This window comes from Allobosea sp. UNC402CLCol (genome assembly GCF_000745475.1).
Classification (GTDB): Bacteria; Pseudomonadota; Alphaproteobacteria; order Rhizobiales; family Beijerinckiaceae; genus Allobosea; species Allobosea spartocytisi.
This window is the reverse complement of the sequence record NZ_JQJJ01000008.1, coordinates 889,384-944,997: the sequence shown is the minus strand read 5'-3', so window position 1 is coordinate 944,997 and position 55,614 is coordinate 889,384. Positions and strand designations below refer to the sequence as shown.

At 67.0% G+C, this 55,614-nt stretch carries 54 protein-coding genes (1 of these 54 only partly in view); 23 read left to right on the top strand and 31 right to left on the bottom strand.

Going from position 1 to position 55,614, the window contains the following annotated elements; all coding sequences use genetic code 11:
- The 3 genes from tilS to glmM all read left to right on the top strand — a co-directional run.
- Window positions 1-667 carry the 3' portion of a tRNA lysidine(34) synthetase TilS gene (gene tilS, locus GY40_RS06520; protein ID WP_248311100.1) on the top strand. Its footprint begins 326 nt before the window's first position, so only the last 667 of its 993 coding nucleotides appear in the window; the start codon falls outside the window, past its left edge; the stop codon is at window positions 665-667.
- 123 nt (window positions 668-790) lie between these two features.
- Window positions 791-2,716, top strand: coding sequence for an ATP-dependent zinc metalloprotease FtsH (gene ftsH / locus GY40_RS06515; protein WP_038360327.1), 1,926 nt, complete (start codon window positions 791-793; stop codon window positions 2,714-2,716).
- Between the two features lie 342 nt (window positions 2,717-3,058).
- Window positions 3,059-4,402 carry a phosphoglucosamine mutase gene (glmM, locus tag GY40_RS06510; protein ID WP_038359611.1) on the top strand — a complete coding sequence of 448 codons (1,344 nt, stop codon included), beginning with the start codon at window positions 3,059-3,061 and terminating at the stop codon, window positions 4,400-4,402.
- A gap of 127 nt (window positions 4,403-4,529) precedes the next feature.
- Here glmM and GY40_RS06505 read toward each other — a convergent pair whose 3' ends face one another.
- Window positions 4,530-5,297, bottom strand: coding sequence for an SDR family NAD(P)-dependent oxidoreductase (locus tag GY40_RS06505; RefSeq protein WP_156115886.1), 768 nt, complete (start codon window positions 5,295-5,297; stop codon window positions 4,530-4,532).
- 136 nt (window positions 5,298-5,433) lie between these two features.
- Here GY40_RS06505 and GY40_RS06500 point away from each other — a divergent pair, with 136 nt between their 5' ends.
- Entirely contained in the window at window positions 5,434-6,471 is a 1,038-nt protein-coding gene (locus GY40_RS06500; protein WP_038359609.1) for an L-idonate 5-dehydrogenase, read from the top strand.
- Between the two features lie 127 nt (window positions 6,472-6,598).
- On the opposite strand, the gene GY40_RS06495 is transcribed toward GY40_RS06500, so the two are convergent.
- The 3 genes from GY40_RS06495 to GY40_RS06485 all read right to left on the bottom strand — a co-directional run bounded on the left by GY40_RS06495 (window position 6,599) and on the right by GY40_RS06485 (window position 9,951).
- Window positions 6,599-8,272, bottom strand: coding sequence for a formate--tetrahydrofolate ligase (locus tag GY40_RS06495; protein ID WP_038359606.1), 1,674 nt, complete (start codon window positions 8,270-8,272; stop codon window positions 6,599-6,601).
- Between the two features lie 225 nt (window positions 8,273-8,497).
- Window positions 8,498-9,184 (bottom strand): glutathione S-transferase family protein, encoded by a 687-nt coding sequence (locus tag GY40_RS06490; RefSeq protein WP_038359604.1) that lies wholly within the window; start codon window positions 9,182-9,184, stop codon window positions 8,498-8,500.
- The gene (locus tag GY40_RS06485; protein ID WP_038359602.1) at window positions 9,181-9,951 is read right to left on the bottom strand and encodes a haloacid dehalogenase type II; all 771 of its coding nucleotides are present in this window, start codon (window positions 9,949-9,951) and stop codon (window positions 9,181-9,183) included. Before GY40_RS06485 ends, GY40_RS06490 begins: the two co-directional genes overlap by 4 nt.
- A 117-nt stretch (window positions 9,952-10,068) precedes the next feature.
- On the opposite strand from GY40_RS06485, the gene gpmI reads away from it, so the two are divergent.
- Window positions 10,069-11,583, top strand: coding sequence for a 2,3-bisphosphoglycerate-independent phosphoglycerate mutase (gpmI, locus tag GY40_RS06480; RefSeq protein ID WP_038360322.1), 1,515 nt, complete (start codon window positions 10,069-10,071; stop codon window positions 11,581-11,583).
- Window positions 11,584-11,707: 124 nt separating this feature from the next.
- Here gpmI and GY40_RS06475 read toward each other — a convergent pair whose 3' ends face one another.
- The 9 genes from GY40_RS06475 to GY40_RS06435 all read right to left on the bottom strand — a co-directional run bounded on the left by GY40_RS06475 (window position 11,708) and on the right by GY40_RS06435 (window position 19,619).
- Window positions 11,708-12,571 carry an outer membrane protein gene (locus GY40_RS06475; RefSeq protein WP_038359600.1) on the bottom strand — a complete coding sequence of 288 codons (864 nt, stop codon included), beginning with the start codon at window positions 12,569-12,571 and terminating at the stop codon, window positions 11,708-11,710.
- Between the two features lie 112 nt (window positions 12,572-12,683).
- Window positions 12,684-13,133, bottom strand: a complete 450-nt coding sequence (locus GY40_RS06470) for a low affinity iron permease family protein (protein WP_051987574.1) — start codon at window positions 13,131-13,133, stop codon at window positions 12,684-12,686.
- A gap of 73 nt (window positions 13,134-13,206) precedes the next feature.
- Window positions 13,207-14,043 carry an S-formylglutathione hydrolase gene (fghA, locus tag GY40_RS06465; RefSeq protein ID WP_038359598.1) on the bottom strand — a complete coding sequence of 279 codons (837 nt, stop codon included), beginning with the start codon at window positions 14,041-14,043 and terminating at the stop codon, window positions 13,207-13,209.
- Window positions 14,044-14,250: 207 nt separating this feature from the next.
- Complete coding sequence (locus GY40_RS06460) at window positions 14,251-15,363, bottom strand: S-(hydroxymethyl)glutathione dehydrogenase/class III alcohol dehydrogenase (RefSeq protein WP_038359596.1); 1,113 nt, start codon at window positions 15,361-15,363, stop codon at window positions 14,251-14,253.
- Window positions 15,364-15,388: 25 nt separating this feature from the next.
- On the bottom strand, window positions 15,389-15,679 hold the full coding sequence (locus tag GY40_RS06455; RefSeq protein WP_038359595.1) for a metal-sensing transcriptional repressor: 291 nt from the start codon (window positions 15,677-15,679) through the stop codon (window positions 15,389-15,391).
- 199 nt (window positions 15,680-15,878) lie between these two features.
- Window positions 15,879-16,802 (bottom strand): hypothetical protein, encoded by a 924-nt coding sequence (locus GY40_RS06450; protein ID WP_038359593.1) that lies wholly within the window; start codon window positions 16,800-16,802, stop codon window positions 15,879-15,881.
- 335 nt (window positions 16,803-17,137) lie between these two features.
- Complete coding sequence (locus GY40_RS06445; RefSeq protein ID WP_051987573.1) at window positions 17,138-17,701, bottom strand: NUDIX hydrolase; 564 nt, start codon at window positions 17,699-17,701, stop codon at window positions 17,138-17,140.
- Between the two features lie 17 nt (window positions 17,702-17,718).
- Complete coding sequence (locus tag GY40_RS06440) at window positions 17,719-18,753, bottom strand: DUF3616 domain-containing protein (protein ID WP_038359591.1); 1,035 nt, start codon at window positions 18,751-18,753, stop codon at window positions 17,719-17,721.
- 53 nt (window positions 18,754-18,806) lie between these two features.
- Window positions 18,807-19,619 (bottom strand): helix-turn-helix transcriptional regulator, encoded by an 813-nt coding sequence (locus GY40_RS06435; protein WP_038359588.1) that lies wholly within the window; start codon window positions 19,617-19,619, stop codon window positions 18,807-18,809.
- Between the two features lie 107 nt (window positions 19,620-19,726).
- On the opposite strand from GY40_RS06435, the gene GY40_RS06430 reads away from it, so the two are divergent.
- From GY40_RS06430 to GY40_RS27485, 4 genes are all read left to right on the top strand, one after another.
- Window positions 19,727-20,497, top strand: coding sequence for a class I SAM-dependent methyltransferase (locus tag GY40_RS06430; protein WP_038359585.1), 771 nt, complete (start codon window positions 19,727-19,729; stop codon window positions 20,495-20,497).
- Between the two features lie 144 nt (window positions 20,498-20,641).
- A complete protein-coding gene (locus GY40_RS06425) occupies window positions 20,642-20,851 on the top strand; it encodes a hypothetical protein (protein ID WP_038359583.1) in 210 nt (69 codons plus the stop codon).
- A gap of 8 nt (window positions 20,852-20,859) precedes the next feature.
- On the top strand, window positions 20,860-21,807 hold the full coding sequence (locus GY40_RS06420) for a dihydrodipicolinate synthase family protein (RefSeq protein WP_051987572.1): 948 nt from the start codon (window positions 20,860-20,862) through the stop codon (window positions 21,805-21,807).
- Window positions 21,808-21,845: 38 nt separating this feature from the next.
- Window positions 21,846-22,013, top strand: a complete 168-nt coding sequence (locus tag GY40_RS27485; protein WP_156115885.1) for a hypothetical protein — start codon at window positions 21,846-21,848, stop codon at window positions 22,011-22,013.
- Window positions 22,014-22,079: 66 nt separating this feature from the next.
- Here the strand turns inward: GY40_RS27485 and aceB are convergent, their stop codons facing one another.
- A complete protein-coding gene (gene aceB / locus GY40_RS06415; RefSeq protein ID WP_038360315.1) occupies window positions 22,080-23,687 on the bottom strand; it encodes a malate synthase A in 1,608 nt (535 codons plus the stop codon).
- Between the two features lie 304 nt (window positions 23,688-23,991).
- On the opposite strand from aceB, the gene GY40_RS26485 reads away from it, so the two are divergent.
- A complete protein-coding gene (locus GY40_RS26485) occupies window positions 23,992-25,368 on the top strand; it encodes a TadE/TadG family type IV pilus assembly protein (protein ID WP_051987571.1) in 1,377 nt (458 codons plus the stop codon).
- Here GY40_RS26485 and GY40_RS06405 read toward each other — a convergent pair.
- The 3 genes from GY40_RS06405 to GY40_RS06395 are packed head-to-tail and all read right to left on the bottom strand — an operon-like array spanning window position 25,343 to window position 27,515.
- Window positions 25,343-25,957, bottom strand: coding sequence for a YfbR-like 5'-deoxynucleotidase (locus GY40_RS06405; RefSeq protein WP_038359580.1), 615 nt, complete (start codon window positions 25,955-25,957; stop codon window positions 25,343-25,345). The two genes, GY40_RS26485 and GY40_RS06405, sit on opposite strands and share 26 nt — an antisense overlap.
- Window positions 25,957-26,619, bottom strand: coding sequence for a DNA-3-methyladenine glycosylase I (locus GY40_RS06400; RefSeq protein WP_081925188.1), 663 nt, complete (start codon window positions 26,617-26,619; stop codon window positions 25,957-25,959). The genes GY40_RS06405 and GY40_RS06400 overlap by 1 nt, the downstream gene beginning before the upstream one ends.
- Complete coding sequence (locus tag GY40_RS06395; RefSeq protein ID WP_038359578.1) at window positions 26,616-27,515, bottom strand: CAF17-like 4Fe-4S cluster assembly/insertion protein YgfZ; 900 nt, start codon at window positions 27,513-27,515, stop codon at window positions 26,616-26,618. Before GY40_RS06395 ends, GY40_RS06400 begins: the two co-directional genes overlap by 4 nt.
- Before the next feature lie 151 nt (window positions 27,516-27,666).
- Here GY40_RS06395 and GY40_RS06390 point away from each other — a divergent pair, with 151 nt between their 5' ends.
- From GY40_RS06390 to GY40_RS06375, 4 genes are all read left to right on the top strand, one after another.
- A complete protein-coding gene (locus GY40_RS06390) occupies window positions 27,667-29,007 on the top strand; it encodes a dihydroorotase (RefSeq protein WP_038359577.1) in 1,341 nt (446 codons plus the stop codon).
- Between the two features lie 181 nt (window positions 29,008-29,188).
- Window positions 29,189-29,611: a YciI family protein gene (locus GY40_RS06385; protein WP_038359575.1), complete on the top strand. Its 423-nt coding sequence runs from the start codon at window positions 29,189-29,191 to the stop codon at window positions 29,609-29,611.
- 74 nt (window positions 29,612-29,685) lie between these two features.
- Window positions 29,686-30,111 (top strand): YciI family protein, encoded by a 426-nt coding sequence (locus tag GY40_RS06380; protein WP_038359572.1) that lies wholly within the window; start codon window positions 29,686-29,688, stop codon window positions 30,109-30,111.
- A gap of 59 nt (window positions 30,112-30,170) precedes the next feature.
- Window positions 30,171-31,442 carry an RNA polymerase sigma factor gene (locus GY40_RS06375; protein WP_038359569.1) on the top strand — a complete coding sequence of 424 codons (1,272 nt, stop codon included), beginning with the start codon at window positions 30,171-30,173 and terminating at the stop codon, window positions 31,440-31,442.
- Here GY40_RS06375 and GY40_RS06370 read toward each other — a convergent pair.
- The 5 genes from GY40_RS06370 to pdxH form a co-directional block, all read right to left on the bottom strand.
- Entirely contained in the window at window positions 31,439-31,684 is a 246-nt protein-coding gene (locus GY40_RS06370; protein WP_038360309.1) for a hypothetical protein, read from the bottom strand. The two genes, GY40_RS06375 and GY40_RS06370, sit on opposite strands and share 4 nt — an antisense overlap.
- Before the next feature lie 205 nt (window positions 31,685-31,889).
- The gene (locus tag GY40_RS06365; protein ID WP_248311099.1) at window positions 31,890-32,333 is read right to left on the bottom strand and encodes a TIGR02301 family protein; all 444 of its coding nucleotides are present in this window, start codon (window positions 32,331-32,333) and stop codon (window positions 31,890-31,892) included.
- The gene (locus tag GY40_RS06360) at window positions 32,330-32,809 is read right to left on the bottom strand and encodes an NUDIX hydrolase (protein WP_051987629.1); all 480 of its coding nucleotides are present in this window, start codon (window positions 32,807-32,809) and stop codon (window positions 32,330-32,332) included. The genes GY40_RS06365 and GY40_RS06360 overlap by 4 nt, the downstream gene beginning before the upstream one ends.
- Before the next feature lie 16 nt (window positions 32,810-32,825).
- Window positions 32,826-33,602, bottom strand: coding sequence for an SDR family NAD(P)-dependent oxidoreductase (locus GY40_RS06355; protein ID WP_051987570.1), 777 nt, complete (start codon window positions 33,600-33,602; stop codon window positions 32,826-32,828).
- Window positions 33,603-33,655: 53 nt separating this feature from the next.
- A complete protein-coding gene (gene pdxH / locus GY40_RS06350) occupies window positions 33,656-34,270 on the bottom strand; it encodes a pyridoxamine 5'-phosphate oxidase (RefSeq protein WP_038359567.1) in 615 nt (204 codons plus the stop codon).
- A 123-nt stretch (window positions 34,271-34,393) separates the two neighbouring features.
- Here pdxH and GY40_RS06345 point away from each other — a divergent pair, with 123 nt between their 5' ends.
- From GY40_RS06345 to fabI, 3 genes are all read left to right on the top strand, one after another.
- Window positions 34,394-34,849: an RT0821/Lpp0805 family surface protein gene (locus GY40_RS06345; protein WP_038359565.1), complete on the top strand. Its 456-nt coding sequence runs from the start codon at window positions 34,394-34,396 to the stop codon at window positions 34,847-34,849.
- 159 nt (window positions 34,850-35,008) lie between these two features.
- Window positions 35,009-35,911 (top strand): DnaJ C-terminal domain-containing protein, encoded by a 903-nt coding sequence (locus tag GY40_RS06340; protein WP_038359563.1) that lies wholly within the window; start codon window positions 35,009-35,011, stop codon window positions 35,909-35,911.
- Window positions 35,912-36,061: 150 nt separating this feature from the next.
- Window positions 36,062-36,901, top strand: coding sequence for an enoyl-ACP reductase FabI (fabI, locus tag GY40_RS06335; RefSeq protein WP_038359560.1), 840 nt, complete (start codon window positions 36,062-36,064; stop codon window positions 36,899-36,901).
- A 19-nt stretch (window positions 36,902-36,920) separates the two neighbouring features.
- Here fabI and folK read toward each other — a convergent pair whose 3' ends face one another.
- Genes folK through folP form a run of 3 tightly spaced genes read right to left on the bottom strand, consistent with a single transcriptional unit; the run spans window position 36,921 to window position 38,639 of the window.
- The gene (folK, locus tag GY40_RS06330; RefSeq protein ID WP_051987569.1) at window positions 36,921-37,436 is read right to left on the bottom strand and encodes a 2-amino-4-hydroxy-6-hydroxymethyldihydropteridine diphosphokinase; all 516 of its coding nucleotides are present in this window, start codon (window positions 37,434-37,436) and stop codon (window positions 36,921-36,923) included.
- On the bottom strand, window positions 37,426-37,800 hold the full coding sequence (folB, locus tag GY40_RS06325) for a dihydroneopterin aldolase (protein ID WP_038359558.1): 375 nt from the start codon (window positions 37,798-37,800) through the stop codon (window positions 37,426-37,428). The genes folK and folB overlap by 11 nt, the downstream gene beginning before the upstream one ends.
- A complete protein-coding gene (gene folP, locus GY40_RS06320) occupies window positions 37,797-38,639 on the bottom strand; it encodes a dihydropteroate synthase (protein WP_038359556.1) in 843 nt (280 codons plus the stop codon). Before folP ends, folB begins: the two co-directional genes overlap by 4 nt.
- A gap of 162 nt (window positions 38,640-38,801) precedes the next feature.
- On the opposite strand from folP, the gene GY40_RS06315 reads away from it, so the two are divergent.
- The 4 genes from GY40_RS06315 (at window position 38,802) to ribB (ending at window position 46,324) form a co-directional block, all read left to right on the top strand.
- Window positions 38,802-39,398, top strand: coding sequence for a histidine phosphatase family protein (locus tag GY40_RS06315; RefSeq protein WP_038359554.1), 597 nt, complete (start codon window positions 38,802-38,804; stop codon window positions 39,396-39,398).
- Window positions 39,399-39,633: 235 nt separating this feature from the next.
- Entirely contained in the window at window positions 39,634-43,653 is a 4,020-nt protein-coding gene (locus GY40_RS06310; protein ID WP_038359552.1) for a Pls/PosA family non-ribosomal peptide synthetase, read from the top strand.
- 70 nt (window positions 43,654-43,723) lie between these two features.
- Window positions 43,724-44,842 (top strand): chorismate synthase, encoded by a 1,119-nt coding sequence (aroC, locus tag GY40_RS06305; protein WP_038359550.1) that lies wholly within the window; start codon window positions 43,724-43,726, stop codon window positions 44,840-44,842.
- A gap of 201 nt (window positions 44,843-45,043) precedes the next feature.
- Entirely contained in the window at window positions 45,044-46,324 is a 1,281-nt protein-coding gene (gene ribB / locus GY40_RS06300) for a 3,4-dihydroxy-2-butanone-4-phosphate synthase (protein WP_038359548.1), read from the top strand.
- Window positions 46,325-46,476: 152 nt separating this feature from the next.
- Here ribB and GY40_RS06295 read toward each other — a convergent pair whose 3' ends face one another.
- Window positions 46,477-47,406: a histone deacetylase family protein gene (locus tag GY40_RS06295; RefSeq protein WP_038359546.1), complete on the bottom strand. Its 930-nt coding sequence runs from the start codon at window positions 47,404-47,406 to the stop codon at window positions 46,477-46,479.
- 230 nt (window positions 47,407-47,636) lie between these two features.
- Between GY40_RS06295 and GY40_RS06290 the strand changes: the two genes are divergently transcribed.
- Window positions 47,637-48,233, top strand: coding sequence for a L,D-transpeptidase (locus GY40_RS06290; RefSeq protein WP_038359545.1), 597 nt, complete (start codon window positions 47,637-47,639; stop codon window positions 48,231-48,233).
- A 149-nt stretch (window positions 48,234-48,382) separates the two neighbouring features.
- On the opposite strand, the gene GY40_RS06285 is transcribed toward GY40_RS06290, so the two are convergent.
- The 4 genes from GY40_RS06285 to GY40_RS06270 form a co-directional block, all read right to left on the bottom strand.
- Complete coding sequence (locus tag GY40_RS06285; protein ID WP_038359543.1) at window positions 48,383-48,592, bottom strand: hypothetical protein; 210 nt, start codon at window positions 48,590-48,592, stop codon at window positions 48,383-48,385.
- A gap of 215 nt (window positions 48,593-48,807) precedes the next feature.
- Window positions 48,808-50,187, bottom strand: coding sequence for an aspartate aminotransferase family protein (locus GY40_RS06280; RefSeq protein WP_038359542.1), 1,380 nt, complete (start codon window positions 50,185-50,187; stop codon window positions 48,808-48,810).
- A gap of 150 nt (window positions 50,188-50,337) precedes the next feature.
- Window positions 50,338-51,801, bottom strand: coding sequence for an amidase (locus GY40_RS06275; protein ID WP_197062702.1), 1,464 nt, complete (start codon window positions 51,799-51,801; stop codon window positions 50,338-50,340).
- 36 nt (window positions 51,802-51,837) lie between these two features.
- Entirely contained in the window at window positions 51,838-52,239 is a 402-nt protein-coding gene (locus GY40_RS06270; protein ID WP_081925238.1) for a MarR family winged helix-turn-helix transcriptional regulator, read from the bottom strand.
- Window positions 52,240-52,506: 267 nt separating this feature from the next.
- Here GY40_RS06270 and GY40_RS06265 point away from each other — a divergent pair, with 267 nt between their 5' ends.
- Entirely contained in the window at window positions 52,507-54,132 is a 1,626-nt protein-coding gene (locus GY40_RS06265; protein WP_038359537.1) for a long-chain-fatty-acid--CoA ligase, read from the top strand.
- A 239-nt stretch (window positions 54,133-54,371) separates the two neighbouring features.
- Here GY40_RS06265 and GY40_RS06260 read toward each other — a convergent pair whose 3' ends face one another.
- Window positions 54,372-55,553: a methyl-accepting chemotaxis protein gene (locus tag GY40_RS06260; protein ID WP_156115884.1), complete on the bottom strand. Its 1,182-nt coding sequence runs from the start codon at window positions 55,551-55,553 to the stop codon at window positions 54,372-54,374.
- Window positions 55,554-55,614 lie beyond the last annotated feature (61 nt).

Genomic DNA, 55,614 nt, shown 5'->3' with positions numbered 1-55,614 from the left:
CGTCACGGCGCATACGCTCGACGACCAGGCCGAGACGCTGCTGATGCGGATCGCCCATGGTTCGGGGCCGGCGGGGCTCGTCGGCATGCGCCCGCGCAGCTTGCGAGGCGCGGTCGCGATCGTCCGGCCACTGCTGGGCCTCGCGAAATCGCGGTTGATCGCCACCGCCGAGGCACGGGGCCTGCCCTTCGTCCGCGATCCCAGCAATGCCGATTCGCGTTTCGAGCGGGTGCGCTGGCGCGAATTGGCGCCGTCGCTCGCGGAACACGGCCTCGATGCGGCGCGGCTCGGATTGCTTGCGGAGCGCATGGCCCGGCAGGAAGATGCCGTGGCACGCCGGGCGGCGGATGTGCTGGCGCAGCGGTGGCTCCCGGTCACCGTGGGGGAGGAGCGGCGGCTCGGCTTCCGGCAGCTTGCCGAAGAGCCGGAGGAGATCGTCCTGCGCGTGCTGGCGCTTGCGCTGGCGGAAATGACGCAAGGCGTCGAGAGCTATGGGCGGCTGGAGCGGCTGGAGGCCTGCGCAGCGGCGCTGCTCGCCGCATCGCGTGCGGGGTCCGCCACAAAGCGGACGTTCTCCGGATGCATCCTGTCGCTCGACCGGAACGGCGTGCTGAGCTTGCGGCGGGAGGGGCCGCGCAGACGCGGTGTTCACCCTGCGACATCATAGTAACGTGGCGTCGCGCGTTTTGCGTGCGTTTCCCTTGGCAAGGACGCATGTCGCACCTAGATTGCCTGTTAAGTGAAACCAGGCCTTATCCGGTTGGTCCCGGCAGGCCCGATCGGACTGGTGATGAATCCGAATTTTCGCAATTTCGCCCTCTGGGTGGTGATCTTCCTGCTGGTCCTGGCGTTGGTGACGCTGTTCCAGAGTCCGAGCCAACGCTCGAACACCAACGAGATTCCCTACAGCCAACTGATCAACGAGTCCGATTCCGGGCGCATCTCGAGCGTCGTGGTCGCGGGCCAGGAAATCTCCGGCACCTTCTCGGATGGTCGCAACTTCGTGACCTATGCGCCCTATGGCGACCCGAACCTGCTGAAGACGCTGGCCCAGAAGGGCGTGACGGTTTCGGCCCGCGCTCCTTCCGAGGGCACGCCCTGGTTCATGGCGCTGCTGGTCAACTCGCTGCCCTTCGTCATCTTCATCGGCCTGTGGATCTTCATGTCCCGCCAGATGCAGAACGGCGCCGGCCGGGCGATGGGCTTCGGCAAGTCCAAGGCGAAGCTCCTGACCGAGGCGCATGGCCGCGTCACCTTCGAGGACGTCGCCGGCATCGACGAGGCCAAGGAAGACCTCCAGGAGATCGTCGAGTTCCTGCGCGATCCGCAGAAATTCCAGCGGCTGGGCGGGCGCATTCCGCGCGGCGTGCTGCTCGTCGGCCCTCCCGGTACGGGTAAGACCCTCACGGCGCGTGCCGTCGCGGGCGAGGCCAATGTGCCGTTCTTCACGATCTCGGGCTCCGACTTCGTCGAGATGTTCGTCGGCGTCGGCGCGAGCCGTGTGCGCGACATGTTCGAGCAGGCCAAGAAGAACGCCCCCTGCATCATCTTCATCGACGAAATCGACGCGGTCGGCCGCCATCGCGGTGCCGGCCTCGGCGGCGGCAATGACGAGCGCGAGCAGACGCTGAACCAGCTCCTTGTCGAGATGGACGGCTTCGAGCCGAACGAAGGCGTCATCATCATCGCCGCGACCAACCGTCCCGACGTGCTCGATCCCGCCCTGCTGCGTCCAGGCCGCTTCGACCGCCAGATCGTCGTTCCGAACCCGGACGTCGCTGGCCGCGAGAAGATCCTGCGCGTCCATGTCCGCAAGGTGCCGATGGCGCCGGATGTCGACCTCAAGATCCTCGCCCGCGGCACGCCCGGCTTCTCCGGCGCGGACCTGATGAACCTCGTCAACGAGGCGGCATTGCTGGCAGCCCGCCGCGGCAAGCGCATGGTCACCCATGCCGAGTTCGAGGACGCCAAGGACAAGGTCATGATGGGCGCCGAGCGCAAGTCCATGGCCATGTCCGAGGAAGAGAAGAAGCTGACCGCCTATCACGAGGCCGGTCACGCCATCGTCGGCCTCTATGTTCCCGCCGGTATCCCCGTTCACAAGGCGACGATCATCCCGCGCGGCCGTGCGCTCGGAATGGTCAAGTTCCTGCCGGAGGGCGACCGCTACTCGATGAAGTTCAAGGAGTTCACCTCGCAGCTCGCGGTCGCCATGGGCGGGCGCGTGGCGGAGGAGATGACCTTCGGACGCGAGAACGTCACCTCGGGCGCCACCGGCGACATCCAGCAGGCGACCAAGATGGCCAAGGCCATGGTCACGCAGATGGGCTATTCTGACGAACTCGGCATGGTCGCCTATGGCGACAATCAGGAAGAGGTCTTCCTCGGCATGTCGATGGGCCGTAGCCAGGCGGTCTCCGAGGCGACTGCCCAGAAGATCGACGCCGAGGTCAAGCGCCTCGTCGACAACGGCTACCAGGACGCCAAGGCCATCCTCACCGAGCACCATGACGAGTTCGTCTCGGTGGCCGAGGCGCTGCTCGAATTCGAGACGCTGACGGGCGAGGAAATTCGCGACCTGATCGCCGGTAAGCGCCCGGTGCGCGACGCTGACGACACGCCGCACGCCCCGCGCGGCTCGGCCGTGCCGAGCGCCGGCAAGGGCCGCAAGCGCGGCGAACCCGATGCCGGGCTGGAGCCGCAACCGCAGGCGTGAGGCGGTTCGACTGGAATGAAAAAGGCGGCCTTCGGGCCGCCTTTTTCATGTGTGGTGGGAGATCGCCTCCGTTCCGCTTCCGCGCCGTCATCCCGGACAAGCCGCCCCTGGCGGCGCCGATCCGGGATCCATGCCAGAGCGCATTTCGGAAACATGCCGGCACGGATCCCGGGTCTCCGCTTCGCTGCCCCCGGGAGGACAGGGCCTGAATGATGAGAGCGGGGCTATGCGGGGCCGCGTCCCTGTCACGCTCCGTCATATTTTGTGAGAAGGCGGAAAGGTTTTTTGGCTATAGAAGAACGCAAATTCAGGGCGCTGGCGCCCTCTCGGAAGCGATTGGCAATGACGCGCAAATATTTCGGAACGGACGGCATTCGTGGGCGGGCGAACGGCGTCATCACGCCCGACCTCGCCCTGAGGGTCGGGCAGGCCACCGGCCTCGCCTTCCGCCGCGGCGAGCACCGCCACCGGGTGGTGATCGGCAAGGATACCCGTCTGTCGGGCTATATGATCGAATATGCCATGGTGGCCGGCTTCACCGCGGTCGGCATGGACGTCATGCTGCTCGGCCCGATGCCGACGCCGGCCGTCGCCATGCTGACACGCTCGATGCGTGCCGATCTCGGCGTGATGATCTCGGCCTCGCACAACGCCTATGAGGATAACGGCATCAAGCTGTTCGGGCCCGACGGCTACAAGCTCAACGACGATGTCGAACGCGAGATCGAGGCGCTGATCGACGCCGATCTCGGCCCGCGCCTGGCGACTTCGCCGATGCTCGGCCGGGCCAAGCGCATCGACAGCGCCGATGCGCGCTATGTCGAATTCGCCAAGCGGACGCTGCCGCGCAATCTGAGCCTGGAAGGCCTGCGCATCGTGCTCGATTGCGCCAATGGCGCCGCCTACAAGGTGGCGCCGCAGGCGCTCTGGGAGCTGGGTGCAGAGGTCATCACCATCGGCGTCGAGCCCGACGGCTTCAATATCAACCGGGAGATCGGCTCGACCCATCCGTCCACCCTGGTCAGCAAGGTCAAGGAGATGCGCGCCGATGTCGGCATCGCACTCGACGGCGACGCCGACCGCGTGCTGGTGGTGGACGAGCATGGCCAGGTCGTCGATGGCGACCAGCTCATGGCTGTGATCGCGCGCTCCTGGCTGGAGGATGGCCGGCTCTCGGCGCCGGGCATCGTCGCGACGGTGATGTCCAATCTGGGGCTGGAGCGCTATCTGGCGGGCTTAGGCCTGTCGCTGGCGCGCACCGCGGTCGGGGACCGCTATGTGCTGGAGCATATGCGCAATCACGGCTTCAACCTCGGCGGCGAGCAGTCCGGCCATATCATCCTCTCGGATTTCGGCACGACCGGGGACGGGCTCGTCGCAGCGCTGCAACTGCTCGCGGTGGTGAAGCGGATGGACAAGCCGGTCTCGGAGGTCTGCCACTGCTTCGAGCCGCTGCCGCAGATCCTCAAGAATGTGCGCTACAAGACCGGCAAGCCGCTGGAGCAGCAGGCGGTGATGAGCGCGATCGAGGCGGCGAAGCAGTTGCTTGGCGAAAGCGGGCGCCTGGTGATCCGGCCCTCCGGCACCGAGCCGGTGATCCGTGTGATGGCCGAGGGCGACGACCGCGATCTGGTCGAGCGCGCGGTCGACGATGTCGTCGATGCGGTGACGAAGGCCGCGGCCTGAGAAGAGCGCGCGTCATGCTCGGGCTTGATCCGAGCATCTCCTGCCGAAGGAGGCTCCGACGGTTATTCCGGCACGAGATTCTCGGGTCTGCGCTTCGCTTCGCCCGAGAATGACGGCGGCGGTGTCCTTACACTACAGCGGTCAGCCCGCCATCGACCATCAGCAGGTGGCCGTTGACGTAGTCGGAAGCCGCCGAGGACAGGAAGATCGCGGCGCCGACCAGCTCCTTCGTCTCGCCCCAGCGCCCGGCCGGCGTGCGGCTGCAGACCCAGCTGGTGAAGGCTTCGTCGGCGAGCAGCGCCTGGTTGATCTCGGTGGTGAAATAGCCGGGGCCGATGGCGTTGGCCTGGATGTTGTGCTTGCCGAGCTCGGCGGCGAGCCCCCGCGTCATCATCTTCACCGCGCCCTTCGACGCCGTGTAGGGGATGATGGTGGCGCGGCCGAGCTCGCTCATCACCGAACCGATGCTGATGATCTTGCCGCGTTTACGGGGCAGCATCCGCTTCGCCACGGCTTGGGTGACGTAGAACACCGAATGCAGATTGGTGTTCATCACCTCATGCCAGCCCTCGACCGGGAATTCGGTGATCGGCGCCCGCTTCTGCATGCCGGCATTGTTGATGAGGATATCGATCGGGCCGATCTCAGCCTCGATCATGGCGATTCCGGCCTCGACGGCCTTCTGGTCGGTGACATCGAAGGGCGCGATGGAAGCCTTGCGGCCGGCCGTGGTCAGCGTCTGCTGCGCCCGTTCGAGCTTCGTCTTGTCGCGGCCGTTCAGCACGACATGGGCGCCGGCTTCCGAGAGGCCCTCCGCCAGGGCGAGCCCGATGCCCTGGCCCGAGCCGGTGACCAGCGCGACCTTGCCTTCCAGGCTGAACAGCGACAGCGACATGGCGTATCCTCGCAAAATGCCGGAGCCCGGCGTCGGTTTCGTTTGCGCCGGTGGCGCGTCGTTGGGTAAGCAGTTTTCAAACGATTAGACAACGGCGCGGCTAAGCTTGTCTCGCGCCATTTGAGGAGAAGCCGCCATGCGTGCCGTCGTCATCCATGCCGAGAAGGATCTGCGCGTCGAGCAGACGACCGCGCCGGAGCTGGGGCCGCGCGACGTGCGCGTGCGGATGGAAGCCGGCGGCATCTGCGGCTCGGACCTGCATTACTACCTGCATGGCGGCTTCGGCACGATCCGCGTGCGCGAGCCTCTGATCCTGGGCCACGAGATCGCCGGCCGGGTTGAGGCCGTCGGCGGCGAGGTCTCGCGGGTGAAGCCGGGCGACCGGGTCGCGGTCAATCCGAGCCGCGCCTGCGGCCATTGCCGCTATTGCCAGATGGGGCTGCAGCAGCACTGCACCGACATGCTGTTCTATGGTTCGGCGATGCGCTTCCCGCATGTGCAGGGCGGCTTTCGCGACGTGCTCGTGGTCGAGGAGCGGCAGGCGGTGAAGGTGGCGCCGGGCGTCACCGCGGCGCAGGCCGCTTTCGCCGAGCCGCTTTCGGTCTGTCTCCACGCCGCCAAGCGCGCCGGACCGCTGCTCGGCAAGCGCGTGCTGGTAACGGGGGCGGGGCCGATCGGCGCGCTCACCATCGTCGCGGCGAAGGCGGCGGGCGCTTCGGAGATCGTTGCCACCGACGTGGTGGACGGGCCGCTGCCGGTGGCGCGCAAGATGGGCGCGACGGCGGCGATCAACGTCATGGCCGAACCGGACCGGCTGAAGGAGGAATACGGGGCGGAAAAGGGCGCCTTCGACGTGATGTTCGAAGCGTCGGGAAACCAGCATGCGCTGACCGGGGCTTTCGACGCGGTGCGCTCGGGTGGCACCATCGTGCAGATCGGCGTCGGCGGTCAGTTCACCCTGCCGATGAACGTGGTCGTCGCCAAGGAGTTCGACCTGCGCGGCTCCTTCCGCTTCCATGAGGAGTTCGACTGGGCGGTGGCGATGATCGGTTCGGGCAATATCGACCTCTCGCCGCTGCTGACGGCGACGCTTCCCGTCGACCGCGCCGTCGAGGCCTTCGACCTCGCCGCCGACAAGGCGAAGGCGATCAAGGTGCAGCTCGACTTCGCTTGAGTTGTAGCTGGCTCGTCATTCTCGGGCCGCCTCAGCGGACCCGAGAATCTCCGGACGAGATAATGCCAGAGCCTTCTTCGGCGAGAGATGCTCGGGGCAAGCCCGAGCATGACGGCTGGAAGCGCTCCTAGAACAACCCTTCGATATGCCCCTGCGCGTCGATGTGGATGCGTTCGGCGGCGGGTTCGCGCGGCAGGCCGGGCATGGTCATGATGTCCCCGCAGATCGCGACGACGAAGCCGGCGCCGGCCGAGAGCCTGAGTTCCCGCAAGGGGACGATGTGGCCGGAGGGCGCGCCGCGGAGCGTCGGGTCAGCCGAGAAGGAATACTGGGTTTTGGCGACGCAGATCGGCAGGTCGCCGAAGCCGGCGGCCTCGAGATCGGCGAAGCGCGCCGCGAGCTTGGCGTCGAGGCTGATGCCGGCCGCACCGTAGATCTCGCGCGCCACCGTCTCCAGCTTCTCGCGCAGCGGCATGGCGTCCGGGTAGAGCGGGGCGAAATCGGCCTCGCCCTCATCCGCGAGCGCGGCGACCTTGTGGGCGAGTTCCTCCGCGCCGGCGCCGCCTTGCGCCCAGTGGCGGCAGATCACCGCCTCGACGCCGAGATGGTTGCGGCAGTAATTGCGGATGAGTTCGTGCTCGGCGGCGGTATCGGTCGCGAAGTGGTTGATCGCGACGATCGGCGGCACGCCGAACTTGCGGATGTTGCCGACATGGCGGGTGAGATTGGCGAGCCCGGCTTCGAGCGCCTTGAGATTCTCCTGCCCGAGCGCGTCCTTTGCTACGCCGCCATGCATCTTGAGGGCGCGGACGGTGGCGACGACGACGGCGACGGCCGGTTTCAGCCCGGCCTCGCGGCATTTGATGTCGAAGAACTTTTCCGCGCCGAGATCGGCGCCGAAGCCGGCCTCGGTGACGACGTAATCGCCCAGCTTCAACGCCGCGCGGGTCGCGATCACCGAATTGCAGCCATGGGCGATGTTGGCGAAGGGGCCGCCATGGACGAAGGCCGGGGTGCCCTCCAGCGTCTGTACCAGGTTCGGCATCAGCGCGTCCTTGAGCAGCACGCTCATCGCGCCGGTCGCCTTGAGATCGGCGGCGGTGATCAGGCGCTTGTCGCGGGTGCGGCCCACAACGATGCGGCCGAGGCGCTCCTCCAGATCGGCGGAATCACGGGCCAGGCAGAAGATTGCCATCACCTCCGAGGCGACGGTGATGTCGAAGCCGTCCTCGCGCGGGAAGCCGTTGCCGTTGCCGCCGAGCGAGGAGACGATCGAACGCAAGGCGCGGTCGTTCATGTCGAGCACGCGGCGCCAGGTGATCGTGCGGGTATCGAAGCCGAGCCCATTGCCCCAGTAGACATGGTTGTCGACCATCGCGGCGAGCAGGTTGTGGGCGCTGGTGATGGCGTGGAAATCGCCGGTGAAATGCAGGTTGATCTGCTCCATCGGCACGACCTGGGCATAGCCGCCGCCGGCGGCGCCGCCCTTCATGCCGAAGCTGGGGCCCAGCGAGGGCTCGCGCAGCGCGATCATCGTCTTCTTGCCGATGCGCGTCAGCCCGTCGCCGAGGCCGACCGTGGTGGTGGTCTTGCCTTCTCCCGCCGGCGTCGGGCTGATCGCGGTGACGAGGATCAGCTTGCCGTCCGGCTTGTCATGGAAGCCGGGAATCGCATCGGTGTCGATCTTGGCGATGAACTTGCCGTAGGGGTGGAGCGCTTCCGCGCGGATGCCGGCTTGCTCGGCAATGGCGCCAACAGGTTGAAGCGTCGCGGCGCGCGCGATCTCGATATCGGTGGGCATCCGTCCTCTCGGAGACTGTGCTGGCCCGCGCGCCTCCCGGGGGCGGGGCGTCGAGACACTGGCCGGAAATGCTGGGCGCTGCCAGCGTTTTCAAAGGGTGATGCACAGCGGAGGCGCTGTGTCCTGCGTCATGCTCGGGCGGCGCCGTGCGCCGACCCGAGAATCTCGGGATTGGCTAGCTGGCTTTAGAGAGGGTCGGGTCAAGCCCGACCATGACGAACAAGCTCACCCCGCCAGACGCGCGTTCTGCGGGAAGAGGAATTTGCGGGCGTCCGCATCGACCTCGGTCTTGAAGGCGAACTGGTCCTTCAGCGCCATGGCGCGCTGGGCGGCCGGCCGTGCCGAGATCTCGTCGGTGTGGCGCTTCACGTTCGGGAACATCGTCGCCCAATCCTCCCCGACGGCGAAGGAAAGCCGCGTCGCCCAGCCCCAGACCGACATGTCGATCAGCGTGTAGTCCTCGCCGAGCATATAGCGCCGGGTCTTCAGCCGCTCGTCGATGATGCCCCAGTGACGCTCGGCCTCGCGGGCGTAGCGGTTGATCGCATAAGGGATCTTCTCGGGGGCGAAGCGGCTGAAATGCACGGCCTGACCGCAATAGGGCCCGATGCCGGTGGCGACGAACATCAGCCAGGACAGCATCTCGCCACGCGCCTTCGGCGTATCCTGCGGCAGGAACTTTCCGGTCTTCTCGGCGAGATAGAGCAGGATCGCGTTGGAATCGAAGACGGTGACGTCGCCATCGGTCAGCGCCGGCGTCTTGGCGTTGGGGTTGATGGCGAGGAAGTCCGGCTTGAACTGGTCGCCCTTGCGGGTGTCGACCGGGACCATCTCGTAGGGCAGGCCGGCTTCCTCGAGGAAGAGCGCGATCTTCGCCGGGTTCGGCGAGGGGTGGTAGTAAAGCTTGATCATGGCAGGCTCCCGCTTGGTCCGGGCAGGTTACGGATCGCGGCATAGGAGACGAGATCGGTCAGCGCGGCAATCGTCACATCCGCATGGAAGCCAAGCTGTTCCGGCTGCAGGCGCAGCGCCTTGAACATCAGCTTCGGGTCGATCGTGCCGGTCGCCTCGATCTCGACCCGCAAGGCCGCGGCCGGCACGCGTTCGATGCGCGCGACCGTGAAGCCATGGGCCTTGGCGCCGGCGATGTCGAAGCCGTTGGAGGAGACGAAGAGGATCTCGTCGCGCGAGAGGCCGAGCCGCTTCTCGACATGGGCATAGCCGCGCGGATCGGGCTTGTAGACGCCGATCTCGTCGACGCTGATGACGGTCTCCAGGAACTCGCCGATGCCGGCGTGGGCGACGAGGCGCTTCAGCATGGCCGGGCTGCCGTTCGAGAAGATGGCGAGCCGGTAGGAGGCGAGCCCTTGCAGCGCGGCACGCGCCTCGGGATAGAGCGCAAGCCCGTCATAGGCGCCGGCGATCTCCGCCAGGAATGCGGGCGTCGCGGTGAGGCCCAGTGTTTTCAAGGTGAAGTCGAGGGATTCGGTCGTGACCGTCCAGAAATCCTCGTAGCGACCCATCAGCGCGCGCAGCCAGGTGTATTCGAGCTGCTTCAATCGCCAGATCTGGGTGATGGTCGCGCCATGGCCGGGGAAAGCGGCCTCGGTGACGGCGGCGACGGACTGGACGTCGAACAGCGTTCCATAAGCGTCGAAAACCAGGGCCTTGATCGGCATGGACATCCTCCGTCCGGGGCTAGGTCTCTGATCGTTCGCCTTCTTAGCACTCGCATCGGCGGCGCAGCACATGGTATCCGCACCAGCACCTTTTCCTGAATGCCGAAGGTCAAGCCGATGCCGCCTCGTCCCGTGATGTTGATGATCCTCGATGGCTGGGGCTGGCGCGAGGATGCCGAGAACAACGCGATCAAGCTGGCGAAGACGCCGAATTTCGATCGCTTCTGGGCGAACAGTCCGCATACCTTCCTGCGGACCTCGGGGCTCGATGTCGGTCTCCCTCCCGGGCAGATGGGCAATTCCGAGGTCGGCCATCTCAATCTCGGTGCCGGGCGCGTGGTGATGCAGGATCTGCCGCGCATCAACCAGGCGATCGCCGATGGCTCGATCGCGAAGGCCGTGGAGGAGAGCGGGCTCGTCGCTGCGCTGAAGGCGAGCGGCGGCGCCTGCCACTTGCTCGGCCTCGTCTCGCCGGGCGGCGTCCATGCGCATCAGGACCATGCCGTCGCGCTGGCGAAGATCGTCGCGGCGCAGGGCATTCCGGTGAAGCTGCATGTCTTCACCGATGGGCGCGATACCCCGCCGCAATCGGCCGCCGATTATGTGAAGAGCTTCGCGGCCGCGCTGCCGGCCGGCGCGACCATCGCCAGCGTATCCGGGCGCTACTACGCGATGGATCGTGACAACCGCTGGGAGCGCGTCGAGAAGGCCTGGAGCGCGATGGTGCTGGGGCAGGGGAATGCCTTCCCCGATGCGCAGGCGGCCATCGCCGACGCCTATGCCGGCAAGGTCACGGACGAGTTCATCGTGCCGGCCGTGATCGGCGGTTATGCGGGGATGCGGGACGGCGACGGGCTGCTCAGCTTCAACTTCCGCTCCGATCGCATCCGCGAAATCCTGAACGCGGTGCTGGAGCCGGATTTCGCGGGCTTCGTCCGGCCGCGCGTGCCGAAGCTGGTCAAGGCGGTCAGCATGACCTCCTACAGCGCCGAGCTCGACAAAGTGATGCCGGCGCTGTTCCTGCCGCAGACGCTCGCCAACGGTCTGGGCGAGACGGTCGCCAAGGCCGGGCTGAAGCAGGTGCGTATGGCGGAAACGGAAAAATATCCGCACGTCACCTATTTCTTCAATGGCGGCGAAGAGACGCCTTATCCCGGCGAGGACCGGGTGATGGTGCCGTCGCCCAAGGTCGCGACTTATGATTTGCAGCCGGAAATGTCGGCGCCGGAGCTGACCGCCAAGGCGGTCGAGGCGATCGATTCAGGCCGCTACGACCTCGTCATCCTGAACTTCGCCAATACCGACATGGTCGGCCATACCGGCGTGCTCGCGGCGGCGATCAAGGCGGCCGAGACGGTCGATGCGGGGCTCGGCGCCATCGCGGACGCCGTGCAGCGGCAGGGCGGGGCGCTGCTCGTCACCGCCGATCACGGCAATGCCGAATTGATGGTCGATCCGGTCACCGGCAAGCCGCACACGGCGCACACCACCAATCCGGTGCCGCTGATGCTGATTGGCGGGCAGGCCAAGGCGCTGGCCGAGGGGCGGCTCGCCGACATTGCGCCGACGCTGCTGGCGCTGATGGGGCTCGCCCAGCCGGCCGAGATGACCGGGCAGTCGCTGCTGCGCTGACGGGGAGTTTTTCCAGCACAGCCCGCGCGGAATGACCGCGCGAGCAGATGTCTCGAAGAGACGCAAAAAGCAGAACGGCGCGGAGATGATCCGCGCCGTTTCGCTTGTCGGAAGGCCGTGAGCCTCAGTATTTGCGCACCGTCGGCGGCGGCATGTAGGCGACCGGCGCGGGCTCGGGTGTGCCGCAGCAGTTCGGGTCGCCGAAGTTCCAGCGCATGCCGATGCGGAAATCGTGGCTGTCGATGTCCTTGGCCTTGAGCGGGCCCTGGATCTGGCCCGTGAAGGCGTTGATGAGGCGGCCCGACTGGGCGTCGCCGAGATTGAGGTAGCGATAGCCCAGTTCGAGGGTGAGGTTCTTGTTCACCTCGTAGCCGACGCCGGCCATGAGCGCCCAGGCGACATTGGTCTTGGTGCCGGTGTTGGCATAGCCCAGCGTCGGACCGACGAAGTTGCCGAACAGAGCCCCCTGATCGGTCAGCCCCGCAATGCGGTTCTGCGTGAAGCCGATACCGGCGCCGATATAGGGTGTCAGGCAATTCCAGGTGCCGAGATCGAAGTAGCCGTTGAACAGCGTGACCAGCGAGGTCAGGTTGCCCTTGTAGGTGTTGGTCTGGTTGCCGTTGTTGAAGGGGTTGAAGACGATGTCGTTCACCCCGATCTGGCCGGCGCCGCGATACTCGCCGGTGACGTCGAAGCGCAGCCAGTTGTTGAAGCGGTAGCCGATGCCGAGGCCGGCGAAGAAGGTGGAGTTGTCGCTCTTGCCGAAGAAGCTGCCGCCGAACTCGGCGACATCGTCCTGATGGTACTTGCTGACGCTCTGAACGCCGACGCCGACATCGCCGCGCAGATAGATGCCGCTCGAGATCGTGCCCTTGAGCACCGGCGGCTCCATCGGGGGCGGGGGAGGCAGGAAGTCGGCGGCATGGGCTGCCGCGGCGGCGCTGAGGGCCAGGGCGCCCCCAAGCGCAATGGATTTCAGGCTGCCCATGGCAGGATCCTTCGCGTTGCGCGCAAGGACAAGGACGCAGTCCCGCGCAGTTACCGTTGCGCAGGACCATGCCAGCGATTTCTTAAACGAGACTTAACCCTAACGGCTAACCTTACTTTTTGGTTGAAGGGGGCGCTTCTTCCTCGGTCGCGACCTTTTGCAGGGTCTGGCGTGCCTTTGCCGCCATCGCCTCGAATTCCGAGCGGAAGTGCTCGATCTTCTCCTCATCGAGCTCTTCGAGATCGAGCAGCTCCTCGCGCGCGCCCTCCAGCTTCAGGATCAGCTCGTCGAGCTTGATCTGCATGGCGGCGGTGTCGCGGTTCTGGCTGTTCTGGATGATGAAGACCATCAGGAAGGTGACGATGGTCGTCGAGGTGTTGATGACCAGCTGCCAGGTGTCATTGTAGCCGAAGAACGGCCCCGACAGGGCCCAGATCACGATGACGATCGCCGCGCCGAAGAACGTCTGCGGCTTGCCGGACCAGTGGGCGACGCGCTGAGAGAGGCGCGTGAAGAACGAGCGGTCGCTTTGCGGCAGGCGGCGCTTGGATCTCTTTGCCATGATGGCCCCCCGAGCCGTGTTGAGGCTGTGACAGCTTCAACGCGATGCGGGGACGGCCGTTCCCTCAGGCCGTTCAGGCGAAGAGGCGCTCGGCGTGCCAGGCGATGTGCTGGGCCATGAAGGTGGAGACGAAGTTGTAGGAGTGATCGTAACCCTCCCGCAGCGTGAGCTGCAGCGGGATGCCGGCGGTGGCGCAGGCGATCTCGAGCAATTGCGGGCGCAGGCCCTCCTCGAGGAAGCCGTCGGCACCGCCCTGATCGACGAGCAGTTCCTTGAGGCGATGCCCGTCCGCGATCAGCAGGGTCGAGTCGTAGGCGCGCCAGCCGGCCTCGTCGGGGCCGAGATATTTCTCGAAGGCCGGGCGCGACCAGCCGGCGGTCGAGGGCTGCGAGATCGGGGCGAAGGCGGAGACGGAGCGGTAGCGCTCGGGATTCTTGAGGGCGAGCGTGATCGCGCCATGGCCTCCCATGGAATGGCCGAAAATGCCCTGACGGGACATGTCGAGCGGGAAGTTCCGGGCGACCAGCTCCGGCAGCTCGTCGCGGATATAGCTCTCCATGCGGTAGTTCGCGGCATAGGGGGCCTGGGTGGCGTCGAGGTAGAAGCCCGCGCCCGAGCCGAACTGCCAGTTGCCCGGCTCGTCAGGCACATCCCCGCCGCGCGGGCTGGTGTCCGGGCAGATGACGGCGATGCCGTTGGCGGCAGCCGCCGCGCGGTATTCACCCTTGTCCATGACGTTCTGGTGGGTGCAGGTCAGGCCGGAAAGATACCACAGCACCGGCACCGGCCCTTCCTCCGCCTGATGCGGCAGGTAGATCGCGAAAGTCATCGGGCAGGCGCAGGTCGTGCTCTCGTGCCGATAGACGCGCTGCGAGCCGCCGAAGGCCTTGGAGGCGGAGAGGAGTTCCATGCGGGGTCCTTTCTTGCGGCGCGCGCTTTTGTCGTTCCGGGGCGATCCGTCAGGATCGGATCCGGACCGACGACCGGGCGAGCCCTTGCCCAGTCGGCTTGTTCAAGCGTTATGCCCCGTCGCGGGTTCCGGGTTCAGCGCTTCGCGCTGCCCCGGAATGACTGAGGATGCTTCACTGCCTCACAGATGAGGCGGCAAAACGACGCCTCAATAGACCACGACGCTGCGGATCGACTTGCCTTCATGCATCAGGTCGAAGCCGTGGTTGATCTCCTCGAGCTTCAGCTTGTGGGTGATCAGATCGTCGATGTTGATCTTGCCCTCCATGTACCAGTCGACGATCTTCGGCACGTCGGTGCGCCCGCGCGCGCCGCCGAAGGCCGTGCCCTTCCAGACGCGGCCGGTGACGAGCTGGAAGGGGCGCGTCGCGATCTCCTTGCCGGCCTCGGCCACGCCGATGACGATCGACTCGCCCCAGCCGCGATGGCAGCATTCCAGCGCCTGGCGCATCACATTGGTGTTGCCGGTGGCGTCGAAGGAGAAATCGGCGCCGCCGCCGGTGAGATCGACGATCGCCTGCACGACCTTGTCGTTGCCGATCTCCTTCGGGTTGATGAAGTCGGTCATGCCGAACTTGCGCGCCATCTCCTGCTTGGCCGGATTGATGTCGACGCCGATGATCTTGTCGGCGCCGACCATGCGGGCACCCTGGATGACGTTGAGGCCGATGCCGCCGAGCCCGAAGACGACGACATTGGCGCCCGGCCAGACCTTGGCTGTGTAGATCACCGCGCCGATGCCGGTGGTCACGCCGCAGCCGATATAGCAAATCTTGTCGAAGGGGGCGTCCTCGCGGACCTTGGCGAGCGCGATCTCGGGCAGGACCGTGAAGTTCGCGAAGGTCGAGCAGCCCATATAGTGGAAGATCTCGCCGCTATCGCAGGAAAAGCGCGAGGTGCCGTCCGGCATGACGCCTTGCCCCTGGGTGGAGCGGATCGAGGTGCAGAGATTGGTGCGCCGCGACAGGCAGGACTTACAGTTGCGGCATTCCGGCGTGTAGAGCGGGATGACGTGATCGCCGACCTTGAGCGTGGTGACGCCGGCGCCGACCTCGCGCACGATGCCGGCACCCTCATGGCCGAGGATCGCCGGGAACTTGCCCTCCGAATCCAGGCCCGAGAGCGTATAGGCGTCGGTGTGGCAGATGCCGGTCGCCATCACCTCGACGAGAACCTCGCCAGCCTTGGGGCCGCCGATCTCGATGGTCTCGATGGTGAGGGGCTTGCCGGCTTCCCAGGCGACGGCGGCGCGGGTCTTCATCGGGCGGTTCCTTCTTTCAGGCTGTTCATTTCAGATAGGGGCGGATCACGCGCATGATGGCGGCGATCTCGTCTTCGTTCGCGTCATCGGCGGAGCCGATGGCCGGGCCGGCGCCGGCTTGCATGGTTTCGCGCAGATGGCTTTCGAGCACCTCCGCCATCAGCCCGGTTGCCGCGCCGCGTAACGCCGCGAGCTGCTGCAGCAGCGCACCGCATTCCTCGCCGCGCTCGACGGCCGCGATCAGGGCATCGGTCTGCCCCCTGATCCGGCGCAGCCGCGTGACCGCGCGCTTCTTTTCTTCAGGCGTGTGAGGCATGGGCACCGAGGCTCCGGTTGCCGCGACGCTATGGTACTGAGGGGGAGTATGTCAACGCGCGAGGCGGGCCGAAACGAAAAGAGCGGCAGCGTTGCCGCTGCCGCTCTTCGCTTTGCGCAAAATCATGACCCAGCCTTCATCCTTCGAGACGCCGCATTCGCGGCTCCTCAGGATGAGGGCTGAGGCCTCGATTGGATCGTCAGAAGCTGTAGCCCAGCTTCACCTTGACGAGATGCTGGCTGAAATTGGTCAGGTCGAGATCGCCGGGCTGGCCCTTGGCCTTGCCGGCGACCTGGATGTTGTAGGCTGCCGAAAGGGCGAGCTGTTTCGTCGCCTGCCAGAACACGCCGGGGCCGACATAGGTGGCGTAACCGGCCTCCTTGTCGAAGCCGAGCTCGTTGTGCTTGCGCATGTGGCGGACCTCGCCGCTGAGATAAAGCCCGTCCTGCACCTGCCAGGCGAGCGAGCCGGCGAGCGTCAGCGTCGAGGAGCGGCCATAGGGCGAGGGGCCGGTCCAGGTCAGGTCCTGCGAGACGTTCACCGCCGCATAGAGCGTGTTCGGGATCAGCGTCTTGTCGGCGAAGAGGCGGATGCCGGTATTGTAGGTGGTGAAGTTGCGGGCGATGCCGTCGGGATCGGTGCGGGTAACGCTCGGGTCGATCACCAGCGTCAGGCCGATGCCGTGCATGTCGCGGCCGAGCAGGCGGTACTTCATCTCGACGCCGGCGCCGTAGCCGCGCGAATCGGCGCTGATGCCGTCGGCCGAAGCATCGGTGAAATTGCCGAGGACATAGGGGCCAACCTCGGCGCAGGGGAACAGGCCGTAGGAGCCCTGCAGCGTCAAGCCGTGGCTGTTGGAGGTGCCGACCCGGGTGCCGAAGCCGCCATTATAGGTCAGGCTGGGGCCGAAGGAGCCGACATCGGCCACGTCGGAGCCGGTGGTGAAGCCGAAGGCGTCGGTCGGAATGCCCTCGCTCTCGGTGCAGCGGGAGACGACCGGCGCAGGTGCCGCGGGCGCGCCCTTGCGGGAGGGCAGGTCGGCGGCAGCGCCTGCGGTGGCGACGCAGGCCCCGAGGAACGCGAAGGCGAGGCGGGAGGAGAGGAGGGCTGAGGCCAGCTTCATCGCGGACATTCCAGTTGAGGAGGGGCGGGGCACCGTGCGTGAAAAGCGTGCTCAGTCACTCGGATCGGTGTGATGATGCATTCGCGGCCCGCTTTCCGCGATAAAAGAGCCATAGGTATTTCGGCAATCCGTTCGGCTGTTGCGGCGTTGCAACAGAAGAAGAAGGGCTGTCGGCATGGCGGCTCCGGCGGGGTGAGCAATGACCTTATGCTATTGCGATTGATTCGCAATAGCATAATCGCTTCCGACCAAACTATGGCGCGCCGATGACGGGGAAGCGAGAGAGGGAAGGCTCTCTTTTCGTAATAATATTACATGTTGCGCCGCCGCAACAATCAACCAGGCAGGGCCAGCATCGCGATCCGGGCCAGCGCGCGGGGCGCGATCGCGGCCAGCTCCTCCACCGGCTTCCAGGCGGCGGCATGCACCTCCTCGACCTGAGCGACGAGCGGCCGGGCCGGGTCGGCGAGGAAGAGATATTGCAGGTCGTGATGGACATGGTCCGGCTCGCCGCGAGCGGGCTTGCCCGGCACGTCATGGCTGTCGATGGCGAAGGGAACATCCGCCTCGCGATGCCAGGGGTGGAGCTGCAAATCCTGCACGCCGGTCTCCTCGACCGCCTCGCGCGCCGCCGATTGGTGGAAGTGCTCGGCCTCCTCCCAATGCCCGCCGGGCTGGAGCCAGCGGCCGATGACGACATGGTCGATCAGCAGGATGCGGGCGTGGTCGGGAGAGAGCACGAAGGCGCTGGTGGTGACGTGGCCGGGAAAGGTCTCGCGCCGGTCGAGGGCATGGCCTTGCTCGATCTGCCAGCGCAGCAGCGAGAGATGCTCGCGGGAACCCGCGACCTCACTGCGATAGCGTGCGACGGCTTCGGTCAGGCAGGGCATGAAATCCATGGCTTCGCTTCAATCTCTCAGGGCAGTTGCAGGTGGTAGGATTCGAAATGGCCGTTGCGCGGGCCGTCATAGCCGATGAGGACATCGAGCTTGCGGCCCTGCTGCGCGAGCACCGTCAGGGATTCGGCCTTCGCGTTGCGCCGCTCCGGCAACTCGCCGAGATCGGCGGCTGCATCGGGCCGGGCGGGGTCGACCAGCAGCAGGGCATAAGGCCGTTGCTGCTCCTGCGCCGGCCCGATCAGCGCGAGCAGCCGCCCGCCGGGAAGGAGGGCGAGATCGCGGATGCCGCGATCCGGCCCGGCCGGCAGCGCAACCACGCGCGGCGCCTCTGTTGCCGGGGCATGGCCCGGCGCGAACAGCTCCTTGAGCGAGGCTCCGACCAGGAAGACACGCCCGCCGAGCGAGGGTGCGCGAAGCCCGACCCAGAGCGTGTCGCCCTGCGCCGCGATGCCTTCGACATTGAGGCCGTTATCGTCCATCAGGCTCTTGCCGAAAAAGGCGCCGGCCTCGCCCGCGCGGCGCAGGAGATCGCTCAGGCGATAGGTCAGCTCGACCTGCCCGGCCGGCGCACCGGTTGCGTCGACGCGAAGACGCGCGAGATGGAAGGCCGAGAGCCGGAACTCGCCATTCCTGCGCGAGCAGCCATGCGAGCCCGCGATGTAGAAGGCGCCATCGGCATAGGCGACGGCCTCGCCGTCGAGCTCGCCGAAGCGGCCGGGCTTCTTGCAAATGCCCTGCGGGGCTGTGCCCAGCACGGCCGGTGAGGCTTCGTCGCCGATAATCGGCAAGGTGGCGCCCGGCGTGATCCGGTTCTCGGCGATCTCCGCGAACTGGGCGAAGGCGCCTTCGTCATTGATCAGCAGGCAGCGCTGGGCTCCGTTGGCGACAGGCATGCAGGCGAGGCCGCTGACGTCATGCGCGGCCTTTCCGGGCTTCTTCCCGGCAAAATCGCTGACGGTCTTGAAGCGCTGCTCCGGTGCGAGCGTCGCAGCCTGAGCGAATGAGGCAGCCAGCAAGGCAGCCGTGGCGAGAGACAAGAAGCGATACCGCATGCGGCGAATCCGGCGAACAGGGGGCGGGATTGAGCGCGCCGAGGGGGGCGATGTCAAAGCGCGTCGGCCGTCGTCCCTTCCGCCGGAACGAGCATGGACAGCTTCAGCTCCGGCTGGCTCGCGACCGTGAAGCTGACCTGATGATAGGCCAGCCGGCCCTGCGCCGGATGGTTGAAGGTGCGTTCGCCGCCTTCGCGCTCCAGCACGACGCGTTCGCGCCAGTAGCGCGCAAAGGCCTCGCTGCGCTCGCTCAACTCCTCGATCCGCTTGCGGATCGAGGGCTCGTTCAGATGGGCGCTGACATCGGCGCGAAATTCCGCGACGACGCGGCGCGCCCGATTTTCGAAGTCGCAGATCAGGGCCGGCGCGGCCGGGGCGAGGAAGATGAAGTTCAGCAGGTTCCGATCGGCGTCGCCGTCCAGCCAGCCACGAAAGAGGCGGCTGGCCGGCTCGTTCCAGGCAAGCGCCGTCCAGCCGCGATCGAGGACATAGGCGGGGGCGGCGATCAGGCCGACGCAGGCGAGGACATCGGGCGGCACGGCATGGCTTTCGCTGTCGCCCTGTTCGGGGTCGCGCCGACCGGCAAGCTCGAAGAGATAGGCCCGCTCGGCCCGGCCGAGACGCAGCGCCCCGGCGAAACGGGCCAGCGCCAGCGGCGAGAGCGCCATCTCCCGGCCCTGTTCGAGCCAGGTGTACCAGGTCACGCTCAGCCCGCAGAGCTGCGCCACCTCCTCGCGGCGCAGGCCGGGGGTGCGCCGCCGCCCGCCATCCGGCAGGCCGATGCCGGACGGCTTCAGCCGCTCGCGCAGGGTGCGCACGAAATCGCCGAGCTCGCGGCGCTGCTCGGGTGAGGGGCCGGATATCATGAGGCAGCTATCATGGTGCAATTTATACCAGTTAAAACTTCTCTCTGAAGCTAGTTATAAGTGCGTGCTAAGCCGGCCGCCATCATCGATCGAACGGAGATCACACGATGTCGGAAGGCAGTCACGAAGCCCTGGTGGGCGCGCAGTTCGGATCGCGCGCCGAGGCTTATCTGCACAGCGCGGTGCATGCGCAGAGCGCGGATCTCGATGCGCTGGCGGCGCTGGCGAAGGGGCGGGATGGCGCGCGGGTGCTCGATCTCGGCTGCGGTGGGGGGCATGCCTCGTTCAACATCGCCCCCTTCGTCGGCGAGGTCGTGGCCTATGACCTGTCGTCCGAGATGTTGCAGGTGGTGGCCGACGCGGCCGGCAAGCGGGGCTTGCGCAATGTCGTGACGCAGCAGGGGCCGGCGGAAAAGCTGCCCTTCGCGGACGGCTCCTTCGACATGGTGGTAAGCCGTTTCAGCGCCCATCACTGGCGCGATGTCGATGCCGGCCTGCGCGAGGCGGCGCGCGTCCTGAAGAGCGGTGGCGAGTTGGTGATGTCGGACACGGTCGCGCCGTCGAACCCGCTCGCCGACAGCTATTTCCAGGCGATCGAGATCCTGCGCGACTGCTCGCATGGCCGCAACTACACCCGCGCCGAATGGGAGGCGGCGGTCGCCCGCGCCGGCTTCCAGGCCGAAGTCGCCACGCGCTTCCGGATGCGGCTGGAGTTCAAGTCCTGGGTCGAGCGGATGAACACGCCGAAGCTGCAGGTCGAGGCGATCCGGGCGCTGCAGACCTCCGTCTCCTCGGCGATCACCGGCTATTTCGACACCGAGCCCGATGGCAGCTTCAAGATCGAGGTGCTGCTGCTCCAGGCGAAGAAGGCGGGCTGAACGGCCGCCGGAGCGCCCTGTGAGGCGCTCCGGCGAAATCCTATGCGATCTTGATGTTCCGGGACCGGAGTCCGTCTCGAACGGCTATGGCTGCGACCCTATCCTTTTCCGTGCGGTCCCAAAGGCCGTTCGGAAACCAGGATTATGAACCAGATCCATCACAGGCGTTTCGCCGATCCTCCCGCCTTTCTCATCGGCCGCGATGCCGAAGGGCATTGGCTCGCCATCGAGACGCATGGCCGCGGCGGCGGCATTTTCGCCGACCGGAGCGCTGCCTTGCGCTATGCCGCGGCCGAGACGGCCCATCGGCCGCGCGCCGTCCGGATGACGGCGAGACAGCTGCGCCTGCTTTGAGGCGTGCCATGAACCACTGGCTTCACGGCATGTTCACGGCGCTGGTCACGCCGTTCGACAGCGGGGCGATCGATTACGGCGCGCTGGAGCGTCTGATCGCCTGGCAGATCGCCCAGGGCGCAGACGGCATCGTGGTCGGTACCGCGACCGGTGAAATCTCCGCGCTGACCGAAGGCGAACAACAGTCGCTGCTGACCGCAGCGCGCAGCATCGCGGGCCGGCACTTTCCCGTCATCGTGGCCGCCGGAACTTACGGTACGGCCCATACGGTCGCGGCGGTCGTCGCGGCGGAGAAGGCGGGCGCCTCGGCCCTGCTGCTGCGCATGCCCTATTACAGCCGGCCGACCCAGGCCGGGCTTGCCGCCCATGCACTGGCCGTCGCGCAGGCGACCGGGCTCGAGATCATCCTCGACAACGATCCGGATCGCTGTGGCGTCGAGATCGCGCTCGAGACGCTGGAGCGGCTCGAGGGGGCGGCGAACATCGTCGGCATCCTGGAGCGGCGTGGCGATCTTATTCGCTGCGACCGGATCGCCAGGATCCGCGACCGCCGTTTCATGCGCCTGACCGGCGCGGCCGAAACGCTTCCGGCCTATCTGCTCGCCGGAGGCTGCGGCGCCGTCACCAGCATCGGCAATCTCGCCCCGCATTGGCTGGCGCGGCTGGAGAGCGCGGCGCGCTCCGAGTTCTACGGCCAGGCGCAGATCCTGCAACGGCGGCTCATCCCGCTGCTCGACCTGCTGGCGAAAGAACCCGATCCGATCCTCGTCAAGCTCGCGCTCTCGCTGCTTCATCCGGGCATCGAAGCCGCTTGCCGCGCGCCGTTGACACCTGCACGGCCGGAGCTGGTTTCGCTCGTCCGCGAGGCGATCGAGGACCTGCCGCGCCCGCTCCCGGAAACCATGACGGCGCAGTCTCTCGGCCGCGCCGCCGCGGGAGCGGCCGGCCGGCGCTGATACGCGCCACCGGCTCCCCGCTATCGAAGGAGGCTCTCATGTCCGTGATCGGCAGCTACCGTCGCCGCCGCGAGGCGGTCTATCAAAGCACAAGGCGCGTTTCCGCCGGCGGCTGGAAAGCCGATGTGCTGCATCTTTGCGTTTCGATCGCCCTGATGGCGGCGGTCATCGGTATCCGCGTCCTCTGGTCCCTGCACCATGGCTGAGGTCCTCAAACGACAAGGGCGCCGTCCGAAGACGACGCCCTCTTTGCGATCACCCGAGTCCGCCCGTCAGGCGAGCTTGGCGTAGGCCGGCACGGTGAGGAAATCCTCGAAGTTCGGCGCCAGCGACAGCGCCTCGAAGAGCGCAATCGCCTCGGGGAAGCGGCCCTTGGCATAGTTCTCAGGGCCGAGTTCGCCCTTCACGCGCTCCATCTCCTCCGGCAGGCAGCGCTTGAACAGCGCGGCATCGGCCTTGATGCCGCCTTCGAGTTCGACGCCGTACTGGCAGAACTGCCAGATCTGGGCGCGGCTGATCTCGGCGGTCGCGGCATCCTCCATCATGTTGTAGATCGGCACCGCGCCGCGGCCGCGCAGCCAGGCCTCGATATACTGGACGCCGACGCGGATGTTCTCGCGGAAGCCTTCCTCGGTGCGCGTGCCCTGGTGGACTTCCAGCAGGTCCTTGGCGCCGATGTTCACGTCGTTGCGCTTCTTGCCGAGCTGGTTGGCCTGCGGCATCAGCCGATCGAAGACCTCCATCGCGACGGGGACGAGGTCAGGATGGGCGACCCAGGTGCCGTCATGGCCGTCACCGGCCTCGCGCTCCTTGTCGGCCTTGACCTTGGCGAAGGCGGCGGCATTGGCCTCCGGGTTGTTCTTGACCGGGATCTGCGCCGCCATACCGCCCATCGCGAAGGCGCCGCGCTTGTGGCAGGTCTTGATCAGCAGCAGCGAATAGGCGCGCAGGAAAGCCTTCGACATCACGACCTGCGAGCGGTCGGGTAGAACATAGGCCTTGTTGCGGGCGAGCTTCTTGATGAAGGAGAAGATGTAGTCCCAGCGGCCGCAATTGAGGCCGGCCATGTGCTCGCGCAATTCGTAGAGGATCTCATCCATCTCGAAGGCAGCGGGCAGGGTCTCGATCAGGACGGTCGCCTTGATCGTGCCGTTCTTCAGGCCAAGCGCCGACTGGGCGGCGACGAAGACGTCGTTCCAGAGCCGGGCCTCGAGATGGCTCTCCAGCTTCGGCAGGTAGAAATAGGGGCCGGAGCCCTGGCTGAGCGCCGCCTTGGCGTTGTGGAAGACATAGAGGCCGAAATCGACCAGCGAGCCCGAGGCTTCCTCACCGTCGATCTCGATATGGCGCTCCGGCAGATGCCAGCCGCGCGGGCGGATGATCAGGACGGCCGGCTTGGCCTTGAGCTTGTAATCCTTGCCGTTCGTCGGATCGGTAAAGTCGATCCTGTTCGCCCAGCGGTCCCGCAGATTGATCTGGCCTTCGATCATATTGGCCCAGACCGGCGAGGAGGCATCCTCGAAATCGGCCATGAAGACCTTGGCGCCGGAATTCAGCGCGTTGACGATCATCTTGCGGTCGACCGGGCCGGTGATCTCGACGCGGCGGTCGAGGAGGTCGGCCGGGATCGTCGCGACGCTCCAGTCGCCTTCGCGGATGTGCCGGGTCTCGGCCAGGAAATCCGGCGTCTCGTCGGCATCGAAGCGCTTCTGGCGCTCAGCCCGCAGGGCGAGCAGGCGCTTGCGCGTCTCGTTGAAGCGGCGGTGCAGATCGGCGACGAAGGCGAGCGCGTCGCGGGTCAGAATTTCATCGAAGCGGTGCGCGAGCGCACCCTTGACGACGACGCCAGCCGGCAGATCGAGCGAGGGGATGTCGGACATCAGCATTCCTCCTGAAACATTGGGTCGATGCTGGCTCGAAACGGGTCATTTCGAAATCCAGAAAAAATGACGATCACTTTTTCCTACAGGGAAATAATATCATATGCCGGGAGAGGTGAGTGTCATACACGTCAGGGTTGCTTTTTGTGGGCGAGCTAGCGCCGTATGACGCAACGGCATCGGCTTTTCCTTCAAAATGCGCAGATAGGTCCGACTTCCTCAAATCGGTTTTAGTAATTTGTAAGTTCCGGCGCCCAAGGCTCGCCCCGTCGAATATGCCAATTCGGCCGGGGGTGAGAGGATAATGAGCAAGTTCGGTTCCCTGCGTGACATGATGGGCCGGTTCCGCAAGGACCAGAGCGGCAACATCCTGATGCTGTTCGGGCTTGCCCTGGTGCCGCTGATGGGTGTCGTCGGCGTGGCCGTCGATTATTCGCGCGCCAGCAATGCCCGGCAGTCGCTGAACGCCGCGATCGACTCCGCCGCCCTGATGGCGGCGCGCGACGCGCAGAAGCTCACCGATGTGCAGCTGACCGCACGGGTCAATGCCTGGCTCAAGGACAACCTGCCGGCCGACGTGAAAAGCGAGTTCACCAGTGCCCAGGTGAGCATCGACCGCACGGCGCGCACCGTCAAAATCGTGGCCAATGCGCAGGTGCCGACGACCATCGCGCGGGTCCTCGGCTCCGACAATCTCGCTGTGTCCAGCTCGAGCCAGTCGACCTGGGGGTTGAACACCATCGAGCTTGCTCTCGTGCTCGACAACACCGGCTCGATGGCCCAGAGCGGCAAGATGACAGCGCTGAAGCAGGCGTCGCTCGATCTGATCCAGATCATGAAAGACTCCACCCAGGAGACGGATCAGATCAGGATCTCGATCGTCCCCTTCAATACGCAGGTCCGGATCTCCCGCAGTCTCAAGGACGAGCAGTGGATCCGCTACGGGATGACCCGTAACGTGAACGTGAGCGTCACTTGCGACACCAAGGGCCAGAACTGCGTGTTTGCGAACACCAATACCAAGATCGGCAGCGATGTGTCGAACTGCGTTCCGACGGGGCAAGGGAAAAAGAACCAGACCTGCACGCAGCTCCAGACGCTGACCAAGGCAACCTGGGCGAACAGTGAAGGCTGCATTGCCGACCGGGATCAGAACTATGACGTGACCGATGGCGGCGCCACGGCCTCCAACGCGCAAGCCTATCCGGCGACCTGGTGCGGCCAAAGTTCGCTCGTCGAGGCGATGGGCCTGACGTCCGATTGGACGTCGCTGTCGAGCAAGATCAACACGATGACCCCGGTGGGCAACACCAACGTCACGATCGGCGCGGTATGGGGATGGGCGACGCTTTCGACGGACGTGCCTTTCACGGAGGCGAAGCCTGCGGAAACGCCGCGGCTGAAAAAATACATGATCTTGCTCACGGACGGCGACAATACTCAAAACAGGTTCACCACCTCCCAGTCGGCGATCGACTCGCGGACGGCGCTTGCCTGCACGGGTATCAAGAAGGCGGGGATCACCGTCTATACCATCCGCGTGATGGACGGGAACGCGGCGCTGCTGCAGAACTGCGCATCGGATCAGAGCAAATATTACGAGGTTACGTCCGCCTCCCAGCTCAGCCCGATCTTCAAGGCGATCGCGAACGAGATCAGCCAGGTCCGCCTGACGCAGTAAGCTCGCCGAAGCGCGCCAGGAAACGCGCCTGCGCCGTCTCGGTGTCGAGCGGCTCGAGCCAGGCGAGAACCGCGGGCGGCAGCGCCTGCGGCCGGCCGAAGAACTTGAGCGCCTCCTGCCGGCCGAAGCCGGCGAGCTGCGTCGCCTCGAAGAAGGCGGCGATGGTGTCAGCCTCCTTGGTCCTGCGCTTTTGCAAGGCGGGCGTCGCGGCGGGCAATCCGAAGCGCAGATGGATCGCCGTCAGCAGGCGCAGTTCCACGCTCTTATAGGCATCGCCCATCACCACCTTGAAGGGCGAGATCATGTCGCCGATGACGTATTCCGGCGCATCGTGCAGCAGCGCCATCATTCGCCATGCGTCGCTCCAGTCGGGATTGAGATGGCCGGCGATGGCCTCGACCAGCAGGCAATGCTGCGCGACCGAGAAGGAATGGGCGCCGCGCGTCTGGCCGTTCCAGCGGGCGACGCGGGCGAGGCCATGGGCGATGTCCTCGATCTCGACATCGAGCGGCGAGGGGTCGAGCAGATCGAGCCTCCGGCCCGAGAGCATGCGCTGCCAGGCGCGCGGCTGTTCGGGGGGCCGGGGCATTAGGCGGCAGGGCGGCTGTCGCGTGCGAGCGCCGCGCACTCGCTCCAGCGGAAGCAGCCGGTCAGGTGATCGTTGACCAGCCCGCAGGCCTCCATGAAGGCGTAGACGATGGTCGGGCCGCAGAAGGTGAAGCCGGCTTTCTTCAGCTCCTTCGAGATTGTCTCGGACACTTTGGTCTGGGTCGGCACCTCGCCTTGCGTCCGGTAGCTGTTCTGCAGGACGCGGCCGTCGAGATGCTTCCAGAGAAAGTCGGCGAAGGGCTCGCGCTCGCTGAGCTTCAGATAGGCCTGCGCGCTCTTGATCGTGCCCTCGATCTTGCCGCGATGGCGGATGATGCCGGGGTCGGCGAGCAGGCGCTGGACATCGGCCTCGGTGAAGCGGGCGACCGCTTCGGGCTCGAAGCCGGCGAAACCGGCGCGGAAGGCGTCGCGCTTCCTGAGGATCGTGATCCAGGACAGCCCGGCCTGGAAGCCGTCGAGGATCAGCTTCTCCCAGAGCGCGCGGGAATCATACTCCGGCACGCCCCATTCGGTGTCGTGATAGGCGAGGTAGAGCGGATCGGTGCCCGGCCAGCGGCAGCGGAATTTGCCGTCCGGCCCCTCGATCGCGATGCGTTCCTCGCTGGAGACACTTGCCTCGCTCAGGAGAGCTGTCTGGCTCATAGGACGGCTCCTGCGGCGGCTCCGAAGCCCGGCTCGCCGGGGAAGGGGAAGCCGATGAAGCCCGGCTTTTCCGCCAGATGGAAGGCGAGGCCGCCGCCGAGCGGCGTCTGCCCGGCTGCGAGCGCATCGGCCAGCCGGTCGAGCCGGAGCAGGGCGAGCGCCTTGCCGTTCGCGCCCGAGCCGATGGTGCCGAGCGTCTTGCCGCCGGCTGTCGCCTCGGCGCCGGTTTCGGTGGCGATGCCGTCGTCGAAGACGATGGGCACGACGCGGGTGCGAGCGGTGCCGCGATGCTGCATGCGGGAGACGACCTCCTGGCCGATATAGCAGCCCTTCTTGAAGGAGACGCCGCCGAGCTGGTCGAGCAGGGCCTCGTGCGGGAAGGTATCGCCATAGGGGAAGTCGCGCCCGCCCGCGGGCATGCCGAGCGCGACGCGGCGGGCATGATAAGCCTCCGGCTCGGCATCGACGAGGCTGTCGATCCCGGCCGCATCCGCGATGGCGCGCTGGCCGAGCGCCGGCAGGCGCGGGTCGTCATAGACGAAGCCGGCATCGGCCGGCAGCGGCGCACCATCGGCGGAGGCGAGGACGGCGCTGGACTCGGTCAGGTCGTCGAGCGCCACCTTGGCGCGCAGCTTGTAGAGCTTCAGGCGTTTCATCAGATCGGCAGTCTGGAGCAGGGGCGTATCGAGCAGGAAGCCGCCGCCATCTTCCGCCGGCAGCGCGACGACGAAGAAATCGCAGAGGATCTTGCCCTGTGGTGTCAGCAGCGCGCCATAGCCGGCCCGCTCCGGCGTCACCTCGTCCATCTCGTTGGTCACGATGTTCTGGAGGAAGTCGCGGGCATCCTCGCCGCTGACGCGGATGACGCCGCGATCGATCAATCTTGTGGCGGACATGGGCAGCCGGTCCAGTTCTGATGTCGGGTCGAGGTTCGTCAGCCGAATGGGGATGATGTCGCCACCCGAAAACTGTTTGGGCTTCCGGGACGGCGCGTTGGCCGATAGGTAGGCTGCATCCCGTCTTTGCTCAACCTCCCGGAGACCCGCCATGCCCCAGACCTACGACGTGATCCTCAAGGGCGGCACGGTGGTCAATCAGGATGGCCGCGTGACGCGCGACATCGGCATCACCGGCGGCAAGATCATGGCCTTGGGCGATCTCGGCCAGGCCTCGGCCGGCGAGGTCGTGAACTGCTACGGCCTGCACATCCTGCCGGGCGTGATCGACAGCCAGGTGCATTTCCGCGAGCCCGGGCTCGAGCATAAGGAAGATCTCGAGGCCGGCTCGCGCGCAGCTGCGCTTGGCGGCGTGACCTGTGTCTTCGAGATGCCGAACACCATCCCGCAGACGACGACGCCGGAGGCGCTGGCCGACAAGGTGAAGCGCGGCAGGCATCGCATGCATTGCGACTTTGCCTTCTGGGTCGGCGGCACGCATGAGAACGCCGCCAATGTGCCTGATCTCGAAAGGCTGCCGGGCGCGGCCGGCATCAAGGTGTTCATGGGCTCCTCGACCGGCGACCTGCTGGTCGAGGACGACCAGGGCGTCGCCGAGATCCTGAAGCGCACGCGCCGCCGCGCGGCCTTCCACTCCGAGGACGAGACGATGCTGCGGGAGCGCATGGATTTGCGCATCACCGGCGACCCGTCGAGCCACCCGGTCTGGCGCTCGCCCGAAGTGGCGCTGACCTGCACCAGGCGGCTGGTGCGCATCGCGCGGCAGACCGGCGCCCGAGTCCACATCCTGCATATCTCGACGGCGGAGGAGATGGTCTTCCTCAAGGACCACAAGGATGTCGCGACCGTCGAGGTGCTGCCGAACCACCTGACCCTCGTCGCGCCTGACTGCTACGAGCGGCTCGGCAACTATGCCCAGATGAATCCGCCGATCCGCGACGACTATCATCGTCAGGGAATCTGGTGGGGCGTCGAGCAGGGTATCGTCGACGTGCTCGGCTCGGACCATGCGCCGCATACGCATGAGGAAAAGCACCACCCCTATCCGGAGAGCCATTCCGGCATGCCGGGCGTGCAGACGCTGGTGCCGATCATGCTCGACCATGTGAATGCGGGAAGGCTTTCGCTGGAGCGCTTCGTCGACCTCAGCAGCGCCGGGCCCCAGCGCATCTTCGGGCTGGAAGGGAAGGGCCGTATCGCGGTCGGCTACGACGCCGATTTCACCATCGTCGACCTCAAGCGCAAGCACACCATCACCAATGACTGGATCGCCTCGAAATGCGGTTGGACGCCCTATGACGGCGTGACCGTCACGGGCTGGCCCGTCGGCACCTATGTGCGTGGCCTGAAAGTGATGTGGGAGGGCGAATTGACGACGCCGTCGCAAGGCGAGCCAGCCCGCTTCCTGGAGGCGCTGCCGCGCGGCGCCTGAAACGGATCGGCGCCGCCCGCGTTCGGCTCTGCACGAGCACGCGGGCGACGCCGCAAAAAAATCAAAAAAGATTCCCGGCGCTGTCGATTCCAGCCGCGCCCGTTCGACGTGCAGTCAGAGAACGGGTTTCGGCGGTTCGCGCCGAAGCCGCCCGGTTCTCCCAAACCCAAGGAGAAGACCGATGCGTGTGATGGTTCTGGTCAAGGCAAGCAAGGACAGCGAAGCCGGCGTGATGCCGGACCCGGAGGTCTTTGCAAAAATGGGCGTCTACAACGAGGAGCTGATCAAGGCCGGCATCCTGCTCGCCGCTGAAGGCCTGCAGCCGACCTCCAAGGGGCTGCGCATGCGCTTCTCGGGCAGCGAGCGGGCGATCACCGACGGCCCCTTCGCCGAGACCAAGGAACTGCTCGCCGGCTTCTGGCTCTGGCAGGTGAAGTCGTTCGACGAGGCCGTCGAGTGGCTGAAGCGCGCGCCCTTCGACGGTGGCACTGAAATCGAGCTCAGGCCCGTCTTCGAGATGGAGGATTTCGGCGAGTTGGTGACGCCGGAGCGGCGCGAACGGAAAGAACACCTGCGCGCCGAATTCGAGAAGCGCCCCGGCTGAGCCGGCCCGGCATCCCAGATCCAACTCAATGGACGGTGCAGGCGATGCCTCCGTCCCTCCAAAGGAGAAAACCGATGCGTTTTATGGTGATGGTCAAGGCGACGAAGGACAGCGAAGCCGGCGCTCCGCCGAGCCAGGAGCTGCTCGAGGCGATGATGGCCTACAATGAAGAGTTGGTGAAAGCCGGCATCATGAAGGGCGGCGACGGCCTGCAGCCCAGCTCGAAGGGCGCGCGCGTCCAGTTCGACGGCGCCAAGCGCTCCGTCGTCGACGGGCCCTTCGCCGAGACCAAGGAGCTCGTCGCCGGCTACTGGCTCTGGGAATGCGCCTCGCTGGAGGAGGCGATCGCCTGGGTCAAGCGCTGCCCCAACCCGATGCCCGGCCCGTCCGAGATCGAGATCCGGCCCTTGTTCGAGCTGGCCGATTTCGGCGAGATCGTCACGCCGGAGACCGCCGCGCAGTGGGATCGCCTCAAGGGCGAAGTGGAAGGCAAGGGCTGAACGGCACGCGAGGCGCGCCGCTTGCCAGCGCAGGCTGCTGATGGTGTGTATCGCTTCCCATGTCGGCAAGCGATACACACCGCACCGTCGAGACGGTCTGGCGCATGGAGGCGCCCCGGCTGATCGCCGGCCTCGTGCGGCTGACGCGCGATATCGGCCGCGCCGAGGAACTGGCGCAGGACGCGCTGGTCGCGGCGCTGAAGCAATGGCCGGAAGAGGGCGTTCCCCGCAATCCCGCCGCCTGGCTGATGCAGGTCGCCAAGCATCGCGCGCTCGATGCAGCCCGTCGCGAGGCGATGGCGCGGCGCAAGCAGGAAGAGCTCGGCCGCGATCTCGAAGACGACGGCCCGTCCATGCCCGATCTCGATGCGGCACTGGATGACGAGGTCGGCGACGATCTGCTCCGGCTGATTTTCACCGCCTGCCATCCGGTGCTGTCGCAGGAGTCGCGGGTGGCGCTGACGCTTCGGCTCATCGGCGGCCTGACGACCGAGGAGATCGCGCGCGCCTTCCTCGTGCCGGAGCCGACGATGGCGCAGCGCATCGTGCGGGCCAAGAAGACGTTGAGCGATGCGAGAGTGCCGTATGAGGTGCCGGCCGGGGCGGAGCTCGGCGAGCGCCTCGCCTCGGTGCTGGAGGTCGTCTACCTGATCTTCAACGAGGGCTATGCCGCGACGTCCGGCGACGACTGGGTGCGCCCGGCATTGTGCGAGGAAGCGCTCAGGCTCGGGCGCATCATCGCGGCGCGGGCGCCGCAGGAGCCGGAGGTACACGGGCTGGTGGCGCTGATGGAGCTGCAGGCCTCGCGGCTCCGGGCACGGACCGGCCCGAACGGCGAGCCGATCCTGCTGCTCGACCAGAACCGCGCCCGCTGGGACCGGCTGCTGATCGGGCGCGGCCTTGCTGCGCTGGAGCAGGCACAGCGGCTCGCGGGAGCTTCGCCCGGCCCCTATCTGCTGCAGGCCGCGCTCGCCGCCTGCCATGCCCGCGCCCGTACGGCCGAGGAGACCGACTGGGCGCGAATCGCGGCGCTCTATGCGGTGCTCTCCCGTGTGGCGCCGTCGCCGATCGTGGAATTGAACCGGGCTGTCGCGGTCGCCATGGCGGAGGGGCCGGCGGCGGGGCTGGAGTTGGTCGAGGCGCTGGCGGCGGAGCCCGCGCTCAAGCGCTATCACCTGCTGCCGAGCGTGCGCGGCGATCTTCTGTCCAAGCTCGGCCGGCATCGGGAGGCGGCGGAGGCCTTCGAGCAGGCGGTCGCGCTGACTGGTAACGTCAAGGAGCAGGCGCTGATGGCCGAGCGGGCCGTGAAGGCGCGGGCGGCTGCCGGCTAGTGCCGCGTGCCGCTGGTGAAGGCACCGCAGCGGACCTTCTCGGGCAGAGCCTCGGTGAAGACGGCGGTTGCCTCCTCGCCATAGGTCTCGACCAGGGTGCGCAGGGCCGCGAAGAGCGCGGCGTGGGCCATGGCGTCGGAATCCAGCCCGTCCTGCTGGCCCTCGGCAAAGGCGTCCTCGACATAACCGTAGGCAACACGGCGAGCGTCGCCATGGTCCTCGGGGAGGTTCGGGTCGAGCATCGGGTCGTCTGAAAGGATCGACATCGAGACGGGACTCTGCTGCCTCTGGCTGGAGCGAATCGCGGCGGTTCTGCCCCGGATCGCGACGTTTGATGACGTTCCCGTCATAGGCCGTGCCAGAGCGGCACGCCAGCGTGGTGTTTAGGAAAGGTTAACGCGACCGCAAGAATTCCACCGAACATCGCATTCGTGCAACATCTGTTGCCTATCCGCCATAGCGCCCCGCGAGCATCCGCGAGAGCTGCTGGCCCTGGTCGGCGAGGCGGGAAGAGGCCTCCTGGCTGGCGTCGGTGCAGGTCCGGTGCGTCAGCGAATAGGCCTTGAAGCCGCGGTTGAAGGCGGCCGTCAAGCGGTCCCGCCGCTGCTGCGTGCGGCCTTCGGCGTCGATCAGGGCCGCCATGCGATCGCGCCAGTCCTGGGCCTCCTTGCCGCCGCAGAGTGTGCGCAGATAGGCGAGCGAGCCCATGATCTCGGCAAGCTGGAGGAGCTGCGGCTCGTAGGGCGGACCATCCGGCTCCGGCGGCACGGGCTCGGCCGGTTTCGCGCCCTGTGCGGGTTTTGCTGCCGGAGCGGCGGGGCGCTGCTGGGCGAGAGCCGCCACGGGCGCGACGGCGAGCAGCATGGCGAGCGCGGCGGTGAGCGCCCTCACACCGAGGCTCCCCCGGTGAACAGCTTGTGGGCGCGGCGCAGCACCTCGCCAAGCTCGCGCGTGGTGGCGAGACCGCCGAGGCTCAGCGGATCGGCCCACATCACCGCGCCGGCCTCCGGCCCCGGACGCGGCTCGCCGGAGAGCCATTCGCCGATGAAGGAGGCGACGACGAAATGATGTGTCACGTCGCCCTTGGCATCGCGGCCGAAGATCTCGACATGGCGGTTGAAGCCGAGGATGCGGGCGGTGACGCCGACCTCTTCCTCGAGCTCCCGCAAGGCAGCTTCCTCGAGCGTCTCCCCAGCTTCGACCTTGCCGCCGGGCAGGGACCAGAGCCGGTCGGCCGGAGGCTTGGTGCGGGTCGCCAGCAGCACCTTGCCGTCGCGGAAGACCGCGACGGAGGCGGCCAGAACCGGTCGCGCCGGCGCCTTGCCGACGGCCGGGAAGCGGATGACCTGGCCGTCCCCCGCCGTCATCGGGCGCGGCTCCGGCTCAAACGTGCTGCCCGCCATTGATGTGCAACTCCGAGCCGGTGACGTAGCTCGATGCATCCGTGCAGAGGAAGTAGATCGCCTTGGCGACCTCTTCTGTCTTGCCGAGCCGTTTCATCGGCAAGGTCGCGACGATCTTTTCCGTGCCCGGCGAGAGGATGGCGGTGTCGATCTCGCCCGGCGAGATCGAGTTCACCCGGATCCCGAAGGGCCCGAAATCGGCGGCCATCTCGCGGGTCAGGCTGGCGAGCGCGGCTTTGGAGGTGGCGTAGGCAGCGCCGGCGAAGGGGTGGACGCGCGATCCGGCGATCGAGGTGACGTTCACGATCGCCCCCTTCGCGGCAGTCAATTCGTCGAGGAGCCCGCGCGCCAGCATGATCGGCGCGAAGAAATTGACCTGGAAGACCTGGTGCCAGTCGTTGAAGGAGGTGGTGGCGGCGCCCAGCCGCTCGCCCTTCGACCCCTTGGGCGAGATGCCGGCATTGTTGACGAGCGCGTTGAGCTTGCCGCCCTCGGCGGCGAGGCGCTTCTTGATCTCGGCGATGCCGCGCATCGTGTCCTCGGGGTCGCCGAGATCGATCTGGATGTGGTCGTCGGCCCCCGACGGCCAGGGGCATTTCTCGGAAAAGGCCTGACGCGAGCAGGACAGGATGCGCCAGCCCGCCATGGCGAACTGCATCACGGTGGCATGGCCGATGCCCCGGCTCGCGCCGGTCAGCAGCATGACCGGGCGCTTGCCCGCTTCAGTCTTGGGAAAGTCGAATTTCGGCATCGCCATGGGTCTTGAGTCCTCAAGTGCAGAGGCGTGTCTTCAGGGGTAGAAGCGCGGCATCAAGGGTAGAAGCGCGTCTTGGTCCAGGGCTCGGATGGCGAGGCCCGGCGGAAGATGATGCGGTCGTGCAAGCGGAAGGCCCCGTCGCGCCAGAACTCGATATAGACCGGGGTGATGCGAAAGCCACGCCAATAAGGCGGGCGCGGAATCTCGCCGACGCCGAATTTGAGCGCATAGCTTGCGACGGCCTTCTCCAGCGCGAAGCGGCTTTCCAGCGGGCGCGACTGCTGCGAGGCCCACGCCCCGATTCGGCTGTCGCGCGGGCGGGACCGGAAATAGGCGTCCGATTCGGCATCGGTGACGAGCGCGACCGTGCCGCGGATGCGGATCTGCCGGCGCAGGCTCTTCCAATGGAAGAGAGCCGCGGCCTTGGGCTGGCCGAGCAGTTCCTCGCCCTTCTGGCTCTCGGTATTGGTGTAGAACACGAAGCCGTCCGGCCCATGCCCCTTGAGCAGAACCATGCGGCTGTTGGGCATTCCATCGCCGTCCACGGTGGAGAGCGCCATGCCGGTCGGGTCGTTGGGCTCGGACTTCACCGCCTCGTCCAACCAGCTCTGAAACAGCGCGAAAGGCTCGTTTTCCTCGGTGAAGTCACCGCTCGTTAACGGTTGCACAGTCTAATCCTCAGCAATTGGAAGTGGGCGTTGGGCGAGCGCAAAGTGATCCGGTTTCGGGCGGCTGATTTATATAGGGCAGGGGCGGAGGCGTTCCAAAGCCTTCCTCGCTGCGTGGCGCCCATGCGCTCATGCGTCGCTGCCGTCGCGTTGGGGCTGCTGGCCGCCGGCTGCTCGGTGTCCTTTCCGATTCTCGGCCTGTCGAGCAAGAGCGAGGACGAGGTCGCGACGACCTCCGCCATCCTGCCGAGCCGGGGGCCGGACAAGGCCGCCGGGCTGGGCACCCTCGCCAGCGAGCTCGGTCCCGAGGATCTGCGCCGGGCGGATGGCGCCATGTCGATCGCGCTCGACCCGCAGGGCAATGGCGCCGCCGTCTCCTGGGACAATCCGCAAACCGGCATCAAGGGCTCCTTCGTGCCCGTCGGCGGCCCGTTCCTGCGCGCCGACGAAATCTGCCGGGCCTTCATCGCCAGCGTCCAGACGCAGACCCGGCCGCTCAAGCTGCAAGGCACCGCCTGCCGCCCCTCGGGCGGAGATTGGGCGGTCAAGGACATGGAGCCCTGGAAGGGGCTGGGCTAGAGCATCCGCCTGGGCCATTCGCCTCGGCCGGTAAGGCGGGAGCGGAAGCGTATCCCGCAAGATGTTGCGTACGGGCCACACCATCCCCAGATAAGGCGTAGCGGACGGCTTGCCGGCAGACGGGGCCGTCCTAGTCTTGCGTGGAAACGAGGTTTTTGGATGCGCGATCCGTATCAGGTTCTGGGCGTCGCCCGCGGCGCGAGCGATGCGGAGATCAAGAAGGCTTTCCGTCGCCGCGCCAAGGAGCTGCACCCTGACGCGAACCGGGACGATCCGAAGGCGCAGGACAGGTTCGCCGAGCTGAACACGGCCTATGAGGTGCTGGGCGACGAGACCAAGCGCAAGCAGTTCGACCGCGGCGAGATCGACGGCGAGGGCAAGCCGAAATTCCAGGGCTTCGAGGGGATGGGCGCCGGCCGTGGCGGCCGGGCCGGCGGCTTCGAGTTCAATTTCGGCCAGGGCGCGCCTTTCGGCCGTGGTGGCGACGCCGGATTCGATGCCTCCGACATCTTCTCCTCGCTCTTCGGCGAGGCCGGCCGCCGCGCGCGCGGCAAGGCCGAGCCGCAGAAGCCGCCGGAGCAGAGCTTCACGCTCGAGGTGACGCTGGCTCAGGCGGTCAGCGGCGCCACGCGGCGTGTCAAGCTGCCGGGCGGGCGCGAGGTCGAGATCACCATTCCCGAAGGGGTGAGCGACGGCAAGGTCATGCGCCTGCGCGGGCTCGGCCAGACCGATCCCTATTCCGGCGAGACCGGCGACGTACTGATGACCATCAAGGTCAAGCCCGATCCGCGCTTCACCATCGACGGCCAGGATCTGCGCACGCGCGTCGCCGTGCCGCTGGCCAAGGCGGTTCTGGGCGGGCCGCTGCATGTGCCGACCCTGACCGGCGCCGTGGAAATGACCATTCCGCCGATGACCGGCACGACCAAGCAGTTTCGGCTGCGCGGCAAGGGCCTGAAGGGCGAGAAAGGTGCCGCCGGCGACCTCTTCGTCGCCATCGACATCGAGATGCCGGCGAGCGATGCGGAGCTCTCCGCATTGATGAAGGCGCGCGCCGAGTAACGAGCCGCCAGCCGAAGAAACGGGCCTGGGCGAGGCCCGGTTCGGCCTCGCGGGGCTGCAATCCAGGCGTGGGGACAGCGTTCAAAAGCGGTTTCCACTTCCCCGCGACTGTTCTAAGAGACCTGCTCCTCGTTCATCTGCGGGTCCCCCATGCCTGATTCCAACGCCGTTTCGCCGACCGCCAATCTCCTCAAGGGCAAGCGCGGCCTCGTGATGGGCGTCGCGAACAACCGGTCCATCGCCTGGGGCATCGCCAAGGCAGCGGCGGACGCGGGCGCGGAACTCGCCTTCACCTATCAGGGCGATGCGCTGAAGAAGCGGGTCGAGCCGCTCGCCAAGGAGCTCGGCGGCCATGTCGTCGGCCATTGCGACGTCACCGACGGCGCCACGATCGACGCAGTCTTCGCCGAGGTCGAGAAGCTCTGGGGCAAGCTCGACTTCGTCGTCCACTGCATCGCCTTCTCGGACAAGGACGAGCTCACCGGCCGCTATGTCGAGACCACCGAGGCGAATTTCTCCAAGTCGCTGCTGATCTCCTGCTATTCCTTCACGGCGATCACCCAGCGCGCCGAGAAGCTGATGCCGGATGGCGGTTCGCTGCTGACGCTGACCTATTACGGCGCCGAGAAGTGGATGCCGCATTACAACGTCATGGGCATCGCGAAGGCAGCGCTGGAATCGAGCGTGCAGTATCTCGCCGCCGATCTCGGCCCCTCGAAGATCCGCGTCAACGCGATCTCGGCCGGGCCGATCAAGACGCTTGCGGCTTCCGGCATCGGCGATTTCCGCTACATCCTGCGCTGGAACGAGTACAACTCGCCGCTGCGCCGCACGGTGACCATCGAGGAGGTCGGCGAGACCGCGGTGTTCCTCGTCTCGGACATGTCGCGCGGCATCACTGGCGAGATCATGCATGTCGACGCCGGCTACCATGTCGTCGGCATGAAGGTGCCGACCGCGCCGGACATCTCGCTCGACAAGGGCGAGTGAACCGGAAGGCCGCCGGCCTCTATTGCGCCAGCAATCTCTTCAACCGATCCGTCGCGGCATCGTCGCGGCGGATCGTTTCGTCTGCGATCGCCTCCAGCAAAGTCGCGACCGTTCGCCCGCCGATCAGCTTGGCCGGCAGGATCTGCGCCAGCGGCGCCAGCACGAAGGCGCGCTCGGCGATGCGCGGATGCGGGATCTGGAGGCCGGGCCGGTCGATTGCCGTCTCGCCATAGGTCAGGATGTCGATGTCGAGCGTGCGGGGCCCCCAGCGCTCGCGGCGCTCGCGGCCGCCGGCGCGTTCCAGCTCGAGGCACAGCGCGAGCAGGTCGTCGGCGGTCAGCGTGGTTTCGATCCGCGCCGCCATGTTGAGGAATTCCGGCTGGTCGATCTTGCCCCAGGGCGGGGTGCGATAGACCGGGGAGAGCTGCCCGAGCCTGACGGCCGGATGCCGGCGCAAGGCGATCAGCGACGCGGCGAAGGCCGCGACGGGATCGCCGAGATTGCCGCCGAAGGCGAGTGCGGCTTCAATCGCCACGCCGGAAGCTCAGCTTGACGCCGACCGCGCCCAGCGTCGCCGGAATGGGCGGGGCGGGCTTGCGCAGGGTGACCTCGACGCCTGCGACGGGGGCGAAGGCCTCGAACAGGGAGAGCGCGACGGCGCGCGCGGCGCCCTCCAGCAGATGATAGCGCCGGGCCGTGAAGGCCTCGCTGACGATGGCGACGGCGCGGCCGTAATCGACCGTATCGGCAAGGCGGTCGCTCAGCGCGGCGGCGCGCAGGTCGACATCGAGCACGAGGTCGAGGACGAAGCGCTGGCCGAGCCGCTCCTCTTCCGAGAAGAAGCCGTGATAGGCATAGATATCGAGCTGCTCGATCAGGATGCGGCCGGTCTCGCTCACGGGATCACCTTCGTTTCGTCCGCGATGGCGGCCCAGACCTTGAGCGCGTCGACATGCGGCGCGACGTCATGGACGCGCAGGATGGCGGCGCCGCGGCTGGCGCCGTAGAGATGGGCGGAGAGCGTGGCGGCCAGCCGCTCGGCCGGGACCTTGCGGCCGGTGACGAGGCCCAGCGTCGATTTGCGCGAGGCGCCGAGCAGAATCGGGCAGCCGAGCACGGTCAGCCGGTCGAGCTCGCGGATCAGGTCGAGGTTCTGGCGCGGCGTCTTGCCGAAGCCGATGCCGGGATCGACGATGATCTGGCTGCGCGGCACGCCGGCGGCGGTGGCGATGGCGATGGAGCGTTCGAGGAAGCCGATCACCTCGTCGAAGATATCGAGAGAGCTATCGACCGTATCGCGGTTGTGCATCAGCACCATCGGGGCTCCGGCCCGTGCCGCGACCTCGGCGATGCGCGGATCGCGCCGGCAGCCCCAGACATCGTTGACGATGGAGGCGCCGGCGGCGAGCGCGGCCTCGGCGACCTCCGCCTTGTAGCTGTCGATCGAGAGCGGCACGGCGCTGCGGGCCTTCAGCCCGGCGATGACGGGGAGCACGCGGGCAAGCTCCGTCGCGGCATCGACGGTTTCGTGGCCGGGCCTGGTCGATTCGCCGCCGATATCGACGATCGCCGCGCCTTCTTCGGCCAGCCGCAGCCCGTGCACCACCGCCGCGTCGGCGCTGCCGAGCAGGCCGCCATCCGAGAAGGAATCCGGCGTGACGTTGACGATGCCCATCAGCAAGGGCCCCGCGTCGAGCGCGAGGCGGCGGCCATCGGGGAGAGTGAGGGCAGGGGGCATGGCAGTCCGCGCATTCGGAGCCATAAGGCTCATGCGGCGCCTATACACAGCCTGTTGCCGATCGGCCACCAAAAGCGACGGATCGTCGCGATCGGCCCTGCGCATGGCCGATGGGCGCATTAGGCTTTTGACCTCCCCCGGCGAGGCGTGCAGAAGCCGGGCATGATCCCGCTCTCGCTTCCGCACCGGCTCATTCTTGTCCGCCATGGCGAGACCGACTGGAATCGCGAGGGCCGGCTGCAGGGCGGGCAGGACATTCCGCTTAACGCGCTCGGGCGCGAGCAGGCGGCGGAGGCGGCCGGGCGGCTCAAGGCGCTGGAGCCGAGCTTCGCGACGCTCGACTATATCTGCTCGCCGATGGAGCGGGCGCGGGAGACGATGGACATCCTGCGCCGCGATCTCGGCCTGCCGGCGGGCGAATACCGGGTTGATCCGCGATTGAAGGAACTCACCTTCGGGGCGTGGGAAGGCTTCACCTGGCGCGATATCCGCAAGGCCGAGCGCGAGCAGGCGCATCTGCGCGAGCGCGACAAATGGAGCTTCGTGCCACCCGGCGGGGAGAGCTACCGGATGCTGGCGGAACGGGTGCGGCCGGTGCTGGAGGAATTGCAGCGCGAGACGGTGATCGTCAGTCATGGCGGGGTGGCGCGTGCGGTGCTGGCTCTCGTCGGCGCGGTCTCGCCGCTGAAGGCGTCCATGGTCGAGATCTGGCAGGGCAAGCTGCTCGTCGTCGAGGGCAGCAAGGCCGAGTGGCTCTGAGCCTCGGCTTTACCGCGCCGGCATTCATCACCGGTTCACGGATGATCTGGCACGAGGAATGTGCTAGCAGGGCGCGCGGAGCGGCGGCTTGCCCGGCCGGGGGGCTCGACCGGATAGCGCGGTCATCGGAGCGTCGATTCCGGGTTTGTTTAAAGGTGCGTGGCAAGGTGCGAATGAAGGATGCGGGAGCCGCGCTTCCCGCCCTCCATCCGGGCTTTGAGCGCAGCGGGGCGCCATGAACGATTTGAGCAAGCTGTCGGTGGCGACGGATGCCGCGGCGAATCCACTCGCGATGCTGGCCGGCGAGAAGCGTCCGGAGCTGCTGCGCGATGAAGTGCTCGCCGAGATCTTCGCGGCGACGGTCGCGTCGCGCGCCGAGCATCCCGCCCTGGTCGATGGTGCCCGTCAGCTGAGCTATGCCGAGGTCTGGGCGGCTGCCGGCCGGCAGGCGCGCGGGCTCCACCTCGCGGGCGTTGGCCCCGGCGACATGGTCGGCCTGTGGATGCCGCGCGGCATCGACCTGCTGATCGCGCAGATCGCGATCACGCGTGCGGGCGCGGCCTGGGTGCCGTTCGACGCCGAGGCGCCGGTCGAGCGCATCGCGACCTGCCTGAACGACGCGCAGGCCAAGGGCATCGTCACCTGCGGCGGCTGGGCCGTCCGCGCCGAGGACACCGGCCGCACGATCTGGACGCCCGATGCGCTTGCCGCGGGCGCCGACGGGGTTGAGCCGCCGGCACGCGCCGCCGGGCTGACCAAGGACCACCCCGCCTATCTGATCTACACCTCGGGCTCGACGGGCACGCCGAAGGCGATCGTCATCAGCCACCGCAACATCTGCCATTTCCTGCGCTCGGGGAACGCGTTCTACGGCATCGGCCCCGACGATGTGGTCTTCCAGGGCGCCTCCGTCGCCTTCGACCTGTCGATGGAGGAGATCTGGACGCCCTATCTGGTCGGCGCGACGCTGTTCGTGGCCTCGCCGGAGATGATGGGCGATGCCGAGAAGCTGCCGGGGCTGCTGGAGCAGGCCGGCGTCACCGTCATCGACACGGTGCCGACGCTGCTCGGCATCCTGCCCTCCGACGTGCCGTCGCTGCGCCTCATCCTGCTCGGCGGCGAGGCGCTGCCGCCGGCGATCGTGCAGAAATGGTCGCGACCGGGCCGGCGCATCCTCAACACCTACGGCCCCACCGAGGCCACGGTCGTCGCCACCGCCGCCGAGGTCGTGCCGGGCGAGACGGTCACCATCGGCCGGCCGATCCCGAACTACACGGCCTATGTCGTCAGCGAGGGGCTGCACCTCGTCCAGCCGGGTGAGCAGGGCGAATTGCTGATCGGTGGCCCCGGCGTGGCCAAGGGCTATCATGGCCGTCCGGAGCTGACCGCCGAGAAGTTCATCGCGAATCCGTTCTCCGGAGTCGCCGGCTCCGACGATCCGATCCTCTACCGCTCGGGCGACGCGGTCAGCCTCGATGCCGACGGCAATATCGTCTTCCACGGCCGCATCGACGACCAGATCAAGATCCGCGGTTTCCGCGTCGAGCTTGGCGAGATCGAATCCAAGCTCGCCGACGAGCCCGGCGTGGCGCAGGCGGCTGTCGTGCTGCGCACGGATGACGGCATCGAGCGGCTGGTCGCCTTCGTCGTGCCGGAGCCGGGCATCGCGGTCGATGGGCCGGCGCTCAGGGCCGCGCTGCGCGAGAAGCTGCCGCCCTATATGGTGCCGGCGCATTTCGAGGCCGTCGGCTCGCTGCCGCGCATGGTTTCCGGCAAGGTCGACCGCAAGATGCTGAAGGCGGCGCCGCTCACGGCGCCCAGCGCCGATGGCGAGCAGGAGCCGCCGCGCAACGCCACTGAAGCCGCGCTGCTGGACGCGGCCAAGCGCGTGCTCGGCGCAGCGAGCCTGCCGCTGGAGGCGGATTTCTTCGTCGATCTCGGCGGGCATTCGCTGCTCGCCGCCCGCTTCATCTCGATCGTGCGCGAGACGCCGGCCTATGCCGGCATCACGCTGCAGGATGTCTACGGTGCCCGCACGCTGCGCGCGATGGCCGGGCTCCTCGACGAGCGCGGCGCGGCGGTGAGCGAAGACCTCTCCTTCACGCCGCCGCCCTTCCTGCGCCGCTTCCTCTGCGGGCTGGCGCAGGCGGCGGTGCTGCCGGTCATCATCGGGCTCTCCACCGCGCAATGGCTCGGCGTCTTCGTCACCTATATGATCGTGTCGGGCGAGGATCTGTCGCTGCTCGGTCAGATCGGCGCGCTGCTCGGCATCTATGTCGCGATCATCGTCGTGACCGGGCTCATCGCCATCGCGCTGAAATGGATCGTGCTCGGGCGCACCAAGCCCGGCGTCTATCCGCTCTGGGGTGTCTATTATTTCCGCTGGTGGTTCGCGGCGCGCGTCGCCGGGCTCGTTCATATCAAATGGCTGCAGGGCTCGCCGGTGATGCGCTTCTACTGGCGCCTGCTCGGCGCCAAGGTCGGGCGCGACGTCATCCTCTCCGATTACGAGGCCGGCGCCATCGACCTGATCGAGATCGGCGAGGGCTCGACCTTCGGCACCAAGACCACCTTCGCCAATGGCGAGGCGATCGGCGACAAGCTGGTGATCGGCCGCATCACCATCGGCAAGGACGTCTCGGCCGGCGCCTCCGTCGTGTTCGGCCATGGCGCGGTGATCGGCGACCATGCCGAGATCGCCGATCTCACCGCCATCGCGCCCGGCACCCATGTCGGCGCGGCCGAGATCTGGGACGGTTCGCCCGGCCGCAAGACCGGCATGGTCGATGTCGCCGCATTGCCGCCGCAGGCGCAGGCCTCGCGGGGGCGGCGGGCGCTGATGACGGCCTTCTACATCTTCATGCTGATCGTGCTCCCGCCGGTCAGCCTGCTGCCGATCTTCCCGGCCTTCTGGCTGTTCGACAAGATCGACTACTGGATCGCCGGCTGGACCGACATCAGCTATCTCTGGTTCCTGCCGATCCTGACCTGGCCGACCGCGATCGGCCTCATCGCCTTCACCGTGCTGATGATCGCGGCGCTGCGCTGGGCGATCCTGCCGCGGGTGACGAGCGGCTCCTATTCGATCCATTCCGGCTTCTACGCCCGCAAATGGACGGTGGCGCTGGCCACCGAGGTGACCTTGGAGACGCTGTCGTCGCTCTTCGCCACCATCTATATGCGGGCCTGGTACCGGCTGATGGGCGCGCGGATCGGGAGCGGGGCGGAAATCTCGACCAACCTCTCCGGCCGCTACGACGTGACCGGCATCGGCGCCGGCAATTTCATCGCCGACGAGGTCGTGTTCGGCGACGAGGAGATGCGGCGCGGCTATATGCGCCTCGACGAGACGCGCACCGGCGAGCAGGTTTTCGTCGGCAACGATGCCGTCGTGCCGCCGGGCGCCGTCATTCCGGACCGCGTGCTGATCGGCATCAAGTCGAAGCCGCCGGCGAACGACAGGATGCAGCCCGGCGATACCTGGTTCGGTTCGCCGCCGATCAAGCTGCCGACGCGCCAGAAGGTCGATCTCGGGGCCGACTGGACCTACAAGCCGTCCTTCGCCAAGCAGTTCGGGCGCGGCGTCTTCGAGGCGCTGCACACCTCCTTCCCCTCGATGCTGTTCATCACCTTCGGCACCATCGCGGTCGATATGGTGCTGCAGCAGAAGATCAACGAGGGCGACTGGCTCGGCCTCGTCACCTCTTTCATGGGCGTCGCCGTCGTCATCGCGCTGGTGCAGGCAGTGATCTGCGCAGGCGTCAAATGGCTGATGATGGGCGTCTACAAGCCGGTGATGAAGCCGATGTGGTCCTGGTGGGCGATGCGCACCGAGGCCGTGGCAGTGATGTATTGGGGCCTCGGCGGCAAGGTGCTGTTCGACTATCTGCGCGGCACGCCTTTCCTGCCCTGGTTCCTGATGCTGTTCGGCGCGAAATACGGCAAGGGCGTCTGGCTCGACTCGACGGATATCACCGAGTTCGACTGCATCAAGGTCGGCGACTTCTGCACGGTCAATGCTCATTCGGCGCTGCAGACACATCTCTACGAGGACCGGGTGATGAAGGTCGGCCGGGTCAGGCTCGGCAAGGGCGTCTGCGTCGGCGCCGGCGCGACCGTGCTCTACGACACCCATGTCGGCGACTACGCCCAGATCGGCCTGCTCACCGTGATCATGAAGGGCGAGAACCTGCCGGCGCATACGCGCTGGGAGGGAGCGCCTGCGGTGCCGGCGAAGGCGGCTGCGGGGCATTGAGCCGCTCGCTTCGTTTGACCATGGGTCCCGGCACGGACTAAGACCCTGCGCAGATTTCGCGCAGGCTCCCATGTCGCATAACAGCTTCGGCCATCTCTTCCGTGTCACCACCTTCGGCGAGAGCCATGGGCCAGCCATCGGCTGCGTCGTCGATGGCTGCCCGCCGCTGATTCCGCTGACGGAAGCCGATATCCAGGGTGATCTCGACCGGCGCCGGCCCGGCCAGTCGCGCTTCACGACGCAGCGCCAGGAGCCGGACCAGGTCCGCATTGTCTCGGGCGTCTTCGCGCGTGAAAGCGACGGCGTGCAGGTGACGACGGGCACCTCGATCGGGCTGATGATCGACAATGTCGACCAGCGCTCGAAGGATTATTCCGAGATCAAGGACAAGTACCGGCCCGGCCATGCCGACTACACCTATGACGTCAAATACGGCATCCGCGACTATCGCGGCGGCGGTCGCTCCTCGGCGCGCGAGACGGCGATGCGCGTCGCGGCCGGCGCCATTGCCCGCAAGGTCGTGCCGGGCATGGTGGTGCGCGGCGCCCTCGTGCAGATGGGGCCGCACAAGATCGACCGCGCCAATTGGGATTGGGAGGAGGTCGGCCGCAACCCGTTCTTCTGCCCGGATGCAAAGGCCGCCGCCTTCTTTGAGAGCTATCTCGACGGCATCCGCAAATCCGGCTCCTCGATCGGCGCCGTGCTGGAGATCGTGGCGGAAGGCGTGCCGGCAGGGCTGGGCGCGCCGATCTACGCCAAGCTCGATTCCGAGATCGCGGCCGCGCTGATGAGCATCAACGCGGTGAAGGGCGTCGAGATCGGCGAAGGCTTCGGCGCCGCCGAACTCTCCGGCGAGGAGAATGCCGACGAGATGCGCGCCGGCAATGACGGGCGCCCGCTCTTTCTCTCCAACCATGCCGGCGGCGTCCTCGGCGGCATCTCGACCGGCCAGCCGATCGTCGCGCGTTTTGCCGTGAAGCCGACCTCCTCGATCCTGGCGACGCGCGCGACCGTGACGCGGACCGGCGGCGAGGCCGAGATGTTCACCAAGGGGCGCCACGACCCCTGCGTCGGCATCCGCGCCGTGCCGGTGGGCGAGGCGATGGTCGCCTGCGTGCTGGCGGACCACTATCTGCGCCATCGCGGGCAGGTCGGCGTGGTCGAGCCGCGCTGGCCGTTTCAGGAATGACATCGCCGTCATTCTCGGGCGAAGCGAAGCGCAGACCCGAAAATCTCTGGCCGAAAGGGGCTCTGGTACGAGAGCCTTCCTCGTCATGAGATGCTCGGGGCAAGCCCGAGCATGACGCGGCGGAGAACTTGCATTTCAGCAATACTGAAAATGCAGCACTCATTCATTGCAGATGAAGCGTCGGCGTATTAGCTTGCCGGCATGAAGCTCGACGCCTGGCTCCGGCAGAACAAGATCGCGCGCAGCGCCTTTGCCAAGCAGGTCGGCCTGTCGCCGGCCAGCGTGACGGCGCTGTGCAACGATCCGGCTGCCTGGATCTCGCGGGAAAGCGCCGAGCGTATCGCCGCCGTCACGGGCGGCTCCGTTACCCCCAATGATTTCCTCGGCCTGTCCGGGCCGCGCGAGGCTGCCATGTTCAACAATGTCACTGAGACCATCGAAGCCTTCGCCCGCGGCGAGATCGTCATCGTCACCGATGACGACGATCGCGAGAATGAGGGCGACCTCATCGTCGCAGCCTCGCTCTGCACGCCGGAGAAGATGGCCTTCATCATCCGCAACACCTGCGGCATTGTCTGCGCGCCGCTGACGGCGAGCGAGGCGCGGCGCCTGCGGCTCGACCCGATGGTCTCCTCGAACGACGCGCCGCTCGGCACCGCCTTCACCATCACGGTCGACGTCAAGCATGGGCTGACCACCGGCATCTCGGCCGAGCAGCGCACCAACACGGTTCGCGCGCTTGCCAATGGCAATATGGGCGCCGCCGATTTCGTTCGGCCCGGCCATGTCTTCCCGCTGATCGCCAAGGATGGTGGCGTGCTGATGCGCTCCGGCCATACCGAAGCCGCCGTCGACCTGTGCAAGCTCGCCGACCTGCCGCAGGTCGGCGTGATCTGCGAGCTCGCCAATGACGACGGCACGGTGATGAAGGGCGCGCAGATCGCCGCCTTCGCGCAGAAGCACGGCCTCAAGCAGATCACGGTCGCCGATCTGATCGCCTATCGGCAGTTGCGCGAAAAGCTGGTCGAGCGGGTGCATTCCTTCCCGGTCAAGACCGCGTTCGGCGAGATGACTGGCCATGTCTACATCACGCCCTTCGACGACACGCAGCATTTCGCCTTCGTGATGGGCAAGCTCGGCGATGGCGAGAAGGTGCCGGCGCGGCTGCATCGCGCCGATGTCGTCGCCGATGTGCTGGGGGGCGCGAGCTCGATCCAGTGCGCATTGCGGCGCTTCCAGCAGGACGGGCGGGGCGTGCTGATCTATCTGCGTGACGGCACCGCCGGCGTGCCGATCAAGAGCGTCGAGGAGGAAGGCTCGGACGCGCTGCGCAGCCAGCAATGGCGCGAGGTGGGCCTGGGCGCGCAGATCCTGCGTGATCTCGGCGTCGCCTCGATCGTCAACCTCGCCTCCTCGCCGCGCTCCTTCGTGGGTCTGAGCGGTTTCGGTATCGAGATCGCGGATACGCAGCCGCTGGAGTGAAGGCGCGCAGCCATTTTGGCCGTCATGCCCAGGCTCGACCCGGGCATCTCGAGACGAGATGGGCCCGTGCCGGACACACTTCCGGAAAGAGATTCTCGGGTCCGCACGCGGCCCGAGAATGACGGCCGGAGGCTGCCGGACGGGGAGCTTCGTCAGCTCCCCATTAGCGCGCCGACATGCGCGGCCGTCGATGTCGCCAGGCCCTCAAGGTCGTAGCCGCCTTCCAGGATGGAGACGAGGCGGTCGTTCGCGTGCCTGTCGGCGAAATCCATCAGCTTCTGCGTCGCCCAGGCGAAATCGCCCTCGCGCAGGTTGATGTTGGCGAGCGGGTCGCGCCAATGCGCGTCGAAGCCGGCGGAGACGATGACGAGATCGGGTCGGAAGGCCTCGATCCGCGGCAGGATTGCGACCTCGAAGGCCTCACGGAATTGGTCGGAGCCGTCGCCGGGAGCGAGCGCGGCATTGACGATGGTGCCGTGGCTGCCGCGCTCGGATGGGGCACCGGTGCCGGGATAGAGCGGCATCTCGTGCGAGGACGCATAGAGCACGCTGGCATCGTCCCAGAAGATGTCCTGCGTGCCGTTGCCGTGGTGAACGTCCCAGTCGACGATGGCGACGCGTTCGGCGCCATGGACCTTCTGCGCGTGCCGGGCCGCGATCGCCGCACTGTTGAAGAAGCAGAAGCCCATGGCGCGCTCGCGCTCGGCATGGTGGCCGGGCGGGCGCATGGCGCTGAAGGCGTTGCGCGCCTTGCCCGACATCACCTCGTCTACCGCCATGACGGCGCCGCCGACGCCGCGCAAGGCAGCCTCGACCGTGCCGGGTGACATGGTCGTGTCGGCGTCGAGCTGGACGAAGCCCTCCTGCGGGGAGGCGTCGAGGATCGCCTGCACATAGGCCGGCGGGTGGCAGAGCGCCACTTGATCGATCGTGCCGAGTGGCGCCTCGAGGCGAATCAGCGGCGCGAATCGCTCGGCTTCGAGGGCGCGCTCGATCGCCCGCAGGCGGTCGGGCCGTTCGGGGTGGCCCGGGGGCATGGCATGGAGCAGGCTGGCGGGGTGGGTGATGAGGAGGGTCGTCAAAGGTCTCTATCCGGTGGCGGCGCCATTCAAGCGCAAAACCGTGACCACTTTGCCACGTTCATCGCTGTTGCGGCCGCCATGTCCGGAACAAGATTGCGCCATGCCCGTTTGGAGCCTAGTTCTGCGCGCGACCATCGCTCCCTGCGCCTTGCAGGCCAAGCATCGGCGATACGAAGCGTTAACGTTTGATTCATCATAAAGGCTGCCTGCGGGTCGCTCGGGTGGGGACTATGAAGAAGACCGTTTTCGTTGCCTTGGCGCTGTCGGCCCTTCTGGGTGCCTGCCAGTACAAGAGCGTCGCCGCTCCGGAGCTCTCCGCCCGCGATGCCGAATATATCGCGCTGGTTCCGAAGTTCGACACCTATCTCCCCTATCTCCCCTACGAGATCAGCGATCCGACCGGCCAGCCGCCCGGCACGATCTACATCGATACCAAGGAAAAGTTCCTTTATCTCGTGCTGCCGAACAAGAAGGCGATCCGCTACGGCGTCGCCACCGGCGACGAGGCTTATGGCTGGACCGGAGAGGCCGTGGTGCAACGCAAGGCCGAGTGGCCGCGCTGGACGCCGCCGGCCGAAATGGTCAAGCGCTGGCCGCATCTGAAGCCCGTCGCGGGCGGCATGACCGGCGGGCCGGAAAATCCGCTCGGCGCGCGCGCGCTCTATCTCTACCAGAACGGCCACGACACGCTCTATCGCATCCACGGCACCAACGAGCCGGAGACGATCGGCCGTTCGGCCTCCTCCGGCTGCATCCGGATGCGCAATATCGACGTGATCGACCTGTTCAACCGCGTTCCGGTCGGCGCCAGGGTGGTTGTGATCTGACGCTCCGCGGCGATCGCATTTTCGATGGCGGGTGCCTGTGGCGCCCGCCATTTTTGTTTTCAGCTCCTGCCGAACAGAAAAAGACCGGCGGGAGAGGCTCCGCGCCGGTCAGTTTATTGGGTCAAAAGAGAGTCTCGAAACAGGAGGTCTCAGTCGTCGAAACCGTGGCGAAGGACGCCGGGCAACTCTGCCCTGCGCTCATCATCCAACTTCCTCAACGCAGGTGAGCTCTGCCGGGTTCCGGCCGCAACGGCCTGAATCGCGATCGGGCGGAAACGCGATGCATAGGTCTCACGGGCGGAGGCGTCGTGAAAGCCCTTGCGAGATTGGGTCTGGGAACGCGCGTCGAGGTGAATCATGGCTCCTGACTTCACTGATGGTCCGATGTCGAAAGGCTTTCGCCTGCCGACACAAGGGAGCCTGATGCGGGATCGGGACGGCGGCAGGGCGCGATCGTGATCCATTCAAGGCAATTTGTGCCGGCTCATCACATTCGGCCATATTGCTGAACGAATCGGAAAGGGCCGGGCGCTTGGCGCCCGGCCCTTTGCTGTTTGTCGCGGAGCCCGAGTCGTCAGGCCGCCAGCAGCCCTTCGCCCTTGGCCCAGGCCAGGGTCTTGTCGAGGGCGCGCTCGCAGCGGTCGAACATCTCGTTGATCTCCGCCTCGGAGATGACGAGCGGCGGGCAGAAGGCGAGACGGTCCCCCATGGCGCGGGTGATCAGGCCTTCCTGCAGCGCGAAGGAGACGGCCTTGGCGCCGACACCCTTTTTGACCTCGAAGGAGGCCTTGGTCTGCTTGTCCTTGACCAGCTCGGCGCCGCCGATCAGGCCGACGCCGCGCGCCTCGCCGACGAGGGGGTGCTCGGCAAGCTTGTCGAGGCGGCGCAGGAAGGTCGGAGCGACCTTGGCGACGTGGTCGACGATCTTTTCGCGCTGGTAGATTTCCAGCGTCTTCACCGCGACGGCGCAGCCGACCGGGTGGCCGGCATAGGTGTTGCCGTGGCCGAAGGTGCCGATCTTGCGGCTCTGATCGACGAGAACGTCGTAGATCTTGTCGTTCATCATCACGGCGCTGAGCGGGAAATAGGCCGAGGTGATCTGCTTGGCGAGCGAGATCGAGTCGGCCGCCATGCCGTAGGTCTCGGTGCCGAACATCTTGCCGGTGCGGCCGAAGCCGGTGATGACCTCGTCCGAGATGAAGAGGATGTCGTATTTGGCGAGGACGGCGTTGACCTTCTCGAAATAGCCCTCCGGCGGGATGATCGCGCCGCCGGCGCCCATCACCGGCTCGGCGATGAAGGCGGCGACCGTGTCCGGCCCCTCGCGCAGGATCATCTCCTCGAGCTCGGCGGCGAGGCGCGAGGAGAAGTCCTGCTCGCTCTCGCCGGGCTCGGCGAAGCGGTAATGGTGCGGGCAGGAGGTGTGCAGGATGCCGGGCAGCGGCAGGTCGAAATCGATATGGTTGTTCGGCAGGCCGGTCAGCGACGCCGAGGCGACCGTGACGCCGTGATAGCCCTTCAGCCGCGAGATGATCTTCTTCTTCTGCGGGCGGCCGAGCGCGTTGTTGAGATACCAGACGATCTTGACCTGGGTGTCGTTCGCATCCGAGCCGGAGGCGCCGTAGAACACCTTGGAGATCGGGACCGGGGCGATCTCCTTCAGCTTCTCGGCCAGCTCGATCGCCGGGTCATGGCTGCGGCCGCCGAAGATGTGCGTGAAGGGCAGCTTCTTCATCTGCTCGTAGGCGGTCTCGATCAGCTCCTGGTTGGAGTAGCCGAGCGAGGTGCACCAGAGCCCCGCCATGCCCTCGATATATTCCTTGCCGGTCGAATCGTAGACGTAGATGCCCTTGCCGCTTTCCAGCACCAGCGGGCCGTTCTCGCGGTGCGTCGCGAGATTGGTGTAGGGATGGACGAGGGTCTCGATGTCCCTGACGGCGACGTTCGACAACATGATGGGGCTCCCGGTCCCTGTTGAGAATACTTGCCACCATACGCCTGAATGTCCGCAAATGTTGAGCGATTTCGGCGCAGGGGACCGCAGACTCTGCTGCAATGCGCCCGGCGGCGTAAAGGCCTGCGGCGCCGGCGCGTGAACCGCGCCTCAGCGCGCGAGCGGTGGCGGGGTGAAGCGGCTTCCGGCCTCTTCCAGCATCGCGCCGACGGCGATCGCGGTGCGGTCTTCCCCGAAGGGCGCGATGATCTGGACGCCGAGGGGCAGGCCCTCACGCGATTGCATGACCGGCGCGCAGAGCGCCGGCAGGTCGGCGCCGGTCGCCGGCGCAGCCCAGAGCAGGAAATCGAGATAGGGGCGCGGCTCTCCGTTCACGATCAGGCGGCGGGCATGGATGTCCGGGCCGTGATCGTGCGGGATCGCGGCGACCGGGGCAGGTGGGCAGAGCACGACGTCATAGCGCGTGAAGAAGCGGGCCCATTGCCGCTTCTGGGCAAGCCGGCGCTGGGCGAGCTGGTGGTAGAGGCCGGGCGTCATCCGGGCGCCGCGCGCCTGCAGCGCCTGATGCGAGAGGTCGCCCGGGCTGAAGCGCGAGGCCTGCGCCTGGATGCGGGCGCGGACCTTCGGCGGCAGGCCATAGGCGACGACGGCGTGGTTCAGCAGCGCGTAGACCTCGAAGGCATCGGCAAGGCTGACCGAGGGCCGGGCCGTCTCGTCGATGATGGCGCCGCCTTCGGCCAATCGGCGAGCGGCCTCGCGCACGGCCTCGGAAACCTCCCGGTCGACCGGCGCGAAGGGATCCTCGGCCCAGAGCGCGACACGCAGGCCCTTGGCGCTTCGGGCTCGCGGCTCCGGCAGGGGCGGGCAGGCAAGCGCGACGTTACGCGGACCGGCGATCACCGGCAGGATGAGGTCGAGGTCCTCGGCCGCGCGCGTGATCGGCCCTGCGACCATCAGATCGACATTGCGTGCCGTGCGCCGTTCGGGCGGCGGCGGGATCGCACCCCAGGTCGAGACCAGCCCCCAGCTCGTCTTCAGGCCGAAGACGCCGCAGGCATGGGCCGGCCAGCGAATCGAACTGCCGAGGTCGGAGCCGAGCTCGAAGGCGCTCATGCCGGTCGCGACCGCGACCGCCGCGCCGCCGGAGGAGCCGCCGGGAGAGCGGGCCTCGTCCCAGGGGTTGTTGGTCACGCCATGGGCGGGATTGTAGCTCTGGAAATCACCGGAGAAGACCGGGACGTTGGTCTTGCCGATGATGACGGCGCCGGCGGCGCGCAGCCTTGCGACTGCCGCGGCATCCTCGGTCGGGACGCGCTCGCGATAGGCCGGCAGACCGCCGGAGGAGGGCAGACCGGCGACGTCGAAGGCGTCCTTGATCGTGATCGGCAAGCCCTCGAGCGGGCGCGCGGAGCCGGCGGCGATGCGGGCATCGGAAGCCTTGGCCATGGCGCGGGCCGCCTCGCGATCCTCTGCCACCACGGCATTGAGGCGCGGGTTCAGCGCGTCGATGCGGGCGAGGCACGCCTCCAGCAAATCGGCGGCGCTGAAGCGCCGGGCCAGAAGCGCCTTGCGCAACGCGGTCGCGGATGTGGTCAGGTCGATGGTGGCAGGCACGGCAGCAACCTCACGCGGCATCCTCGGGGCGTATCGTCAGGGAGCATCCGCGGCGCGGGCGAGATCGCGCCAGAGCACGATGAGGCGGTCGAGTTCGGAGAGTTCTTGCGGCGCGAGCTTGCCCAGCGTGCTCGCGACGAAATCGCGCTGGATGGCGATCCCCCTCTCGGCGAGGCGGCGGCCTTCCGGCGTCAGGTGCATGGCGTAGGAGCGCCGATCGCCGGCGATGGCGCGGCGCTCAACCAGTCCGGCCTGCACCAGCCGGTCGACCAATCCGGAGACGTTGCCCTTGGTGACGTAGAGCCGTTCGGCCAGCTCGCTCTGGCTGATGCCTTCCTGTTCGGTCAGCGTCGAGAGCAGGTCGAATTGCGGAATCGAAAGGCCGATGGTGCGGATGCGCGCCGTGATCTGCGTCAGCATGCGCTGATGCAGCCGCATGACGCGGAACCAGACGCGGTCGGCCTCGGACGAGGCTTGCGGCACGGGCTTGGTCGCTGACAAAAAAGCATACCCCGACGAATGACGGATCAGACCTAAACCATCTCGACCGGTCAGGCGAGATCGCCATGCGTCTTACCTTACGCAAAGTGGGGGGCACGCTCCTGGGTGCTGCACCGGACCGGGCGTCCGAAGGGCTCACTTCACTTTCCGCGGAAGCCGTCGCTATCCTGCTGGCAAAACAGATGACGCCCGGGAGAAACGACCATGCTCGGCCTGATGCAGAACTGGCCCCTTCTGCTCCATCGCATCATCGACCATGCCGCCATCCAGCACGGCACGCGCGAGGTCGTCACCCGCGCGGTCGAGGACGGGACGCTCCGGCGCCGTCCCTATGCCGAAATCAGGAGCCGCGCGCTGCGAGTGGCCAAGCGCCTGCAGCGCGAAGGCATCGGGATCGGCGACCGCGTGGCGACGCTGGCCTGGAACAGCGACCGCCATCTCGAGCTCTGGTATGGCATCAGCGGCATCGGTGCGATCACCCACACGGTCAATCCGCGGCTGTTCCCGGAGCAGATCGCCTGGATCGTGAACCATGCCGAGGACCGGCTGATGTTCCTCGACCTGACCTTCGTGCCGATGATCGAGGCGATTCAGGAAAAGCTGCCCAGCATCGCTCGCTTCATCATCCTCACCGATGCGGCTCACATGCAGCCATGCACGCTCAGGGGCGCGGTCGCCTATGAGGACTGGCTGGCCGAGGCCGACGACGATTTCGTCTGGGCGGATTTCGACGAGAACACCGCGGCCGGGCTCTGCTACACCTCGGGCACGACCGGCGGGCCGAAGGGCGTGCTCTATTCGCACCGCTCGAATGTGCTGCACGCGCTCGCCTGCGCCGCGCCGGATTATATGGGGCTGTCGTCGCGCGACACGGTGATGCCGGTGGTGCCGCTCTTCCACGCCAATAGCTGGTCGCTGGCCTATTCGGCGCCGATGACCGGGGCGAAGCTGGTGATGCCGGGCGCGAAGCTCGACGGTCCCTCGCTGCATCAACTGCTGGAGGATGAGGGCGTGACCATGACCGCGGCGGTGCCGACGGTCTGGCTCGGGCTTTTGCAGCATCTGGAGGCGACGAACGGCAAGCTTTCGACGCTGAAGCGCGTCGTCATCGGCGGTTCGGCCTGCCCGCGCGCGATGACCGAGGCCTTCGAGCGCAAATACGGCGTCACCGTCGCCCATGCCTGGGGCATGACCGAGATGAGCCCGCTCGGCTCCTTCTGCTCGGTCAAACCGGTCTATCAGGAGCTCGAGGGCGAGAAGCTCTACGATCTCAAGGTCAAGCAGGGCCATCCGCCCTTCACGGTGGAGTTCCGCCTCACCGACGATGCCGGGCGGGACCTGCCCTGGGACGGCAAGACCTTCGGCCGGCTGAAGGTGCGTGGCCCGGCCGTGGCCGGCGCCTATTTCAAGCGCGATGAGGAGATCCTCGACGATCTCGGCTTCTTCGACACCGGCGATGTCGCCACCGTCGATCCCGCCGGCTACATGCAGATCACCGACCGCTCGAAGGACGTGATCAAATCCGGCGGCGAGTGGATCTCCTCGATCGATCTGGAAAACCTCGCCGTCGGCCATCCCGACGTGGCGGAGGCGGCGGTGATCGGCGTCGCCCATCCGAAATGGGACGAGCGGCCGCTGCTGGTGATCGTGCCGAAGGCGGGCCGCGCGCCGAGCAAGGACGAGATGCTTGCCTTCATGACCGGCAAGATCGCAAAATGGTGGCTGCCGGACGATGTCGTGCTGGTCGAGGCCATTCCGCATACCGCAACCGGCAAGATCCAGAAGACGGCGCTGCGCGAGATGTTCAAGGATTACCGGCTGCCGGGGTGACATCGAGAACATGCTGTTTCGAGCGAAACAGCATGTCGTCCCGGACGGAGCGAAGCGGAGATCCGGGATCCATGCCCGAACCTTCCCGGAAGCACTCCGGCATGGATCCCGGGCCAAGCCCCGGATGACGGAGAGGTCCTACGTAAAAATCGGAAAGCTCCGGCGATTGCTGGAAACGAAAACGGCGCCTTTCGGCGCCGTTTGTGTTTGTGACGGAGCGCCTTGAAGGCCGGGCTCCCTCAGAACTCTTCCCATCCGGTGTCGATGGCGCGTCCATTGGCGACCTTGCGGGGGGCTGGGGCGGTCCGGGACTGGACGAAGGCGGCCTCGGCGAGCTGGCGCAGCCGCGCCGGCTCGGGCGCGGTGGCGGCGGCAGCCGGAGTGGGCCGGGCCGGGACGGCAGGGGCCGCCTTCGCCGGGCGGGCGGGCGCCGCCGCATGGGCTTGCGGAGAGGCGGGCTGCCCGGCCGCCTCGCGGCCGGTGCGGAAGGTCGCGACGAGGTCGTTGAGCTGGCCGATCCGGCCCGAGAGCGAGCCGGCCGAGGCCGCGCTCTGCTCGGCCAGCGCCGCATTGGCCTGCGTCATCTCGTCGAGATGCGCCACCGCCTGGCTCATCTCGTCGATGCCGTTGGCCTGCTCGCCCGCCGCCGCCGAGATGTCGGCGATGGTGGCGGCGACCTTGCGCGAGGCTTCGAGGATGCGGGCCAGCTGGTCGCCGGCCTGGCGCACCAGCTTCACCCCGGCGCCGACCTCGTCATTGGAGGAGGAGATCAGCCCGGAGATGTCCTTGGCCGCCTCGCCCGAGCGCTGCGCCAGGGTGCGCACTTCGGAGGCGACGACGGCGAAGCCCTTGCCGGCCTCGCCGGCGCGGGCCGCCTCGACCGCGGCGTTGAGCGCCAGCAGGTTGGTCTGGAAGGCGATGTCGTCGATGACGCGGATGATGTCGGAGATCTTCTGCGAGGCGCTCTCGATGCGGGCCATGGCCTCGACCGCCTGGCCGGCGATGGCGCCGCCGGACTGGGCGGCCTGCATGGCCTCGTCGGCGATGCGGGCGGCATCCTTCGAGGCCTGGGCCGAGGCCTTGACGGACGCGGCGAGCTCCTCGGTCGTCGCGGCGGTCTCTTCCAGCGAGGAGGCCTGCTCCTCGGTGCGCTTGGAGAGATCGTCGGCGCCCATATTGATCTCGCGGGCGGCAAGCCCGACATCGGCCGAGGTCGTCTGGATCGTCGCGACCGTGGCCGAGAGGCGCTCGACCGTCTCGTTGATCGCGCCCTTGAGATCGGCGAAGCGGCCGCGATAGCCGCCCTCGACCTGCCGCGTCAGGTCGCCGCCCGCCACCGCCTGCAGAACCCCGGCGAACTCCGTCGTCGCTCCGTCCACCACGCTGTTGATTTCGTTGATGCCGGCGACCAGCCGCTGCATCTGCTCGTCGGCATCGTCGATCTGGAGCCGGGCCGAGAAATCGCCGGCCGCCGCCGCCGCG

Coding starts and splice junctions, on each gene's coding strand:
- ftsH (WP_038360327.1), top strand. CDS start 791: ATGAATCCGAATTTTCGCAATTTCGCCCTCTGGGTGGTGATCTTCCTG.
- glmM (WP_038359611.1), top strand. CDS start 3,059: ATGACGCGCAAATATTTCGGAACGGACGGCATTCGTGGGCGGGCGAAC.
- GY40_RS06505 (WP_156115886.1), bottom strand. CDS start 5,297: ATGTCGCTGTCGCTGTTCAGCCTGGAAGGCAAGGTCGCGCTGGTCACC.
- GY40_RS06500 (WP_038359609.1), top strand. CDS start 5,434: ATGCGTGCCGTCGTCATCCATGCCGAGAAGGATCTGCGCGTCGAGCAG.
- GY40_RS06495 (WP_038359606.1), bottom strand. CDS start 8,272: ATGCCCACCGATATCGAGATCGCGCGCGCCGCGACGCTTCAACCTGTT.
- GY40_RS06490 (WP_038359604.1), bottom strand. CDS start 9,184: ATGATCAAGCTTTACTACCACCCCTCGCCGAACCCGGCGAAGATCGCG.
- GY40_RS06485 (WP_038359602.1), bottom strand. CDS start 9,951: ATGCCGATCAAGGCCCTGGTTTTCGACGCTTATGGAACGCTGTTCGAC.
- gpmI (WP_038360322.1), top strand. CDS start 10,069: ATGCCGCCTCGTCCCGTGATGTTGATGATCCTCGATGGCTGGGGCTGG.
- GY40_RS06475 (WP_038359600.1), bottom strand. CDS start 12,571: ATGGGCAGCCTGAAATCCATTGCGCTTGGGGGCGCCCTGGCCCTCAGC.
- GY40_RS06470 (WP_051987574.1), bottom strand. CDS start 13,133: ATGGCAAAGAGATCCAAGCGCCGCCTGCCGCAAAGCGACCGCTCGTTC.
- fghA (WP_038359598.1), bottom strand. CDS start 14,043: ATGGAACTCCTCTCCGCCTCCAAGGCCTTCGGCGGCTCGCAGCGCGTC.
- GY40_RS06460 (WP_038359596.1), bottom strand. CDS start 15,363: ATGAAGACCCGCGCCGCCGTCGCCTGGGAAGCCGGCAAGCCCCTCACC.
- GY40_RS06455 (WP_038359595.1), bottom strand. CDS start 15,679: ATGCCTCACACGCCTGAAGAAAAGAAGCGCGCGGTCACGCGGCTGCGC.
- GY40_RS06450 (WP_038359593.1), bottom strand. CDS start 16,802: ATGAAGCTGGCCTCAGCCCTCCTCTCCTCCCGCCTCGCCTTCGCGTTC.
- GY40_RS06445 (WP_051987573.1), bottom strand. CDS start 17,701: ATGGATTTCATGCCCTGCCTGACCGAAGCCGTCGCACGCTATCGCAGT.
- GY40_RS06440 (WP_038359591.1), bottom strand. CDS start 18,753: ATGCGGTATCGCTTCTTGTCTCTCGCCACGGCTGCCTTGCTGGCTGCC.
- GY40_RS06435 (WP_038359588.1), bottom strand. CDS start 19,619: ATGATATCCGGCCCCTCACCCGAGCAGCGCCGCGAGCTCGGCGATTTC.
- GY40_RS06430 (WP_038359585.1), top strand. CDS start 19,727: ATGTCGGAAGGCAGTCACGAAGCCCTGGTGGGCGCGCAGTTCGGATCG.
- GY40_RS06425 (WP_038359583.1), top strand. CDS start 20,642: ATGAACCAGATCCATCACAGGCGTTTCGCCGATCCTCCCGCCTTTCTC.
- GY40_RS06420 (WP_051987572.1), top strand. CDS start 20,860: ATGAACCACTGGCTTCACGGCATGTTCACGGCGCTGGTCACGCCGTTC.
- GY40_RS27485 (WP_156115885.1), top strand. CDS start 21,846: ATGTCCGTGATCGGCAGCTACCGTCGCCGCCGCGAGGCGGTCTATCAA.
- aceB (WP_038360315.1), bottom strand. CDS start 23,687: ATGTCCGACATCCCCTCGCTCGATCTGCCGGCTGGCGTCGTCGTCAAG.
- GY40_RS26485 (WP_051987571.1), top strand. CDS start 23,992: ATGAGCAAGTTCGGTTCCCTGCGTGACATGATGGGCCGGTTCCGCAAG.
- GY40_RS06405 (WP_038359580.1), bottom strand. CDS start 25,957: ATGCCCCGGCCCCCCGAACAGCCGCGCGCCTGGCAGCGCATGCTCTCG.
- GY40_RS06400 (WP_081925188.1), bottom strand. CDS start 26,619: ATGAGCCAGACAGCTCTCCTGAGCGAGGCAAGTGTCTCCAGCGAGGAA.
- GY40_RS06395 (WP_038359578.1), bottom strand. CDS start 27,515: ATGTCCGCCACAAGATTGATCGATCGCGGCGTCATCCGCGTCAGCGGC.
- GY40_RS06390 (WP_038359577.1), top strand. CDS start 27,667: ATGCCCCAGACCTACGACGTGATCCTCAAGGGCGGCACGGTGGTCAAT.
- GY40_RS06385 (WP_038359575.1), top strand. CDS start 29,189: ATGCGTGTGATGGTTCTGGTCAAGGCAAGCAAGGACAGCGAAGCCGGC.
- GY40_RS06380 (WP_038359572.1), top strand. CDS start 29,686: ATGCGTTTTATGGTGATGGTCAAGGCGACGAAGGACAGCGAAGCCGGC.
- GY40_RS06375 (WP_038359569.1), top strand. CDS start 30,171: ATGTCGGCAAGCGATACACACCGCACCGTCGAGACGGTCTGGCGCATG.
- GY40_RS06370 (WP_038360309.1), bottom strand. CDS start 31,684: ATGCTCGACCCGAACCTCCCCGAGGACCATGGCGACGCTCGCCGTGTT.
- GY40_RS06360 (WP_051987629.1), bottom strand. CDS start 32,809: ATGACGGCGGGGGACGGCCAGGTCATCCGCTTCCCGGCCGTCGGCAAG.
- GY40_RS06355 (WP_051987570.1), bottom strand. CDS start 33,602: ATGGCGATGCCGAAATTCGACTTTCCCAAGACTGAAGCGGGCAAGCGC.
- GY40_RS06345 (WP_038359565.1), top strand. CDS start 34,394: ATGCGCTCATGCGTCGCTGCCGTCGCGTTGGGGCTGCTGGCCGCCGGC.
- GY40_RS06340 (WP_038359563.1), top strand. CDS start 35,009: ATGCGCGATCCGTATCAGGTTCTGGGCGTCGCCCGCGGCGCGAGCGAT.
- fabI (WP_038359560.1), top strand. CDS start 36,062: ATGCCTGATTCCAACGCCGTTTCGCCGACCGCCAATCTCCTCAAGGGC.
- folP (WP_038359556.1), bottom strand. CDS start 38,639: ATGCCCCCTGCCCTCACTCTCCCCGATGGCCGCCGCCTCGCGCTCGAC.
- GY40_RS06315 (WP_038359554.1), top strand. CDS start 38,802: ATGATCCCGCTCTCGCTTCCGCACCGGCTCATTCTTGTCCGCCATGGC.
- GY40_RS06310 (WP_038359552.1), top strand. CDS start 39,634: ATGAACGATTTGAGCAAGCTGTCGGTGGCGACGGATGCCGCGGCGAAT.
- aroC (WP_038359550.1), top strand. CDS start 43,724: ATGTCGCATAACAGCTTCGGCCATCTCTTCCGTGTCACCACCTTCGGC.
- ribB (WP_038359548.1), top strand. CDS start 45,044: ATGAAGCTCGACGCCTGGCTCCGGCAGAACAAGATCGCGCGCAGCGCC.
- GY40_RS06290 (WP_038359545.1), top strand. CDS start 47,637: ATGAAGAAGACCGTTTTCGTTGCCTTGGCGCTGTCGGCCCTTCTGGGT.
- GY40_RS06285 (WP_038359543.1), bottom strand. CDS start 48,592: ATGATTCACCTCGACGCGCGTTCCCAGACCCAATCTCGCAAGGGCTTT.
- GY40_RS06280 (WP_038359542.1), bottom strand. CDS start 50,187: ATGTTGTCGAACGTCGCCGTCAGGGACATCGAGACCCTCGTCCATCCC.
- GY40_RS06270 (WP_081925238.1), bottom strand. CDS start 52,239: ATGCGGCTGCATCAGCGCATGCTGACGCAGATCACGGCGCGCATCCGC.
- GY40_RS06265 (WP_038359537.1), top strand. CDS start 52,507: ATGCTCGGCCTGATGCAGAACTGGCCCCTTCTGCTCCATCGCATCATC.
- GY40_RS06260 (WP_156115884.1), bottom strand. CDS start 55,553: ATGCAGCGGCTGGTCGCCGGCATCAACGAAATCAACAGCGTGGTGGAC.